Annotated in this window: 53 protein-coding genes; 4 read left to right on the forward strand and 49 right to left on the reverse strand. The window is 62.2% G+C overall.

The window, feature by feature from the left end:
- Positions 1–204: 204 nt before the first annotated feature.
- Positions 205–1,101 carry a LysR family transcriptional regulator gene (locus JV201_RS21010; protein WP_219406006.1) on the reverse strand — a complete coding sequence of 299 codons (897 nt, stop codon included), beginning with the start codon at positions 1,099–1,101 and terminating at the stop codon, positions 205–207.
- 135 nt (positions 1,102–1,236) lie between these two features.
- Here JV201_RS21010 and JV201_RS21015 point away from each other — a divergent pair, with 135 nt between their 5' ends.
- On the forward strand, positions 1,237–2,436 hold the full coding sequence (locus JV201_RS21015; RefSeq protein WP_219407208.1) for an MFS transporter: 1,200 nt from the start codon (positions 1,237–1,239) through the stop codon (positions 2,434–2,436).
- Between the two features lie 185 nt (positions 2,437–2,621).
- Here JV201_RS21015 and JV201_RS21020 read toward each other — a convergent pair whose 3' ends face one another.
- The 10 genes from JV201_RS21020 to ccmA form a co-directional block, all read right to left on the reverse strand.
- Positions 2,622–3,014 (reverse strand): hypothetical protein, encoded by a 393-nt coding sequence (locus JV201_RS21020; RefSeq protein ID WP_134327105.1) that lies wholly within the window; start codon positions 3,012–3,014, stop codon positions 2,622–2,624.
- A gap of 15 nt (positions 3,015–3,029) precedes the next feature.
- Positions 3,030–4,223, reverse strand: a complete 1,194-nt coding sequence (gene ccmI, locus JV201_RS21025) for a c-type cytochrome biogenesis protein CcmI (protein WP_219406007.1) — start codon at positions 4,221–4,223, stop codon at positions 3,030–3,032.
- Complete coding sequence (locus tag JV201_RS21030; RefSeq protein WP_003210629.1) at positions 4,216–4,689, reverse strand: cytochrome c-type biogenesis protein; 474 nt, start codon at positions 4,687–4,689, stop codon at positions 4,216–4,218. Before JV201_RS21030 ends, ccmI begins: the two co-directional genes overlap by 8 nt.
- On the reverse strand, positions 4,686–5,222 hold the full coding sequence (locus JV201_RS21035; protein ID WP_008434782.1) for a DsbE family thiol:disulfide interchange protein: 537 nt from the start codon (positions 5,220–5,222) through the stop codon (positions 4,686–4,688). The genes JV201_RS21030 and JV201_RS21035 overlap by 4 nt, the downstream gene beginning before the upstream one ends.
- On the reverse strand, positions 5,219–7,207 hold the full coding sequence (locus tag JV201_RS21040) for a heme lyase CcmF/NrfE family subunit (RefSeq protein ID WP_003210631.1): 1,989 nt from the start codon (positions 7,205–7,207) through the stop codon (positions 5,219–5,221). The genes JV201_RS21035 and JV201_RS21040 overlap by 4 nt, the downstream gene beginning before the upstream one ends.
- A gap of 3 nt (positions 7,208–7,210) precedes the next feature.
- Entirely contained in the window at positions 7,211–7,666 is a 456-nt protein-coding gene (gene ccmE, locus JV201_RS21045) for a cytochrome c maturation protein CcmE (RefSeq protein WP_008434786.1), read from the reverse strand.
- Positions 7,663–7,839 carry a heme exporter protein CcmD gene (gene ccmD / locus JV201_RS21050; protein WP_008434788.1) on the reverse strand — a complete coding sequence of 59 codons (177 nt, stop codon included), beginning with the start codon at positions 7,837–7,839 and terminating at the stop codon, positions 7,663–7,665. Before ccmD ends, ccmE begins: the two co-directional genes overlap by 4 nt.
- Positions 7,836–8,591, reverse strand: a complete 756-nt coding sequence (locus JV201_RS21055) for a heme ABC transporter permease (protein ID WP_008434790.1) — start codon at positions 8,589–8,591, stop codon at positions 7,836–7,838. Before JV201_RS21055 ends, ccmD begins: the two co-directional genes overlap by 4 nt.
- 85 nt (positions 8,592–8,676) lie before the next feature.
- On the reverse strand, positions 8,677–9,345 hold the full coding sequence (gene ccmB, locus JV201_RS21060) for a heme exporter protein CcmB (RefSeq protein ID WP_003210635.1): 669 nt from the start codon (positions 9,343–9,345) through the stop codon (positions 8,677–8,679).
- Complete coding sequence (gene ccmA / locus JV201_RS21065; protein ID WP_003210636.1) at positions 9,342–9,923, reverse strand: cytochrome c biogenesis heme-transporting ATPase CcmA; 582 nt, start codon at positions 9,921–9,923, stop codon at positions 9,342–9,344. Before ccmA ends, ccmB begins: the two co-directional genes overlap by 4 nt.
- Before the next feature lie 252 nt (positions 9,924–10,175).
- Here ccmA and JV201_RS21070 point away from each other — a divergent pair, with 252 nt between their 5' ends.
- The 3 genes from JV201_RS21070 to JV201_RS21080 all read left to right on the forward strand — a co-directional run bounded on the left by JV201_RS21070 (position 10,176) and on the right by JV201_RS21080 (position 13,476).
- Positions 10,176–11,759 carry a flagellar hook-length control protein FliK gene (locus JV201_RS21070; RefSeq protein WP_219406008.1) on the forward strand — a complete coding sequence of 528 codons (1,584 nt, stop codon included), beginning with the start codon at positions 10,176–10,178 and terminating at the stop codon, positions 11,757–11,759.
- Complete coding sequence (locus tag JV201_RS21075) at positions 11,756–12,085, forward strand: EscU/YscU/HrcU family type III secretion system export apparatus switch protein (protein WP_003210638.1); 330 nt, start codon at positions 11,756–11,758, stop codon at positions 12,083–12,085. Before JV201_RS21070 ends, JV201_RS21075 begins: the two co-directional genes overlap by 4 nt.
- A gap of 227 nt (positions 12,086–12,312) precedes the next feature.
- The gene (locus JV201_RS21080; RefSeq protein WP_219406009.1) at positions 12,313–13,476 is read left to right on the forward strand and encodes a hypothetical protein; all 1,164 of its coding nucleotides are present in this window, start codon (positions 12,313–12,315) and stop codon (positions 13,474–13,476) included.
- 33 nt (positions 13,477–13,509) lie between these two features.
- Here the strand turns inward: JV201_RS21080 and JV201_RS21085 are convergent, their stop codons facing one another.
- From JV201_RS21085 to fliD, 38 genes are all read right to left on the reverse strand, one after another.
- Entirely contained in the window at positions 13,510–13,905 is a 396-nt protein-coding gene (locus tag JV201_RS21085; protein WP_008434800.1) for a DUF2802 domain-containing protein, read from the reverse strand.
- Positions 13,906–14,391, reverse strand: a complete 486-nt coding sequence (locus JV201_RS21090; RefSeq protein WP_003210641.1) for a chemotaxis protein CheW — start codon at positions 14,389–14,391, stop codon at positions 13,906–13,908.
- 73 nt (positions 14,392–14,464) lie between these two features.
- Entirely contained in the window at positions 14,465–15,268 is an 804-nt protein-coding gene (locus JV201_RS21095; RefSeq protein WP_177019594.1) for a CheW domain-containing protein, read from the reverse strand.
- Positions 15,269–15,419: 151 nt separating this feature from the next.
- Entirely contained in the window at positions 15,420–16,208 is a 789-nt protein-coding gene (locus JV201_RS21100; RefSeq protein ID WP_003210643.1) for a ParA family protein, read from the reverse strand.
- A gap of 51 nt (positions 16,209–16,259) precedes the next feature.
- A complete protein-coding gene (gene motD, locus JV201_RS21105; RefSeq protein ID WP_003210644.1) occupies positions 16,260–17,147 on the reverse strand; it encodes a flagellar motor protein MotD in 888 nt (295 codons plus the stop codon).
- A gap of 15 nt (positions 17,148–17,162) precedes the next feature.
- Positions 17,163–17,903, reverse strand: a complete 741-nt coding sequence (locus JV201_RS21110) for a flagellar motor protein (RefSeq protein ID WP_003210645.1) — start codon at positions 17,901–17,903, stop codon at positions 17,163–17,165.
- Complete coding sequence (locus JV201_RS21115; RefSeq protein ID WP_219406010.1) at positions 17,903–19,024, reverse strand: chemotaxis response regulator protein-glutamate methylesterase; 1,122 nt, start codon at positions 19,022–19,024, stop codon at positions 17,903–17,905. The genes JV201_RS21110 and JV201_RS21115 overlap by 1 nt, the downstream gene beginning before the upstream one ends.
- Positions 19,025–19,073: 49 nt before the next feature.
- Positions 19,074–21,284, reverse strand: coding sequence for a chemotaxis protein CheA (locus tag JV201_RS21120; RefSeq protein ID WP_219406011.1), 2,211 nt, complete (start codon positions 21,282–21,284; stop codon positions 19,074–19,076).
- A gap of 11 nt (positions 21,285–21,295) precedes the next feature.
- Positions 21,296–22,084 carry a protein phosphatase CheZ gene (locus JV201_RS21125; RefSeq protein ID WP_003214538.1) on the reverse strand — a complete coding sequence of 263 codons (789 nt, stop codon included), beginning with the start codon at positions 22,082–22,084 and terminating at the stop codon, positions 21,296–21,298.
- 18 nt (positions 22,085–22,102) lie between these two features.
- Entirely contained in the window at positions 22,103–22,477 is a 375-nt protein-coding gene (locus JV201_RS21130) for a chemotaxis response regulator CheY (protein WP_005790040.1), read from the reverse strand.
- Between the two features lie 170 nt (positions 22,478–22,647).
- The gene (fliA, locus tag JV201_RS21135; protein ID WP_008434817.1) at positions 22,648–23,388 is read right to left on the reverse strand and encodes an RNA polymerase sigma factor FliA; all 741 of its coding nucleotides are present in this window, start codon (positions 23,386–23,388) and stop codon (positions 22,648–22,650) included.
- Positions 23,385–24,218 carry a flagellar synthesis regulator FleN gene (gene fleN / locus JV201_RS21140; RefSeq protein ID WP_003192912.1) on the reverse strand — a complete coding sequence of 278 codons (834 nt, stop codon included), beginning with the start codon at positions 24,216–24,218 and terminating at the stop codon, positions 23,385–23,387. The genes fliA and fleN overlap by 4 nt, the downstream gene beginning before the upstream one ends.
- A 120-nt stretch (positions 24,219–24,338) precedes the next feature.
- Entirely contained in the window at positions 24,339–25,655 is a 1,317-nt protein-coding gene (gene flhF, locus JV201_RS21145) for a flagellar biosynthesis protein FlhF (RefSeq protein WP_003214543.1), read from the reverse strand.
- 11 nt (positions 25,656–25,666) lie between these two features.
- Positions 25,667–27,781, reverse strand: a complete 2,115-nt coding sequence (gene flhA, locus JV201_RS21150; protein ID WP_023659255.1) for a flagellar biosynthesis protein FlhA — start codon at positions 27,779–27,781, stop codon at positions 25,667–25,669.
- A gap of 489 nt (positions 27,782–28,270) precedes the next feature.
- The gene (flhB, locus tag JV201_RS21155) at positions 28,271–29,407 is read right to left on the reverse strand and encodes a flagellar biosynthesis protein FlhB (RefSeq protein WP_087694331.1); all 1,137 of its coding nucleotides are present in this window, start codon (positions 29,405–29,407) and stop codon (positions 28,271–28,273) included.
- A 3-nt stretch (positions 29,408–29,410) separates the two neighbouring features.
- Positions 29,411–30,187: a flagellar biosynthetic protein FliR gene (fliR, locus tag JV201_RS21160; RefSeq protein ID WP_003214551.1), complete on the reverse strand. Its 777-nt coding sequence runs from the start codon at positions 30,185–30,187 to the stop codon at positions 29,411–29,413.
- Between the two features lie 13 nt (positions 30,188–30,200).
- Positions 30,201–30,470 carry a flagellar biosynthesis protein FliQ gene (gene fliQ, locus JV201_RS21165; RefSeq protein WP_003214552.1) on the reverse strand — a complete coding sequence of 90 codons (270 nt, stop codon included), beginning with the start codon at positions 30,468–30,470 and terminating at the stop codon, positions 30,201–30,203.
- Between the two features lie 3 nt (positions 30,471–30,473).
- Positions 30,474–31,217 carry a flagellar type III secretion system pore protein FliP gene (gene fliP, locus JV201_RS21170; protein ID WP_003214554.1) on the reverse strand — a complete coding sequence of 248 codons (744 nt, stop codon included), beginning with the start codon at positions 31,215–31,217 and terminating at the stop codon, positions 30,474–30,476.
- On the reverse strand, positions 31,217–31,651 hold the full coding sequence (gene fliO / locus JV201_RS21175; RefSeq protein WP_023659254.1) for a flagellar biosynthetic protein FliO: 435 nt from the start codon (positions 31,649–31,651) through the stop codon (positions 31,217–31,219). The genes fliP and fliO overlap by 1 nt, the downstream gene beginning before the upstream one ends.
- Before the next feature lies 1 nt (position 31,652).
- Positions 31,653–32,120 carry a flagellar motor switch protein FliN gene (fliN, locus tag JV201_RS21180; RefSeq protein WP_003214557.1) on the reverse strand — a complete coding sequence of 156 codons (468 nt, stop codon included), beginning with the start codon at positions 32,118–32,120 and terminating at the stop codon, positions 31,653–31,655.
- Positions 32,121–32,154: 34 nt separating this feature from the next.
- Positions 32,155–33,123 carry a flagellar motor switch protein FliM gene (gene fliM / locus JV201_RS21185; protein WP_003214559.1) on the reverse strand — a complete coding sequence of 323 codons (969 nt, stop codon included), beginning with the start codon at positions 33,121–33,123 and terminating at the stop codon, positions 32,155–32,157.
- Between the two features lie 9 nt (positions 33,124–33,132).
- Positions 33,133–33,633, reverse strand: coding sequence for a flagellar basal body-associated protein FliL (gene fliL / locus JV201_RS21190; RefSeq protein ID WP_003214560.1), 501 nt, complete (start codon positions 33,631–33,633; stop codon positions 33,133–33,135).
- Between the two features lie 223 nt (positions 33,634–33,856).
- Positions 33,857–35,227, reverse strand: a complete 1,371-nt coding sequence (locus JV201_RS21195) for a flagellar hook-length control protein FliK (protein WP_219406012.1) — start codon at positions 35,225–35,227, stop codon at positions 33,857–33,859.
- A gap of 415 nt (positions 35,228–35,642) precedes the next feature.
- Entirely contained in the window at positions 35,643–35,990 is a 348-nt protein-coding gene (locus tag JV201_RS21200; RefSeq protein WP_003214564.1) for an Hpt domain-containing protein, read from the reverse strand.
- A gap of 30 nt (positions 35,991–36,020) precedes the next feature.
- Positions 36,021–37,739: a fused response regulator/phosphatase gene (locus tag JV201_RS21205; RefSeq protein WP_219406013.1), complete on the reverse strand. Its 1,719-nt coding sequence runs from the start codon at positions 37,737–37,739 to the stop codon at positions 36,021–36,023.
- On the reverse strand, positions 37,736–38,041 hold the full coding sequence (locus tag JV201_RS21210; protein ID WP_177027718.1) for an STAS domain-containing protein: 306 nt from the start codon (positions 38,039–38,041) through the stop codon (positions 37,736–37,738). Before JV201_RS21210 ends, JV201_RS21205 begins: the two co-directional genes overlap by 4 nt.
- Positions 38,042–38,129: 88 nt before the next feature.
- The gene (fliJ, locus tag JV201_RS21215) at positions 38,130–38,579 is read right to left on the reverse strand and encodes a flagellar export protein FliJ (RefSeq protein ID WP_008434833.1); all 450 of its coding nucleotides are present in this window, start codon (positions 38,577–38,579) and stop codon (positions 38,130–38,132) included.
- A gap of 3 nt (positions 38,580–38,582) precedes the next feature.
- Positions 38,583–39,941 carry a flagellar protein export ATPase FliI gene (fliI, locus tag JV201_RS21220; RefSeq protein WP_087694334.1) on the reverse strand — a complete coding sequence of 453 codons (1,359 nt, stop codon included), beginning with the start codon at positions 39,939–39,941 and terminating at the stop codon, positions 38,583–38,585.
- On the reverse strand, positions 39,931–40,695 hold the full coding sequence (gene fliH, locus JV201_RS21225; RefSeq protein ID WP_008434837.1) for a flagellar assembly protein FliH: 765 nt from the start codon (positions 40,693–40,695) through the stop codon (positions 39,931–39,933). The genes fliI and fliH overlap by 11 nt, the downstream gene beginning before the upstream one ends.
- Positions 40,696–40,705: 10 nt before the next feature.
- Positions 40,706–41,725 carry a flagellar motor switch protein FliG gene (gene fliG, locus JV201_RS21230; RefSeq protein ID WP_003214577.1) on the reverse strand — a complete coding sequence of 340 codons (1,020 nt, stop codon included), beginning with the start codon at positions 41,723–41,725 and terminating at the stop codon, positions 40,706–40,708.
- Complete coding sequence (fliF, locus tag JV201_RS21235) at positions 41,718–43,493, reverse strand: flagellar basal-body MS-ring/collar protein FliF (RefSeq protein ID WP_008434839.1); 1,776 nt, start codon at positions 43,491–43,493, stop codon at positions 41,718–41,720. The genes fliG and fliF overlap by 8 nt, the downstream gene beginning before the upstream one ends.
- A 14-nt stretch (positions 43,494–43,507) precedes the next feature.
- Positions 43,508–43,840 carry a flagellar hook-basal body complex protein FliE gene (fliE, locus tag JV201_RS21240; protein ID WP_003214581.1) on the reverse strand — a complete coding sequence of 111 codons (333 nt, stop codon included), beginning with the start codon at positions 43,838–43,840 and terminating at the stop codon, positions 43,508–43,510.
- Between the two features lie 129 nt (positions 43,841–43,969).
- A complete protein-coding gene (locus JV201_RS21245) occupies positions 43,970–45,352 on the reverse strand; it encodes a sigma-54 dependent transcriptional regulator (RefSeq protein ID WP_087694335.1) in 1,383 nt (460 codons plus the stop codon).
- 6 nt (positions 45,353–45,358) lie between these two features.
- Entirely contained in the window at positions 45,359–46,570 is a 1,212-nt protein-coding gene (locus JV201_RS21250; protein ID WP_032899354.1) for a PAS domain-containing sensor histidine kinase, read from the reverse strand.
- 110 nt (positions 46,571–46,680) lie between these two features.
- The gene (locus JV201_RS21255) at positions 46,681–48,156 is read right to left on the reverse strand and encodes a sigma-54 dependent transcriptional regulator (protein WP_219406014.1); all 1,476 of its coding nucleotides are present in this window, start codon (positions 48,154–48,156) and stop codon (positions 46,681–46,683) included.
- Between the two features lie 171 nt (positions 48,157–48,327).
- On the reverse strand, positions 48,328–48,624 hold the full coding sequence (locus JV201_RS21260) for a hypothetical protein (protein WP_008434847.1): 297 nt from the start codon (positions 48,622–48,624) through the stop codon (positions 48,328–48,330).
- Positions 48,625–48,648: 24 nt separating this feature from the next.
- Complete coding sequence (gene fliS, locus JV201_RS21265; RefSeq protein ID WP_003214591.1) at positions 48,649–49,044, reverse strand: flagellar export chaperone FliS; 396 nt, start codon at positions 49,042–49,044, stop codon at positions 48,649–48,651.
- 129 nt (positions 49,045–49,173) lie between these two features.
- Positions 49,174–49,793: flagellar filament capping protein FliD (fliD, locus tag JV201_RS29890; protein ID WP_257903246.1), on the reverse strand; the 620-nt coding region annotated here is incomplete at its 5' end.

Raw genomic sequence — 49,793 nt, forward strand, 5'->3', positions numbered from 1 at the left:
GTTGTTGGTGGATGAGGCGCTGAACCGAGAGTGYCCGGTGGCCTGATCAMAWCCGAAATCCAACTGGCAACATAAATCCARTGTGGGAGCGGGCTTGCTCGCGAATGCAGAGGGTCAGTCAATACATCTGGTGACTGATCCACCGCTTTCGCGAGCAAGCCCGCTCCCACATTTTGATTTTCATCAGGTTCAAACTGCCCGGTGTTATTGAGCGATGCGGGCGCGCAATCGCGGCATCACAAAATCCAGAAACGCCCGCAGCTTCAGCGGCAACGGCGACTGACCTTTGTGCACCAGGCTAATGGGCAGCGGTGCCGACTCGAACGCCTCAAGCATCACCGCCAACGCCTCCTCCCGCAGCGCATCCGCCACTTGATACGAGAGTACCCGAATCACCCCAACCCCCAACGTCGCCGCCGCAATCGCCGCTTCTGCGGTGTTCACCGACAACCGCGAATGCACCGGTACCGAGAGCCCGGTTTTACCCGCGCCAAATCCCCACGCCCCTTGGGACGCCAGCACTTCGAAGGTGATGCAGTCATGTGCCGCCAAGTCCCGGGGTTCGGCCGGTACACCGCGAGCGGCCAGGTACGCCGGGCTGGCGCACACCACCCGCCGCACCGCGCCCACCTGCATGGCCTTGAGCGAGCTGTCGGGCAACTCGCCAATGCGCACCGCGACGTCGCAGTGTTCTTCCATCAGGTGCACGACGCGGTCGGTGAGGATCAGGTTGATGTCGATCTCCGGGTACTGCGCGAGGAATTCCGCCACCACCGGCACGATGTGCAGCCGCCCGAAGACCACTGGCGCGGTAACCACCAGTTCGCCCCGGGGCTGGGAATATTCGCCAGTGGCCGCGCGCTCGGCCTCGCTGATGTCTTCAAGAATGCGCCGGCACGCGTCGAGGTAAGAGGCGCCGGCATCGGTCAACGACAGCTGGCGCGTGGTGCGGTGCAGCAGGCGGGTTTTCAGGTGCGTCTCAAGTTCAGCCACCTTGCGGCTGACGCTGGCCAGCGGCATGTCGAGGCGCCGCGCCGCAGCGGTCAGGCTGCCTGCATCAACCACGGCAACGAAGATGGACATGGATTCAAGACGGTTCATGGCAACCTATCAAATTCTGGAAGGATGATTCCAAATCCTAGGGGATTATCCTGCCAAGCGCGAGTGCGTAACGTTGGCCACTCATCTCCTTCCCGGAGATCTGCATTGAAGGAGAGCGCCGTGAGTGGCCTGCCGATGACATCCCAACCTTCCACAGCGCCTGCGGTCGCGCCGCGCGGCAAGATCATCATGATGGCGGTGATCGCCGGCGCGGTGATTACCAATATTTACTGCACCCAGCCGATCCTGCCGCTGATCGCTTCGGACATGGGCGTGGACGTGACCACCGTGGATCTGGTGGCCGGTTCCGCCCTGCTGGGTTTTGCTACCGGGCTGGCGTTGCTGCTGCCGATGGGCGACCGTTTTGACCGCCGCAAGCTGGTGCTGGGGCAGATCGCCCTGGCGTTCTGTTTCGCCCTGGCGGCGGCGTTTTCACCGGGCATCTGGGCGCTGATCGGGGCGTCTTTCGGCTTGGGGATTGTGAGCTGTGTGCCGCAGCAACTGGTGCCGTTCGCGGCGGTGATGTCGCAGCCCCACGAACGCGGGCGCAATGTGGGCACGGTGGTCAGCGGGATCATGGTCGGCATCCTGCTCGGGCGCACGATCGCCGGCGTAGTCGGTGAGGCTTATGGCTGGCGGGCGGTGTACGCGATGGAGGCGGCCTTCATGATCCCGGTGTGGATCGGTGCCGCCAGGCTGCTGCCACAAGGCGTGCCGAGCACCAACCTGTCCTACCCTCGCCTGCTGGCTTCGCTGTGGCCGCTGATGCGCGACAACAGCCCAATTCGCCAATCAATGATGGTGCAGGCGTTGTTGTGGGCTTGCTTCAATGCGTTTTGGGTGAATCTGGCAGCACTGTTGGCTCATGGGCCATGGCAATTGGGCAGTGCCTGGGCAGGTGGCTTCGGGATTATCGGTGCGGCGGGTGCGTTGGCGGCGTCGCTCGGTGGGCGGGCTTCCGACAGGCTGGGTTCGCGCAAGGTGATTGGGGCGAGTATCGGGATTGTGACCTTGGCGTTCCTGCTGCTGGCGGGTGCCGAGACTTCGATTATCTTGCTGGTGCTGGGGGTGATCGTGCTGGATATCGGCGTGCAGTCGGGCTTGGTTTCCAACCAGACCCGGGCGTTTGCGGTGGACCCGAAAGCCCAGGGCCGCATCAATAGTTTGTACATGACGGCGACGTTTTTTGGCGGTGCGGTGGGGGCGACAATCAGCGGCTGGTTGATGGCGCGGTTGGGCTGGATGGGGATTGTGGAGTTTGGGGTGATGCTGGGGGTGATTGCCGGGGTGGTCCACTGGACAAGCGCGCCCAGGCAGACTGAGGAGCTGGCGTAATTTCAAATCAAACGAGATTCAAAATGTGGGAGCGGGCTTGCTCGCGAATACGGTATATCAGTGCCCGATTTGTTGGCTGACACGCCGTATTCGCGAGCAAGCCCGCTCCCACATTTGAGCTTTGTTGTTGGGTGGACTGTATTCCAAACCAGCCATGAAAAAGGCGACCCGAAGGTCGCCTTTTTTCATTGTGCGTACTGCTTGCTCAACCCCGGCGGTACGCCATGGACATCGGTCTCTTCCCAAGGCCCGTTCGGGCTGATGGACCGGCTCCAGCCGTTGCTCCAGCGGTAGTAGGTGCGCTGGCGGTAGAACGTATCCGGCTGTTCGTCCAGCACGTACACCTGCATCTTCCCGTCCCAGTGACTGGCCGCACCCGGTGGCGGTGCGAAGGTCGGCGAGGAGCTCGGCACCGGCTTCGACGGTTTGATCACTGGGCCTGAGGGCTGTGTGCTCGGCTGGGTCGACGGCCCTGTCGGTGGAATAGTCGGCCCGGTAGGCGACGGAGGCCGATGGACCGCACAAGCACTCAACCCCAGTACCAGGCTGAGCAGGGTGATACGTGCGATAGCGGTCATGGGCATTTCCTCGAATTATTGGTCCGGACTGTCGATGGTCAGCTGCTGCAGCGCAGTGGTGCTGCTGGCCAGGGGTTGGCTGCGGCCGATCCACTCGCCAGCTGTGGGAACACCTGCCCGGGATATGCGCGCAACCAGTTGGACTTCAGGAAAGTTGGACAGTTTCAACTGCGGCATCATCGCGTCGCTGTCGCCCAGCTCGACGGTGATCGGCAGGTCGGCCACGGTCACGCGCTTGGCCGCCAATGGCGCCGGCGGGCCTTTGACGGCGCGGGCGAAGATGAACACGCTGTCGGTCGGCAAGGCCTTGGCCTTCACATCGGCGGCCAGGTCCACCCGCACTTGCATCTGTTTTTCTGCCTTCACAGGCGCCACGCTGCCGCCGCTCTCCTTGAGCTTCTCGGCGGCCCGGTCGATCCCGCCTTGCAGCGCGGCACGGGAATTGTCGTCCGGTGGCAGTTGCGCCAGCAGGCGGTTCCAGTAGTCGATCGCTTCCTGGTAACGCTGGCCTTCAAAGGCGGCGATGCCCAGCAGGCCGAGGCTGGTGACTTCTTTCGGATCGAGTTTCAGTGCTTCGTCGGTCAGGGCCTGGACCTTGGGCGACCACTGTTTGTTGTCGGCAAAGTACTGGGCCTGGGCCCACTGGCCGAGCAACTCGGGCTGGCGACCGGCCAGGGCCACGGTGCGCTCGAAGATTTTCGCCGCATCGGCGGAACGGTCCTGGGCCATGTAGGCACGACCGAGGAAGTACAGGCCTTCCGGCGAGTCCGGCTGGGCCGCTGCGGCGCGCTCCAGGCGGCGGGTCATGTCTTCCATGGACACCGGCGGCTGGGAGAATTCGCGGGTCAGTTCGACCTTGTCGCTGGCACCGTAATGCAGGTACAGCGCCACGCCCAGCACCGGCACCAGAAACGCCGCGAGCACCGGCAACGGTTTGCCGAGGCGCGATTCCCGGGGCTTTTCCACACCCTCGGTATCCGCCAGCAACTCACGGGCCGCTTCAGCGCGACCGCTGTCCAGCTGGGCCGCATCCAGCACGCCTTCGGTCTGCTGGGTTTGCAGTTCCGCCACGCGTTCCTGGTACAGCGCCACGTTCAATGCAGTGCGATCCTCTTCACGCTGGGCACGGCGGCCGCGTAACACCGGGATCAGCAGGAAACTCAAGGCAATCAGAAGCAGCAGACCTGCTGCGAGCCAGAAATCAATCATCAGTTTTTTTGTCCAGCAGTTGGTCGAGGCGTTGACGCTCATCGACGGAAAGCGAGTCCGAGCCATCGGCCGGGGCGACACGACGGCGGCGCACAATCACCGCCATAACGACTAAGCCTGTGAGCAACAACCCGGCGGGGCCGAACCACAGCAGCGCAGTCTTGCCGGTGAGCGCCGGCTTGTAGCGCACGAAGTCACCGTAGCGGTCGACCATGAAGTCGATGATCTGCTGATTGTCCTTGCCCTCGCCGAGCATGCGGAAAATCTCTTTGCGCAGGTCGGCGGCGATCGGTGCGTTGGAGTCGGCGATGTCCTGGTTCTGGCACTTGGGGCAGCGCAGCTCCTTGGTCAGTTCGCGAAAACGCTCGCGGTCTCCGTCCTTGGCAAATTCGTAAGTGTCGATGGCGGCGTGGGCCACGCCGACCATGCTCAAGCCCAACACAGCGGCGGCTAACCAACGCTTCATGGCTTGGCCTCATCCACCAGCGCCTGGTACTTGGCGGCCAGTTGCTCGCGCCACACCACTTCGTCGATCACGCCCACGTACTTGTCGCGGATCACGCCCTTGGCGTCGATGAAGAAGGTTTCTGGAGCGCCGTACACACCAAGGTTCAGCCCGAGGTTGCCGTCTTCGTCGCGGATATCCAGCTGGTACGGGTTGTGGAATTCAGCCAGCCACTTCAGGGCGGCAGCATTGTCGTCCTTGTAGTTGATGCCGTAGATCACCACGCCCTTCTCCGCCAGCTTGTTCAGCACCGGATGCTCCACGCGGCAGGAAATGCACCAGGTGCCCCACACGTTGACCAGTGCCGGCTTGCCCAGCAAGTCAGCCTGAGTCAGGGTCTTGTCGCCCTGCACGGTCGGCAGCGAGAACGCCGGAAATGGCTTGCCGATCATGGCCGACGGCAGCTCGGCCGGGTCCAGGTACAGCCCGCGATACAGGAACACCGCCACCACCAGAAACGCCGCCAGCGGTAACACCATCAACCAACGCTTCATACCGCCGCTCCTTGCAGACCGAGGGCTTCACGCACCCGGCTCTTGACCTTGACCCGGTAGCGCCGGTCCATCGCTGCCAGCAAACCACCGAAGCCGGTGAGCAGGCCGCCGAACCAGATCCAGCGCACAAACGGTTTGACGTGGACCCGCACGGCCCAGGCGCCATCGCCCAACGGTTCACCCAGGGCGACGTAGAGGTCGCGGGTGAAACCGGCGTCGATCCCGGCTTCGGTCATCATCGAGCTTTGCACGGTGTACAGGCGTTTTTCCGGGTGCAGCACGGCGATTTCCTTACCGTTGCGCACAACGCGTACGGTGCCTTTGTCGGAGGTGAAGTTCGGGCCTTCGAAGTGCTTGGCGCCTTCGAAAATGAAGTGGTAGCCGGCCAGGTCCATGGACTCGCCGGGCGCCAGGCGCAGGTCGCGCTCGGCGCTGTTCTGGCTGGACAACACCACACCCAGGGCGCACACGGCGATGCCGATGTGGGCGACCTGCATGCCCCAGTAACTGCGGGTCATGGTCGGCAAGCCTTTGATCAAACCTTTGTGGCGGGTCTTGTCGATCAGGTCACGTACACCGGCCAGCAATACCCAGGCCGCGAGCATGAAGGTGGCAAGCACGGCCCAGTTGAAGTCGCCGTAGGCAATCCCGGCGATCACCGCCAATGCGGCGCTGCCCAGCAGTACCGGGGTGAGCATGCCCACCAGCCATTTCACCGGGGTGTCTTTCCAGCGCACCAGTACGCCGACCGCCATCACCACCATCAGCAGCGCCATCAACGGGATGAACAGCGCGTTGAAGTACGGCGGGCCGACGGACAGCTTGGCGCCGCTCAGGGCATCCAGCACCAGCGGGTACAGGGTACCGAGCAGAATCATCGAGGCCGCCACCACCAGCACCAGGTTATTACCCAGCAGCAGGGTTTCCCGGGACCAGAGGTTGAAGCCCACGTGGCTCTTGACCACTGGCGCACGCAGGGCGAACAGCGTCAGGGAGCCGCCGACCACGAACAGCAGGAAGATCAGAATGAACACGCCGCGCTCCGGGTCGGAGGCAAACGCGTGCACCGAGGTCAGCACGCCGGAACGCACCAGGAACGTACCCAGCAGGCTCAGGGAAAACGCGGCGATGGCCAGCAACACGGTCCAGCTTTTGAACACGCCGCGTTTTTCCGTGACTGCCAGCGAGTGAATCAGCGCGGTGCCCACCAGCCAGGGCATGAAGGAGGCGTTTTCCACCGGGTCCCAGAACCACCAGCCGCCCCAGCCGAGTTCGTAGTAGGCCCACCACGAGCCCAGGGTGATGCCGATGCCGAGGAATGCCCAGGCGACGATGGTCCACGGCCGCGACCAGCGCGCCCAGGCGGCATCGAGACGCCCGCCGAGCAAGGCGGCGATGGCGAAGGCGAAGGCGACCGAGAAACCGACGTAGCCCATGTAGAGCATCGGCGGGTGCACGATCAGGCCGATGTCTTGCAGCAGCGGGTTGAGGTCGTGCCCGTCGACCGGGATCTGCGGCAGGATGCGGGTGAACGGGTTGGAGGTCATGATCAGGAACAGCAGGAAGCCGATGCTGATCATGCCCATCACCGCCAGCACCCGGGCCAGCATCACTTGCGGCAGTTGGCGGGAGAAGATCGAGACGGCAAAGGTCCAGCCGCCGAGGATCAATGCCCACAGCAGCAACGAACCTTCGTGGGCGCCCCACACGGCGCTGAACTTGTAGTACCAGGGCAAGGCGCTGTTGGAGTTATTGGCGACGTAGGCGACAGAAAAGTCGTCGGTCATGAAGGCGTAGGTCAGGCAACCGAAGGCGAACACCAGAAAGGCGAACTGGCCCCAGGCAGCCGGCTGGGCCAGGCTCATCCACAGGCGGTCACCGCGCCAGGCGCCCAGCAACGGGACCACGGCCTGGACGATGGCAAAGCACAGGGCGAGGATCATCGCCAGCTGGCCCAGCTCCGGAATAAACAGTGCGGACGTCATGACTTAGCCCTCCTTGGCGGGGGTCGGGGCGGATTGACCGCTGTCTTTGAGGGCCTTGGTGACTTCCGGCGGCATGTATTTTTCATCGTGCTTGGCCAGCACTTCGTCGGCCACCACCACGCCGTCGGCGTTGAGCTTGCCGAGGGCAACGATGCCCTGCCCTTCGCGGAACAGGTCCGGGAGGATGCCGCGGTAGGTAATGGTCACGGATTTGTTGAAGTCGGTGACGATGAACTTGACGTCCAGGGAGTCGCCGGAGCGTTGCAACGAGCCTTTCTCGACCATGCCACCGGCACGGATTCGGGTGTCCAGCGGCGCTTCGCCGTTGGCGATCTGGGTCGGGGTGTAGAACAGGTTGATGTTCTCCCGCAGGGCGCTCAGGGCCAGGGTCACGGCAATGCCGACACCGGCCATGATGGCCAGGATGATCAACAGACGCTTTCTACGCAGCGGATTCACTTTTCGGTCTCCCGGCGCAAACGACGCGCCTCTTGTTGCAGGTAACGCTTGCGGGCCAGGATCGGCGCGGCGACGTTGAGGGCCAGCACCGCCAGGCAAATGCCATAGGCCGTCCAGACGTACAGGGCGTGATGGCCCATGGCGAGAAAATCACTGAAAGAGTTGAAGCTCATCCACGGGCTCCCAGGCTGTTTTGCACTTCGGCCTTGACCCAACTGGTGCGGGCTTCACGCTTGAGCACTTCGAGGCGCATGCGCATCAGCAGCACGGCGCCGAAGAAGCAGTAGAACCCCAGCACCATCAGCAGCAGCGGCGCCCACATTTCCACGGGCATTGCCGGCTTTTCGGTGAGGGTGAAGGTGGCGCCCTGGTGCAGGGTGTTCCACCACTCCACCGAGTATTTGATGATCGGGATGTTGATCACGCCGACGATCGCCAGCACCGCGCAGGCCTTGGCGGCGCTGTCACGGTTGCTGATGGCGTTGCCCAGGGCAATCAGGCCGAAGTACAGGAACAGCAGGATCAGCATCGAGGTGAGTCGCGCATCCCATACCCACCACGAACCCCAGGTCGGCTTACCCCAGATCGCGCCAGTGACCAGCGCCACGGCGGTCATCCAGGCACCGATGGGCGCGGCGCATTGCAGGGCCACATCCGCCAGTTTCATCTTCCACACCAGGCCGACGATGCCGCACACCGCCAGCATCACGTAGCAGGACTGGGCCAGCATCGCGGCAGGCACGTGGATGTAGATGATGCGAAAGCTGTTGCCTTGCTGGTAGTCCGGCGGCGCAAAGGCCAGGCCCCAGACCAGGCCGATGCCGATCAGCAATACCGCGGCGATGCTCAACCACGGCAGCAGTTTGCCACTGATGCCGTAAAACCATTTGGGCGAGCCGAGCTTGTGAAACCAGGTCCAGTTCATGCTGTTTCCATCACGGTTGCTTCTCGTCGTTGCGAGAAGCTTAGGGTCTTTACTGGTTAAGGTTCTATCGCTTAACCAGACCTCATTATTCGCCGACGCTGATCTTCAGGCCAGCCGCTATAGCAAAGGGTGTCAGGGTTACCGCCAGGGCGGCCAGGCTGCCAAGCCACAGGAGGTAACCGGTCGCCGGCATGCCCTGGAGCGCGGCTTGCAACGCGCCGCTGCCCAGGATCAACACCGGGATATACAAAGGCAAGATCAGCAGGGCCAACAACAGGCCACCGCGTTTCAAACCGACGGTCAGTGCCGCACCTACGGCGCCCAGTAGACTGAGAACCGGCGTGCCAAGCAACAAGGAAAGGAGCAACACCGGCAGGCATTCGGTGGGCAACCCCAGCATCATCGCCAGCAGCGGCGCGAGCAATACCAGCGCCAGGCCGGAAAACGCCCAGTGTGCCAGTACCTTGGCCAATACCAGAAGTGGCAGGGGGTGCGACGAAAGGACCCACTGTTCGAGGGAACCGTCTTCAAAATCACTGCGAAACAGCCCGTCCAGCGAGAGCAGGACTGACAAAAGCGCCGCCACCCAGACCAGTCCCGGAGACAAGGTTTGCAACAGTTTAGTCTCGGGGCCCACCGCCAACGGGAACAGCGCGATCACAATCGCGAAGAACACCAGCGGGTTGGCCAATTCGGCCGGACGGCGACAGAGTAACCGCGCTTCGCGGGCGACCAACAGGGCAAATACGCTCATACCGCCCACCGGCCCAGGTCGAGGTCGCGGTAACCGGCGGGCATGCGCGTCAAGGTGTGGTGAGTGGTCAGGACAACCATGCCGCCCTGCTCGCAGTGCGCGGCAAGGTGTTCTTCCAACTGGGCGACGCCTTGTTTGTCGAGGGCGGTGAAGGGTTCGTCGAGAATCCATAGCGGCGGACCGTCGAGATACAAACGGGCCAGCGCCACGCGGCGCTGCTGGCCGGCGGACAGGGTGTGGCAGGGAACGTCTTCGAAACCCTTGAGGCCAACCGCGGCCAGCGCCTGCCAGATCGCCTCGCGGCTGGCGGGATGATGCAGGGCGCTGAGCCAACTGAGGTTTTCTTCAGCGGTAAGCACATCCTTGATTCCGGCGGCGTGGCCGATCCAGATCAGGTTGCGCGCCAGCTCGGTGCGCTGCTCGTGCAACGGTTTGCCGTTGAGCCGCACTTCCCCCGCCGTCGGCTGCATCAGACCGGCCAGCAGGCGTAACAGGCTGGTCTTGCCGCTGCCGTTGGGGCCGCTGACCTGCACCATGTCGCCGCCCGCCAGACGCAGTTCGAGGTGTTCGAACAGCATCCGCAGGTCACGTTCACAGGCGAGCGCTACGGCTTCTAGAAGAGGGCTGGTCAAGAGATCGCGGGCCTTTACGGTTCAAGTCGGCGGTGGAACGGCCGTTAAAGAGATGCACATTAACTGCTTTGGCGACCGTTTTTAGAGAGCTGGATCAATCAGTTGTGTTGTTTTTAACGCTCTCTTTGAAGACGGGCGGCATTATACATGTGATGCCCTACTCTAAAGAGGGCAATTTCCCCTGAGACGGCGCGCACGATGACCGGTGAGATCAATCTTCCCACGCTCCCCCCGACGCTTCCGGCCGGGCCTGCGCCCGCGCCTGCAGCGGGCGAGCTGCTGAAACTGCTGGAGCCGCAGACCGGCCTGATCGACCCCGGAAAAACCGTAAATGCCGAGGTGCTGGCACTGAAACAAGGCGGTGATGCGTTTCAGTTGCTGCTCAAGCTGACCCTGGAAGGCGGCCGGCAAACCCTGGTGCAGGCCAGCAGCAGCCAGCCGCTGCCGCTGGGTACCCAGGTGGAAGTCAGCCAGACGCCGTCGGGCAATTTGTCCATCAGCCTGCAGCAGGCCCTGAGTTCCAGCGTCGCTGCGCTGACGCGTATCGACACCAGCCAGTTACCGGTGGGCACCCTGCTGCAAGGCAAGGTGCTGACCACCCAGGCGCTGCCACAGGGCGCCAACCAGCCGGTGGTGTATCGCTCACTGGTGTCGGTGCTCAATAACGTCCTCAGCGGCGCGACCCTGACCGTCGAAAGCCCGCAGCCCTTGCGCGTCGGCAGCCTGCTCAGCGCCGTGGTGCAAAGTGCGCAGACCTTGAGCTTTGTACCGCTGAGCGGGCGCCAGGACCAATTGGCCGTGGCCCAGCAACTCTCCACCCAGCAAAGCCGCCAGGGCTCGCTGGACGTGGTATTCACCGCGCTGCAAAGCCTGCCGGCGACCAGCAGCGACAGCACCGGGGCCGACCTGCGCGCCGCCGCCGAGCGTTTGCTCGCCGGCCTGCCCGACCTGGCCCAGGCCAGCAACCCCAAGGTGCTGGCGCAACTGATCCAGAACAGCGGGACCTTCCTCGAAGCCAAGTTGCTGGCCGGGCAAAACCCGCAGATACCGCCGCTGGACATGAAAGGCGCGCTGCTGCGCTTCGTCGCCGACCTGCTGCCATCCCTGCCCGCCAGCACCAATCTGAATGCGATCCTCGCTGCCAACACCCTGGCGCAGTTGCTGCCCAGCTTCGTACGCAGCCCGCTGGGTACCCTCGGCCAGGTCGGCGCCAGGCAGGCGCCCGCGGGCTTTCCGCTGCCCGATCGGCTGATGCAACGCCTGGAAGGTGAAAGTGACCTGGAAAACCTGCTGCGCCTGGCCGCCGGGGCCATCTCCCGCCTGCAAAGCCATCAGCTGTCGAGCCTGGAGCAGACCGGTACCACCGCCGAAGGCAAGCTCTTGACCACTTGGCAGCTGGAAATCCCCATGCGCACCTTGCAGGACATCGTGCCGTTGCAGGTCAAGTTCCAGCGGGAAGAACCGGCGCCCGACAAGGAACAGCCGGAACGCAAGGACAGCAAGGATCCCAAGCAAATGCTCTGGCGCGTGGAAATGGCGCTCGACATGGAGCCGCTCGGCCCGTTGCAGGTCCAGGCGCAACTGAGCCAGGGCAAACTGTCGAGCCAGTTGTGGGCGACCCGGCCCTTCACCGCCAGCCTGATCGAAAGCCACCTGGGCAGCCTGCGCGAGCGCCTGGTGTCGTCGGGACTCAACGTCGGCGACCTCGACTGCCACCTCGGTACCCCGCCACGGGGCCCGAAAACCGGGCTTGAACAACGCTGGGTGGATGAAACCGCATGAAAAACCCCAACCCGCCCCGCCAGGCCATCGCCCTCAAATACGACGGGCAACAAGCGCCGACCCTGACCGCCAAGGGCGACGATGCCCTGGCCGAAGCCATCCTCAAGCTGGCCCGGGAGAACGAAGTCCCGATTTACGAAAATGCCGAGCTGGTCAAATTACTGGCACGCATGGAGTTGGGCGACAGCATCCCGGAAGAGCTGTACCGCACCGTCGCCGAGATCATCGCGTTCGCCTGGACGCTGAAGGGCAAGTTCCCGGTGGGATATGACCCGGACGCGGGGCCGGTGGAGCGGGATGTGACGGAAAGAGGCGACGATTATTAAGGTGGGAGCCGGCTGATCGTTCCCACGCTCCGTGTGGGAACGCCGCCTCGGACGCTCCGCGTCCAACCGGCGCTGCAACGTTCAAGTCTTGCGCAGGGGTGACGCGGAGCGTCACGGGATGCATTCCCCCGCAGAGCGTGGGAATGATCAGTTGCGGTGGGTGGTGTATAGCAATTATATCTTTCGAGGTATAGATTATCCCGAACCCGATAGTTCAGGATAAACCCATGAGCCCTACCCGCCCGATTCTCAGTCGAAAGCTACTCGCCGAAGCGCTCGCCCGTGATCTGGCAGGCGAGTCATTTGCCGACTACAGCTCCGGCATGTTCCTCGCGGCTCCGCGCCGTACCGGCAAGAGTACGTTCCTGCGCAACGACCTTATCCCCGAGTGCAAGGCCCGAGGCTGGCTGCCGGTGTACGTGGACCTGTGGATGAACCGCGAAATCGACCCCGCCGAGCTGATCTCCGGTGCCATCGGCAAAGCCCTGGGCGAGTTCGAAAGCGCGGTGAGCAAGGCGGCCAAGAAAGCCGGTATCGACAAGATCAGCCTGCTGCGCACCTTGAGTTGGGACTTCACCAAACCGCAATTGCCCGCCGGCACCACGCTCAGCCACGCCCTGGACGTGCTGCACCAGGTCTCGGGGCAAATGATCGTGCTGATCGTGGACGAGGCCCAGCACGCCCTCAACAGCGAAGGCGGGGTGAACGCCATGTTCGCCCTCAAGGCGGCACGGGATCATCTCAACGGCAGCAGCACGGCCGATGGCCTGCGCCTGGTCTTCACCGGCTCCAGCCGGGACAAACTGGCCAACCTGGTACTCAAGAGCAAACAACCGTTCTTCGGCGCCCATATCACGCCGTTCCCGCTGTTGAGCCGGGATTTCGTCGAGTTCGTGACGGACCTCTGGAACCAGCGCCTGGCCGCGACCAACCAGTTCAACCTGGAGGACATGGACTATGCCTTCCAGCTCGTTGGCCGGCGCCCGGAAATGCTCAACAAACTACTGACCGAAGTGAGCGTGGGTCTTGGCGAGGCCAGCAACCTTGGCGAGTTGCTGAGGACCGGGGCACTCAATCACCAGGCCGGCATCTGGAGCGATTACGAGAGCGCCTACAACGACCTCTCGCCGCTGCAACAGGCGGTACTTGAAGTGATGGGCGAACGAACCCTGGGCAAGCAGGCGTTCTCGCCTTTTGCGGAGAAAACCTTCCAGGATGTGAACCGCAAGCTGGAACAGGCCCAGGTCGAGCCGAACGCCAGCACACCAAACGTGCAGAAAGCACTGGAAGTGCTGCGGGAGAAGGAGTTGGTCTGGAAAGCCAACCGTGGTGAATATGCTTTGGAGGACTCGACCATGGCCGAATGGCTGAGCAACCGGCACCGGCTATAAGCTGCAAGCAATACCGCTTGCAGCTCGTAACCTTCAGTTGTCCTTGTGCAACCGGCTCATCAACTGCGCTTCAGCCTGGGTCAACCCGCAGGACTGGGTCAGCTCATCCACCGTGGCGCCCATGCCCACCAGCTTCGCCGCCTGGGCGAATGAGAGGCTCGACGGGTCACGCTGTTCGAGTGCCGACAGCTTGTCCGGCAACGGCGCCAGCACCGAACGCAGCTCGTGCACTTCATCACCCACACGCACCGCACTTTGCTGGAAGTGGTCGACCCGCTTGGCCAGCTCCAGGATCCGCCGGTCGCGCACAGCGTCGCGCTCGACTTGTCGAGTGGCCAATTCCCGTTGCTGGCGAACATAACGCAGCAGGAAGCCCAGGGTCCCGGCCCAAAGGATGGCCAGGACGATCACCGCTACCTCAAGAAACAATCAGATATTCTCCAGGTCCTGCCACTCTTCTTCGCTCATCATCTTGTCCAGCTCAACCAGAATCAGCAGTTCGCCGTTCTTGTTGCAGACACCCTGGATGAACTTGGCCGATTCTTCGTTGCCGACGTTCGGCGCAGTCTCGACTTCGGATTGGCGCAGGTAAACCACTTCCGCCACGCTGTCGACCATGATCCCGACCACTTGCTTGTCGGCTTCGATGATCACGATGCGGGTGTTGTCGTTGACTTCGGTCGGCACCAGGCCAAAACGCTGGCGGGTGTCGATCACGGTCACCACGTTGCCGCGCAGGTTGATGATGCCCAGCACATAGCTTGGGGCACCCGGAACCGGAGCGATTTCGGTGTAGCGCAGCACTTCCTGCACACGCATCACGTTGATGCCGTAGGACTCGTTGTCCAGCTTGAAGGTGACCCATTGCAGGATTGGATCATCCACCAGACCTTGTGCGGACACTGACTTGTTCATACTCCAGACCCCTTCAAATACCGTTGGTTACGGTGTGTGTTCTTGGGCAGCGCCTTAGCGCTGCTGCTTGTTATCAAGTGCGTTTGTTCAGCGGCATGGCTTTTACCGCGCCGCTGGCAATCAACTCCGCCAGTTCGGCAACGTCCAGCAACGCGCACATGTGTTCGATCACAGTGCCCGCCAGCCATGGACGCTGGCCCCGGTGGCTGCGCCATTTGATTTCGTTCGGGTCCAGGCGCAATGAGCGGCTGACCTGATGCACCGCCAGCCCCCACTCGTAGCCCTGGACCGAAATAACGTATTGCAGGCCCTGGCGGAAGTCATCGCGGTAGCGGTCGGGCATCACCCAACGCGCGGTGTCCAATACCTTCAAGTTGCCCTGCTGGCTCGGCAGGATCCCGAGGAACCAATCCGGCTGGCCGAACAACGGCGTCAACTCCTGGCCTTCCAGGGAGTAGATCGACCCCAGGCACACCAGCGGCACCGCCAGGGTCAGCCCGGCGACATCGAACAGCAAACATTCGAACGGCTCCGCAGCCCACACCGGGCGACCGTCGCCCTGTACCGGCGGCGGCGTGATGCTCGGCGGGAGGTGAACCTCAACCACCGGCTCCACCACTACAGGCGCAATCACCACAGGCTCGACGGGCACAGCAACCGGTACAGGAACGGCTAAGGGAACCACCAACGCATCACGGGCCTGCTCTTCCAGGACCGCCAGCTGAAACTCGTCCAGGGCAGCAGGTTCAGGCTCGATGACTTCATCGAGGATCAGAATCGGTTCCGGCATGTCCTCGGTGGCGTCCTGGAGCAAGGCGTCCAGGTAGGACTCCAGCGCCAGCTGCGGCCGGGTCTTGAAATCAACGGGACGGTTCATCTGTATGCCCACGCGCAAGCCCCATCAACCCTGTATTCAGAGGTTATCGGCCTGTGAGTGTCCGGACTTGAATCGAGAGCCGGTTTGGTCAGGAAAACCGCGGCGTCTGCATCGCTGGCAAGCCAGGCTCCTACAGGGCTGTTTATGACCATCACGCCACCTGCGCCACAAGTTGCTGGGACAACAGGTGCTTGAGCAACGCCCGATACGCCAGCACCCCACGGCTCTTGCCGTCGAACTGCGACGGCGTCAGCCCTGCCCGGCTCGCATCCCGCAGGCGCGTGTCCACCGGGATGTAGCCTTGCCAGATGGTGTCCGGATAAGCATCGCGCAATACCCGCAAGGTGCCGAGGGACGCCTGGGTACGGCGGTCAAACAGGGTCGGCACGATGCTGAACGGCAGCGCTTGCTTGCGCGAGCGGTTGATCATCGCCAGGGTGCTGACCATGCGTTCCAGACCCTTGACGGCCAGGTGCTCGGTCTGCACCGGGATCACCAGCTGTTGGCTGGCGGCCAGGGCGTTGACCATCAGCACGCCGAGCAACGGCGGGCTGTCGATGATCGCGTAGTCGAAGTCCTGCCACAGCTGCGCCAGGGTCTTGGCGATCACCAGGCCCAGGCCGCTCTGCCCCGGCGACTGGCGCTCAAGGGTGGCCAGGGCGGTGCTGGACGGCAACAGCGAGATCTTTTCATTGCTGGTAGGCAGCAACAGTTGCCCCGGCAAGTCGGCCGGCACGCTGCCCTTGTGCAGGAACAGGTCGTAGCAACTGTGTTCCAGGGCATCCGGGTCATAGCCGAAATAGCTGGTCATGGAGCCGTGGGGGTCCAGGTCGACCACGACCACACGCTTGCCGGCCTCGGCCAGCAAGCCGGCCAAGGCGATGGACGTGGTGGTTTTACCGACACCACCCTTTTGATTGGCAACTGCCCAGACTCTCATTCGGATTGTTCCTCCCGGCAGGCACAGGCTCGACCGAGAAATTGCATGGGGTTATAGAGCCGGTGACGGAGAATTGACGGCACTCCCGCGAACCGGCGCCTTTACGGGCGCTGGTGCAGTTTGTGTGCCAGCCCGCTTCAAGGCGGCATCCGGTGTTGCATTGGCAGTGCCGGTACCGGTCAGGCTGCGGCGTACGTCCAGGTTGCGCGACACCACCAGCACCACCCGACGGTTGCGCGCACGGCCTTCCGCCGTGGCGTTATTGGCCACCGGCTGGAACTCGCCGTAACCCACCGACGCCAGGCGCCCGGGGTTCACACCCTGCATCGCGAGCATTCGTACAATACTCGCCGCCCGGGCCGAAGACAGCTCCCAGTTGGTCGGGTACTGCGCGGTACTGATCGGCAGGTTATCGGTAAAGCCTTCAACGTGGACCGGGTTTTCAAACGGCTTCAGGATCGCCGCCACCTTGTCGATGATGGTAAACGCCTGGTCGCTGGGCATTGCATCGGCACTGGCGAACAGCAGGCTGGAATTGAGCTCGATCTCGACCCACAACTCATTGCCGCGCACGGTCATCTGGTTGGAGCTGATCAGGTCGCCAAAGGCCGCGCTGATGTTATCGGCGATGCTTTTCAGCGGGTCGCTGGTGCCACCGATGCCGGCGGCGGTTTCATCGCTGTCGTTGACCAGCGGCTTGGCCGGGGTCACGGTCTTGGGGCGTTCTTCGCCAATGGGTATCGGCTTGAGGGCGCGGTCAGCGTCGTTGAACACGCCAATCAGCGCCTGGGAAATGACTTTGTACTTGCCTTCGTTGATCGAGGAAATAGAGTACATCACCACAAAAAACGCGAACAGCAACGTAATGAAGTCGGCGTAGGACACCAGCCAGCGTTCATGGTTGACGTGTTCTTCAGGCTCGCGGCGGCGACGGCTCACAACAAATACCTCCCATCAATCCATGAAGCCCTGGAGCTTCAATTCGATGGAGCGCGGGTTTTCACCCTCGGCAATCGAGAGGATGCCTTCGAGCAACATCTCGCGATAACGCGACTGGCGCAGGGCGATCGACTTGAGCTTGCTGGCCACCGGCAACAACACCAGGTTGGCACTGGCCACGCCGTAGATGGTGGCGACGAACGCCACGGCAATCCCGCTGCCCAGTTGCGACGGATCGGCCAGGTTGCCCATCACGTGGATCAAGCCCATCACCGCACCGATGATGCCGATGGTCGGCGCGTAGCCGCCCATGCTTTCAAAGACTTTGGCAGCGTTGATGTCGCGGCTTTCCTGGGTGTAGAAGTCCACTTCGAGGATGCTGCGAATCGCTTCCGGCTCGGCGCCGTCCACCAGCAGTTGCAGGCCTTTGCGGGCGTAGCTGTCGGGCTCGGCATCGGCCACGCCTTCCAGCCCGAGCAGGCCTTCCTTGCGCGCCGTGAGGCTCCAGTTGACCACGCGGTCGATGCCGCCCGGCAAGTCGACACGCGGCGGGAAGATAATCCAGATGAGGATCTGCATCGCGCGCTTGAACGAACTCATGGGCGACTGCAACAACGCCGCGCCCACGGTGCCGCCGATCACGATCAACGCCGCCGGGCCGTTGGCCAGGGCGCCCAGGTGGCCGCCTTCAAGGTAGTTGCCGCCGATAATCGCGACAAACGCCATGATGATGCCAATCAGGCTCAATACATCCATCAGAGGCAAGCCTCCACCAGGTGCTTGCCGATGTCGTCCAGGCTGTAGACGGCGTCGGCCAGGTCGGCCTTGACGATGGCCATGGGCATGCCATAGATCACGCAGCTGGCTTCATCCTGGGCCCAGATTGCGCTGCCGCCCTGCTTGAGCAGGCGCGCGCCTTCACGGCCGTCGGCGCCCATGCCGGTCAACACCACCGCCAAAACTTTGTCGCCGTAGGATTTGGCCGCAGACCCGAAGGTGATATCCACACACGGCTTGTAGTTCAGGCGTTCGTCACCCGGCAGAATTTTGATCGCACCACGGCCATCGACCATCATTTGCTTGCCACCGGGGGCCAGCAGCGCCAGACCCGGACGCAGGATGTCGCCATCCTCGGCTTCCTTGACGCTGATGCGGCACAGCTTGTCCAGGCGCTCGGCGAACGCCTTGGTGAACGCGGCCGGCATGTGCTGGATCAACACGATCGGCGCCGGGAAGTTGGCCGGCAATTGGGTCAACACCCGTTGCAAGGCCACCGGGCCTCCCGTGGACGTACCGATAGCCACCAGCTTGTAGGCCTTGCGCTTGGGCGCAGGTGAATGCGCGGCGGGCGCAGCCGTACGCACCGGGGCGGCGGCCGGGCGCGCAATCGGTGCCGGCGCCGGGCGACCAAAGGTGCTCGGGGCGGCCGGTGGTGGCGTAACGGGTGCTGGTGCCGGCGCACTGAACAGGCTGCGACGGTTACTGCGGGAGATGCTGTGCACCTTCTCGCAGAGCATCTGCTTGACCTTCTCGGGGTTGCGCGAGATGTCTTCGAAATTCTTCGGCAGGAAGTCCACCGCGCCGGCATCCAGCGCATCCAGGGTGACCCGGGCGCCTTCGTGGGTCAGCGAGGAGAACATCAACACCGGTGTCGGGCAGCGCTGCATGATGTGCCGCACCGCCGTGATGCCGTCCATCATCGGCATCTCGTAGTCCATGGTGATCACGTCCGGCTTGAGGGCCAGGGCCTGATCGATCGCCTCTTTGCCGTTGGTGGCCGTGCCGACCACCTGGATATTGGAATCCGATGAAAGAATTTCCGAGACGCGGCGGCGGAAGAAACCCGAATCGTCCACCACCAGGACCTTGACTACCATAAACACTCCGTTAGGCCGGGCGAGGGACAACCGCCCTGCCCGGGCCGAATCAAATACGCCGTGCGGCGTAACGCTTGAGCATGCTCGGAACATCCAGAATCAGCGCGATCCGACCGTCACCGGTAATGGTCGCACCCGACATGCCCGGGGTTCCCTGCAGCATTTTGCCCAAAGGCTTGATGACCACTTCCTCCTGGCCCACCAGTTGATCGACCACGAAGCCGATACGCTGGGTGCCCACGGAAAGAATCACCACATGGCCTTCGCGCTGCTCTTCATGCTTGGCCGAAGCCACCAGCCAGCGCTTGAGGTAGAACAGCGGCAACGCCTTGTCGCGCACGATCACCACTTCCTGGCCGTCCACCACGTTGGTGCGCGACAGGTCGAGGTGGAAGATTTCGTTGACGTTGACCAGCGGGAAGGCGAACGCCTGGTTGCCCAGCATCACCATCAGGGTCGGCATGATCGCCAGGGTCAACGGCACCTTGATGACGATCTTCGAGCCCTGGCCCTTGGTCGAGTAGATGTTGATCGAGCCGTTGAGCTGGCTGATCTTGGTCTTCACCACGTCCATGCCCACGCCACGGCCCGACACGTCGGAAATCTCGGTCTTGGTGGAGAAGCCCGGGGCGAAGATCAGGTTGTAGCACTCGGTGTCGGTGAGGCGGTCGGCGGCGTCCTTGTCCATCACCCCACGCTTGACTGCAATGTTGCGCAGTACCGTGGGGTCCATGCCTTTGCCGTCATCAGTGATCGACAGCAGGATATGGTCGCCTTCCTGTTCGGCCGCCAGGATCACTTTGCCCTGGCGGTTCTTGCCCGAGGCTTCGCGCTCTTCCGGCGTCTCGACACCGTGGTCGACCGCGTTGCGCACCAAGTGGACCAGCGGGTCGGCCAGGGCCTCGACAAGGTTTTTGTCGAGGTCGGTTTCTTCACCCACCAGTTCCAGGTTGATCTCTTTCTTGAGCTGGCGTGCCAGGTCGCGAACCAGGCGCGGGAAACGGCCGAAGACTTTCTTGATCGGCTGCATCCGGGTCTTCATGACGGCGGTCTGCAGGTCTGCGGTGACCACGTCGAGGTTCGACACGGCCTTTTGCATGGCCTCGTCGCCACTGTTCAGGCCCAGGCGCACCAGGCGGTTACGCACCAGCACCAGTTCGCCGACCATGTTCATGATGTCGTCCAGGCGCGCGGTATCAACCCGCACGGTGGTTTCGGCTTCACTGGCCGGTTGCTTGTCCGGGGCCGGGGCAGCCGTGGCAGCCCGGGCCGCTGCTGGAGCCGGAGCCGGAGCCGCTTTCGCTGCGACAGGCGCGGCAGCCTTGGCGGCAGGAGCCGGTGTTGCGACAGCTGCGGCAGCAGCCGGTGCAGCAGCGCCGACCACTTCGGTGAACTTGCCCTTGCCGTGCAGTTCATCCAGCAGGGCTTCGAATTCGTGATCGGAGATCAGTCCATCGGCGGCCGGCGCAGCAGCGGGTGCCGCAGGCGCGGCGGCCGTTGCGGCGACTTCCGGCAGAGCCTCGGCGGCAAACGAGCCTTTGCCGTGCAACTGGTCCAGCAGCGCTTCAAATTCGTCGTCGGTGATTTCATTGCTGACGGGCGCCGCGGCTTCCGTTGGCGCTGGCGCTGCGGCCACCGCGTCCGGGGCAAACTGGCCCTTGCCGTGCAACTGGTCGAGCAACGACTCGAACTCGGCGTCGGTAATGTCTTCGGTGGTCGGCACCATGGCCGGCGCACTGGCTGCCGGCGCTTCGGCTTCGGCCTTGACGGCGTTCAGCGAGTCCAGCAGTTGTTCAAATTCGCTGTCGGTCACGTCGCCCGCAGGCTCGGCAACCGGCTCAGCCACCGCTTCCACCACGGGAGCGTTGGCCGCAGGTTCCGCCAGGCGCGCCAGGGCGGCCAGCAGTTCCGGCGTGGCGGCAGTGATCGGTGCGCGCTCGCGCACTTCACTGAACATGCCGTTGACCGCGTCCAGTGCTTCCAGGATCACGTCCATCAGTTCCGAGTCGACGTGCCGCTCACCCTTGCGCAGGATGTCGAACACGTTCTCGGCGATGTGACAGCACTCCACCAGCTCGTGGAGCTGGAGGAAGCCGGCGCCCCCTTTTACAGTATGAAAACCGCGAAAAATTGCATTGAGCAGGTTCGCATCATCCGGTCGGCTTTCCAGCTCGACCAGTTGTTCGGACAGTTGCTCTAAAATTTCGCCGGCCTCTACAAGGAAATCCTGAAGGATTTCTTCATCGGCGCCGAAGCTCATGGGTGTGCTCCTTAGAAGCCTAAACTGGACAGCAAATCGTCTACGTCGTCTTGCCCGGATACAACGTCTTCACGTTTATCGGCATGAATCTGCGGACCTTCACCCTTGGCGAGGTGTTTTTGTGGATCTTTTTCAGAAAGGATCGCTGCGCGGTCATGTTCGATGCCGGCAAACCGGTCGACCTGGCCCGCCATCAACACCAGTTTGAGCAGGTTGCTTTCCACTTCGGTGACCAGTTGGGTCACACGCTTGATCACCTGACCGGTGAGGTCCTGGTAATCCTGGGCCAGCAGAATGTCATTGAGGTTGCTGGAAACCGTGCGGTTTTCCTGCTCGCTGCGGGACAAAAAGCCCTCGACCCGACGCGCCAGCTCACGAAACTCCTCAGCGCCCACTTCCCGACGCATGAACCGGCCCCAGTCAGTGCTCAGGGCCTTGGCTTCACTGGCCATACCGTTGACCAGAGGCGTGGCGTTTTCCACCAGGTCCATGGTGCGGTTGGCCGCCGCCTCAGTCAGCCTGACCACGTAGGACAGGCGTTCGGTGGCATCCGTGATCTGCGAGATTTCCTCAGCCTGGGGCATGTGCGGGTCAATCTGAAAATTGACTATCGCACTGTGCAACTCACGGGTGAGCTTGCCCACTTCCTGGTACAGGCCGCGGTCACGGGTCTGGTTGAGCTCATGGATCAACTGCACCGCGTCGCCGAACTGGCCTCTTTCAAGGCTTTCGACGAGTTGATGAGCATGTTTTTTCAGGGTCGACTCAAAGTCGGCCTGCGATGATTCTTTATGCTCCATAGCTCCCCCGTGGCAGCATCAATGACCGATGCGTTCGAAGATCTTTTCGATCTTCTCTTTCAAGGCCAGTGCAGTGAATGGCTTGACCACGTAGCCGTTGACCCCGGCCTGGGCGGCTTCGATGATCTGTTCACGCTTGGCTTCAGCGGTCACCATCAGCACAGGCAGGCTGCGCAGTTTTTCATCAGCGCGCACGTGGCGCAGCAGATCGATACCGGTCATGCCCGGCATGTTCCAGTCCGTTACCAGAAAGTCGATGCTCCCGCTGTTGAGGATCGGAATCGCCGTAATACCGTCATCCGCCTCGACCGTGTTAGTGAACCCAAGGTCACGCAACAGGTTTTTTATGATCCGCCGCATCGTTGAGAAGTCATCAACGATGAGGATTTTCATGTTCTTGTCCAATTCGACCTCCAAGCAGTCTTAAACGCGCCCAGCACCTGGGCGCGCCATATCAATCAACAGGCGTTACACAAAAAGGACTACCGGGGGCGCACCACGGGCCAAGCCCGTCCGGGCGCAGGGCCTGGACGGTATCGTTCGCAGTGTCCCCACACTGCCTGTCAGCGCGCTCGCCACTCTCCCAAACGCCCCCGCAAGCGGGCCGCGCACTGGCTGTGTAACTGGCTGACCCGCGATTCGCTGACTCCCAGGACCTCACCGATTTCCTTGAGGTTCAGCTCTTCGTCGTAGTACAGCGCCAACACCAGTCGCTCACGCTCCGGCAAATTGGCTATCGCGTCCGCCAGCGCGCTCTGGAAGCGTTCATCTTCCAGGTCCCGTGACGGTTCGAGATGGGCACTCGCGCCGTCCTCGTGCAGCCCTTCATGTTCGCCGTCCTGTAAAAGGTCGTCGAAACTGAACAGCCGGCTGCCCAAGGTATCGTTCAAAATCCCGTAGTAATCGTCGAGACTCAATTGGAGTTCGGCCGCAACTTCATGATCTTTAGCGTCGCGACCGGTTTTTGCTTCAATTGAGCGAATTGCGTCACTCACCATCCGCGTATTGCGGTGCACTGATCGCGGCGCCCAATCACCTTTACGCACTTCATCGAGCATGGCCCCACGGATACGGATACCCGCGTATGTCTCGAAACTCGCGCCCTTGCTCGCGTCGTACTTGGTCGACACTTCAAGCAGGCCGATCATCCCGGCCTGGATCAAGTCCTCGACCTGCACGCTGGCAGGCAAGCGCGCCAGCAGGTGATAGGCAATGCGCTTGACCAGGGGCGCATAGCGCTCGATCAATTCGACTTGACTGTCACGTGCCGACTTCTTGTAAAGGTTGTAGCCGCTGGCTGTCATAGCACCGGTCCTGCGCTCGTCTGATGCACCAATCGCTCGACGAAAAACTCCAGATGCCCCCGGGGATTGGCGGGCAACGGCCAGGTATCGACCTTCTGGGCAATAGCCTTGAACGCCAATGCGCACTTCGAACGAGGGAACGCTTCATAGACCGCACGCTGCTTTTGCACGGCCTTGCGCACACACTCGTCGTAAGGAACTGCGCCAACGTATTGTAAGGCGACATCGAGGAAGCGATCCGTGACCTTGGTCAACTTGGCGAACAGATTCCGCCCTTCCTGCGGGCTTTGGGCCATGTTGGCCAGCACGCGGAAGCGGTTCATGCCGTAGTCGCGGTTGAGCAGTTTGATCAGGGCGTAGGCGTCGGTGATCGAGGTGGGTTCGTCGCACACCACCAGCAACACTTCCTGGGCTGCGCGCACGAAACTGACCACCGACTCGCCGATCCCGGCGGCGGTGTCGATCACCAGTACGTCGAGGTTGTCGCCAATGTCGCTGAACGCCTGAATCAGGCCGGCATGTTGCGCCGGACTCAGGTGCACCATGCTCTGGGTGCCGGAAGCCGCCGGCACGATGCGAATCCCGCCGGGGCCTTGCAACAGTACGTCGCGCAGCTCACAGCGGCCTTCGATGACATCGGCCAGGGTATGTTTGGGCGTCAGTCCCAGCAGAACGTCGACGTTCGCCAGCCCCAGGTCAGCATCCAGCAGCATGACGCGACGGCCAAGCTCTGCCAGGGCCAGGGACAAATTCACTGACACGTTAGTTTTCCCGACGCCACCTTTGCCGCCGGTCACCGCGATCACCTGTACGGGATGCATGCTGCCCATTTTATTTCTTTACCTTGTCTTGCTTAGACGCAGGCTACATAAGTTGGCCGCGCGAACTGCTGGCAGGCCATCGATGTAGATACTTTTCACTGTCATTTTTAAATAGAAAGCCATGATGCCTCAGCCAACTCGCTTGTTCGGGCTGTGGTAGAGGTCAGCAAACATGTCAGCCATCGCTTCCTCACTGGGTTCTTCCTGCATTTGCACGCTGACAGCCCGGCTGACCAACTGATGACGGCGCGGCAGATGCAGATCATCCGGGATCCGCGGCCCGTCGGTCAGGTAGGCGACCGGTAATTCATGACTGATTGCCAGGCTCAATACTTCGCCCAGGCTTGCCGTCTCATCCAGTTTAGTCAGGATGCAACCCGCCAGCCCGCAGCGCTTGTAGCTGTGGTAGGCGGCGGTCAATACCTGCTTCTGGCTGGTAGTGGCAAGCACCAAATAGTTTCTGGATTTGATCCCGCGCCCGGCCAGGCTTTCCAGCTGCATGCGCAGGGCCGGGTCGCTGGCTTGCAGGCCGGCGGTGTCGATCAGCACCACGCGCTTGCGCAGCAATGGGTCGAGGGCGTTGGCCAGGGACTGGCCCGGGTCGACGTGGGTCACCGGCACATTGAGGATGCGGCCCAGGGTCTTGAGTTGTTCCTGGGCGCCGATGCGGTAGCTGTCCATGCTCACCAGCGCGATGTTCTGGGCGCCGTACTTGAGCACGTAACGTGCGGCCAGCTTGGCCAGGGTGGTGGTCTTGCCCATGCCGGCCGGGCCGACCATGGCAATCACACCGCCTTCTTCCAGGGGTTCGATTTCCGGGGTGACGATCATCCGCGCCAGGTGGGCCAGGAGCATGCGCCAGGCCTGGCGAGGCTCTTCAATTTGCGTGGTCAGTTGCAGCAGGTCGCGGGACAACGGGCCGGACAGGCCAATGCGTTGCAGGCGACGCCACAGGTTGGCCTGTTGTGGCTGGCTGCCCTGCAACTGGTTCCAGGCCAGCGAACCCAGCTGCACTTCCAGCAGTTCACGCAGGCCGTTGAGTTCGAAGCGCATCGAGTCGAACACCCGCTGGTCTACCGCCGGCGCCGGGGCTGGCGCAGCAGGACGCGGTGGTTCAACAAAAGTCGGCTCTACCAGCGGCTCGGACGCGGTCAACGGCAGCCCGGCAAACAGCTGGCGATTGGTCGAGGCGTCGCTGTCGCCACGCATGCTCAGTTCAGCCTGGGCCGAGACAATGCGCGAAGCGGTCTTGCGCAGCTCGTCTTCCAGTTCCATGTTCGGCACGCGCGGCGCCAGGGCCGAGGGTTTGTAATCCAGGGCAGCCGTCAGCTCCACACCGCCGGCAATACGACGGTTACCGATAATCGCAGCGTCGGCGCCCAACTCATCACGTACCAGTTTCATGGCCTGACGCATATCGGCGGCGAAAAAACGCTTCACTTGCATATCCCACTACCTCAGCCGTTGGGCCCTACTGTCGCGACGATAGTCACTTGCTTATTGTCAGGAATTTCCTGGTAAGCCAATACGTGCAAATTCGGTATAGCCAGGCGTCCAAACCGCGACAACATCGCCCGGACGGGGCCAGCCACCAGCAGGATCACCGGATGGCCTTCCATTTCCTGGCGCTGCGCGGCCTCGATCAACGAACGTTGCAGCTTCTCTGCCATGCTTGGCTCCAGCAACACGCCCTCATCAGCGCCCTGCCCAGCCTTCTGAATACTATTGAGCAATATTTGTTCCAACCTTGGTTCCAAGGTGATAACAGGCAGCTCGGAGTCAAGCCCTACAATGCTTTGGACGATTGCACGCGACAATCCGACGCGCACTGCGGCCACCAGGGCGGCAGTATCTTGACTCTTGGCGGCATTGTTGGCGATAGCTTCGGCAATGCTGCGAATGTCCCGCACCGGCACCTGCTCGGCCAACAGCGCTTGCAGCACCTTGAGCAGTTGCGAGGTGGACAGCACACCCGGTACCAGCTCTTCGGCGAGTTTTGGCGAGGCCTTGGCCAGCAATTGCAAGAGTTGCTGGACTTCTTCGTGGCCAATCAGCTCGTGGGAGTGCTTGTACAGAATCTGGTTGAGGTGGGTGGCGACCACAGTGCTGGCGTCGACCACGGTGTAGCCCAGCGACTGCGCCTGGCTGCGCTGGCTGATTTCGATCCATACCGCTTCCAGGCCAAAAGCCGGATCTTTGGCGGTAATCCCGTTGAGGCTGCCAAACACCTGGCCCGGGTTGATCGCCAGTTCGCGGTCCGGGTAGATCTCGGCCTCGGCCAGAATCACCCCCATCAGGGTCAGGCGGTAGGCGCTCGGGGCCAGGTCGAGGTTGTCGCGAATGTGCACGGTGGGCATCAGGAAGCCCAGGTCCTGGGACAACTTCTTGCGCACACCCTTGATCCGCGCCAGCAATTGCCCACCCTGGTTGCGATCCACCAGGGGAATCAGGCGGTAGCCGACTTCCAGGCCGATCATGTCGATCGGGGTCACGTCGTCCCAGCCCAGTTCCTTGGTTTCCAGGGCGCGGGCCGGCGATGGCAGCAGCTCCTGCTGGCGCGCCACTTCCTGCTGGGCAATCACCTTGATGTTGTTTTGTTTTTTCCAGAACAGGTAGGCACCGCCGGCGGCCATGGCGGCCATGCTCAGGAACGAGACATGGGGCATGCCCGGCACGATGCCCATGATCGCCATGATGCCTGCCGCCACCGCCAGCGCCTTGGGCGAGGCAAACATCTGCCGGCTGATCTGCTTGCCCATGTCTTCGGAGCCCGAAGCACGGGTCACCATGATCGCCGCAGCTGTAGATAACAACAGTGATGGCAATTGCGCCACTAAACCGTCACCGATGGTCAGCAGGGCGTAAACCTTGCCGGCGTCGCCGAAGGTCATGCCGTGCTGGAAGATGCCGACCGCCATGCCGCCGATCAGGTTGATAAACAGAATCAACAGGCCGGCGATGGCGTCGCCGCGCACGAATTTGCTGGCACCGTCCATGGAACCGTAGAACTCGGCTTCCTGGGCGACTTCAAGGCGACGGGCCTTGGCCTGGTTCTGGTCGATCAGGCCGGCGTTGAGGTCGGCGTCGATCGCCATCTGCTTGCCGGGCATCGCGTCGAGGGTAAAACGCGCGCTCACCTCGGAAATCCGCCCGGCGCCCTTGGTCACGACCACAAAGTTGATGATCATCAAGATCGCAAAAACCACGATACCGACCACGTAGTTACCGCCGATCACCACCTCGCCGAAGGCCTGGATCACCTTGCCCGCGGCGGCGTGGCCGTCCTGGCCGTGGAGCATCACCACCCGGGTGGAAGCCACGTTAAGCGCCAGCCGCAGCAGGGTGGCGATCAGCAGGATGGTCGGGAATACCGCGAAATCCAGCGGCCGCAGGGCGTATACGCACACCAGCAACACGACGACCGACAGCGCAATGTTGAAGGTGAAGAACACATCCAGCAGGAACGGCGGCATCGGCAACATCATCATTGCCAGCATCACCAGCAACAACAACGGCACACCCAGATTGCCTCGCGAGAGGTCAGTCAGGGTGCCACGGGCCGTGCTGAGCATTTGAGAGCGATCCACCGGTATTCCTCGTTTCCTTGAAGCAAACTTTTGACGCCGGGAAGCGTCCTGGAGGCGGTATTGCAAGAAGCCTTCCAACTTTTGCTTGAGGAAGCAGATCGTTCCGGCGGCCAGCAACGACATACCGCCGCGTGCACATCACCTGTGGCGAGGGAGCTTGCTCCCGCTGGGCTGCGCAGCAGCCCCGGAACGGCTTGCGCGCTTTGCCTGAATCACCGCGGTAGCTTTATTGGGGGCGCTTCGCACCCCAGCGGGAGCAAGCTCCCTCGCCACGCTGATTGAGGTAGCGCCCTCGCCCGCGACTTACACGGTGCGAGATGCAATTGCGGGAACGCTCAGGGGGATTTTTGTTGTTTGGGCGGACGCCTTCGCGAGCAAGCCCGCTCCCACATTTGACCGCGTTTCTACAGGATATACACGGTCAAATGTGGGAGCGGGCTTGCTCGCGAAGAGGCCAGGAGGGACGCTACAAAATCAGGAATCCCGACGCAGATCCGGTGGAATCGGCAGGTCTTTGAGCGGATCCGGCCGCTTGCCCTTGCCCGCCCGGTACTGGCGGATCTGATACACGTACGCCAACACCTGAGCCACCGCCAGATACAACCCGGCCGGAATTTCCTGGTCCAGGTCGGTGGAGTAGAAGATCGACCGCGCCAACTCCGGCGATTCCAGCAGCAGGATGTCATTGGCGACCGCAATCTCGCGGATTTTCAACGCCGTGAAATCACTGCCCTTGGCCAGCAACATCGGCGCCCCACCCTTCTCCGGGTCGTACTTGAGCGCCACGGCGTAGTGGGTCGGGTTGGTGATGACCACATCGGCATCGGGCACCGAGGCCATCATCTTGCGCTGGGACATCTCGCGCTGCAGCTGGCGAATCCGCTGCTTGACCTCGGGCCGGCCTTCCTGGTCCTTGTGCTCGTCGCGCACTTCCTGCTTGGTCATCAGCAGTTTCTTGTGGCTTTCCCACAGCTGGATCGGCGCATCCACCGCAGCAATGAGGATCAGCCCGCAAGCCATCCACAGCGAGCTCCAGCCCACCACTTGCACACTGTGGATGATCGCCAGCTCGATCGGCTCATGGGCGATGCGCAGCAGATCGTCGATGTCGGACGACAACACCGTCAACGCCACAAACAGGATCAGGATGAACTTGGCCAACGCCTTGAGCAGTTCCACCAGGGCCTTGGTGGAAAACATCCGCTTGAGCCCGGCCGCCGGGTTCATCCGGCTGAATTTGGGCGCCAGGCTGCCGGCGGCAAACAGCCAGCCGCCGAGGGAAATCGGGCCGATCAGGGCCGCCAGCAACAAGGTGATGAGGATCGGCTGCACCGCGAGGATCGCGATCTTGCCCGAGTGCAGCAGGTACAAGCCCATGGCGCCCGGGCTCAGCAGCACGTCGCGGGGCAGGGAGAAATTCAGGCGCATCAACTCCATCAGGTCCAGGGCCAGGCCACCGCCATAGATCAGCAGGCCGCCGGAACCGGCGAGCATGATCGCCAGGGTGTTGAGCTCTTTGGAGCGGGCAATCTCGCCCTTTTCCCGGGAGTCCTTTTTACGTTTCTCCGTGGGGTCTTCTGTCTTGTCCTGGCCACTCTCGCTCTCGGCCATGGCTTACCGCGCCCGCGCCAAGTCACGTAAAAACTGCAAGGCGTCGGTCGCCAGCGGTTGATACTGATTGAGAATGTCAGCCATGCCGACCCAGAAAATCCCCATGCCCAGCACCAGGGTCAACGGGAAACCGATGGAGAAAATGTTCAACTGCGGCGCCGCCCGAGTCATCACGCCAAAGGCGATGTTGACCACCAGCAGCGCAGTGATCGCCGGCAATACCAGCAGCAGGGATGCACCGAGCACCCAGCTCAAGCGCCCCACCAGCTCCCAGAAATGATTGACCACCAACCCGCTGCCCACCGGCAAGGTGGTGAAGCTTTCGGTCATCACCTCGAACACCACCAGGTGGCCGTTCATGGCCAGGAACAGCAAGGTCACCAGCATCGTCAGGAATTGCCCGATCACCGCCACCGACACGCCGTTGGTAGGGTCGACCATGGACGCGAAGCCCATGCCCATCTGGATCGAGATGATCTGCCCGGCGATGACGAAGGCCTGGAAGAACAGCGTCAGGGAGAAGCCCAGCAAGGCGCCGATGATGATTTGCTCGGCGATCAGCATCATTGCACTGAGGTCCAGGGCATTCACCGGTGGCATCGGCGGCAAGCCCGGCACGATCACCACGGTGATCGCCACCGCGAAATACAGGCGGATGCGCCTTGGTACCAGAGTGGTGCCGAACACCGGCATGGTCATCAGCACGGCCGTGACCCGGAACAACGGCAGGATGAACGAGGCCACCCAGGTGCTGATCTGGGTGTCGGTCAAGGCCAGCATCGAATTCACGGGGTCAGCCGATCAACTGCGGAATACTGCCGTACAGCTGCAGGATGTATTCCATGAAGGTTTGCACCAGCCACGGGCCGGCGACGATCAGGGTGATCAGCATCACCAGCAGGCGCGGCAAAAAGCTCAGGGTCTGTTCGTTGATCTGGGTCGCGGCCTGGAACATCGCCACCAACAGGCCCACCAACAGGCTCGGCACCACCAGTACGGCGACCATCATGGTGGTCAGCCACAGGGCTTCGCGAAACAGGTCGACTGCTACTTCTGGCGTCATGGCCTACACCCCACCGAAACTGCCGGCCAGGGTGCCGATAATCAGCGCCCACCCGTCCACCAACACAAACAGCATGATCTTGAACGGCAGCGAAATGATCAGCGGCGACAGCATCATCATACCCATGGCCATCAGCACACTCGCCACGACGAGGTCGATGATCAGGAACGGAATGAAGATCATGAAGCCGATCTGGAACGCGGTCTTCAACTCCGAGGTCACGAACGCCGGCACCAGGATGGTCAGCGGTGCCATGTCGGGGCTGGCGATGTCGGTACGCTTGGACAACCGCACAAACAACTCGAGGTCGCTGGAGCGCGTCTGCGACAGCATGAAATCCTTGATCGGGCCCTGGGCCTTGTCGATCGCATCCTGGGCGGTCATTTTCTCCGCCAGGTACGGTTGCAGGGCTTGCTGGTTCACCTTGTCGAACACCGGCGCCATGATGAACAGCGTCAGGAACAGCGCCATGCCGGTGAGGATCTGGTTCGACGGCGTCTGTTGCAGGCCGAGGGCCTGACGCAGGATCGAGAACACGATGATGATGCGGGTGAAGCTGGTCATCAGCATCACGAACGCGGGGATGAAGCTCAGCGCGGTCATGATCAGCAGGATCTGCAGGCTGACCGAATACTCCTGCGCGCCCGCCGCGTTAGTGCCCAGGGTGATCGCCGGGATCGACAACGGGTCTGCCGCGTACGCCAGCGGCGCTGCCAGCAACAGCATGAGCGTCAATAAAACGCGCATTACTTCTTATCCTTCTGATCCTTGCCCAGCAACTCCATGAGGCGCTGGGCGAATTCCGGCGTGGCCGCTTGGGTCTGGGCCACTTCCACAGGCGACTTGAGCACGTGCAACGGGGTGATGCGGCCGGGGGTGATGCCCAGCAGGATCTGCTCGTCGCCGACCTGCACCAGCACCAGCCTGTCCCGCGGGCCAAGGGCGCGTGAACCCACCAGCTCGATGACCTGGGCATTGCCCGGGCCGATGCGCTGCACGCGGCGCAGCACCCAGGCGAGCACGAAGATCAGCCCCACCACCAGCAACAACCCCAGCACCAACTGGGTGAGTTGCCCGCCCACACCGCTGCCGAGTGCCGGCGCAGCCGCCTGGGCAACCGGTTCTGCTGCCATTACGCTCAAGGGCAGCGTCGATAACAGTCCTACCAATGAGCGCTTCATATCAACGCAACTTCTTGATGCGTTCGCTCGGGCTGATCACGTCGGTCAGGCGGATGCCGAACTTCTCGTTGACCACCACCACTTCGCCATGGGCGATCAGCGTGCCGTTGACCAGCACGTCCAGCGGCTCGCCGGCCAGGCGGTCCAGCTCGATCACCGACCCCTGGTTGAGCTGCAGCAGGTTGCGGATGTTGATTTCGGTGCTGCCGACTTCCATGGAGATCGACACCGGGATGTCGAGGATCACGTCCAGGTTCGGACCGTCGAGGGTCACCGGGTCATTGTTCTTCGGCACGCTGCCGAACTCTTCCATGGGAAGGCGGTTGCCGACCGGTGCAGTGGCCGCATCGGCCGCCAGCAGTGCATCGATATCGTCCTGGCCGACATCGCCGGTTTCTTCCAGGGCAGCCGCCCACTCGTCAGCCAGGGCCTGGTCTTCGGCGGAAGTGTTTTCGTGTTCGGTAGCCATTACATGTCCTCGGCGGAGCAGAAATTAAGGTGGATCAGCGACGGTTGATCGGTTCGATCACTTGCAACGCCAGGTTGCCTTTGTGAGAACCGAGCTTGACCTTGAACGACGGCACGCCGTTGGCGCGCATGATCAGTTCTTCCGGCAGGTCGACGGGAATCACATCCCCCGGCTGCATGTGCAAAATATCCCGCAAACGCAGCTGGCGACGGGCCACGGTGGCGCTCAGGGGTACGTCGACGTCCAGCAGGTCTTCGCGCAGGGCTTTCACCCAGCGTTCGTCCTGGTCGTCGAGGTCGGACTGGAAACCGGCATCGAGCATCTCGCGCACCGGCTCGATCATCGAGTACGGCATGGTCACGTGCAGGTCGCCGCCGCCGCCATCGAGTTCGATGTGGAAGGTGGAGACCACAATGGCTTCGCTGGGGCCGACGATGTTGGCCATGGCCGGGTTCACTTCCGAGTTGATGTACTCGAAATTGACTTCCATGATCGCCTGCCAGGCTTCCTTCAAGTCGATGAAGGCCTGCTCCAGCACCATGCGCACCACCCGCAACTCGGTCGGGGTGAATTCACGGCCTTCGATCTTGGCGTGACGGCCATCGCCGCCGAAGAAGTTGTCCACCAGCTTGAACACCAGCTTGGCGTCGAGGATGAACAGCGCGGTGCCGCGCAGCGGCTTGATCTTCACCAGGTTGAGGCTGGTGGGCACGTACAGCGAGTGCACGTACTCACCGAACTTCATCACCTGCACGCCGCCCACCGCCACGTCCGCCGAGCGGCGCAGCATGTTGAACATGCTGATACGGGTGTAACGGGCAAAACGCTCGTTGATCATTTCCAGGGTCGGCATGCGTCCACGGACGATGCGATCCTGGCTGGTCAGGTCGTAGCTTTTGACGCTGCCGGGCTCGGCAGCCATTTCGGTCTGTACCAGACCATCGTCGACGCCATGGAGCAGCGCATCGATTTCATCCTGGGACAGCAGGTCCTGCACGGCCATGTCGTGATCCTACTGCAATACGAAATTAGTGAAGAGCACCTGCTCGATCACCGGTTTGCCGACTTCCTTCTGGGCCACTTCCTGCACGCTGGCAGTGACCTTCTGGCGCAGCATTTCCTGGCCCACCGGGGTGGCGAGGGTGTCGAAGGGTTGGGCGGAAAACAGCATCACCAGGTTGTTGCGGATCACTGGCATGTGCACCTTGAGGGCATCCAGGTCTGCCTGGTTACGCGCCAGCAGGGTAATGCTCACCTGCAGGTAGCGTTGACGGCCGTTCTGATTGAAGTTGGCGACAAACGCCGGCAGCATCGGCTCGAAGATTGCCGGTTGCTTGACGTTGGGGTTGACCTCGGCCGTGGCGGCCGGTTTGCTCTGGGCACTGTGCATAAAGTACCAGGTAGCCCCCACGGACAAGCCGATCGCCAGCAACAAGGCCAGGACAATCAGCAGGATAAGCTTGAGCTTGCCCTTGCCTGCGGGTGCTTTTGCTGCGTCGTCGCTCTTCGCCATGCCAATAATCCGTCACTATTCTGGGATTCATAGTTCTGGGGAAAGGCAAGAGCAAGTGTTATGCCAGAGTTGTCAGTTCGGTCACGGTTTCGCCGACACTGCAAAACCAATGTGGGAGCGGGCTTGCTCGCGAAAGCGGTGGATCAGCACCTGTAACGGTGACTGACACTCCGTATTCGCGAGCAAGCCCGCTCCCACATTTTGATCATCGCCAGACCTCAGATCAGGCGTAGTAGTCCACGGCACTGGAGCCAATCACCGACTGCACCACCGGCGCGGCCACTTCAGCCACCTCACCGATACCGCCGCCATCAACCCCATCACCCCGCCCGCCACTGCCGCTGACGCCGCGAGCCTGGTTCTGCTGTTGCTGGTCCTGGCCCTGCTGCCCCTGCCAGCCACGGGACTGGTCGGACACGTTAACGTCGACCTGGCCCATGCCCTGCTGGGCAAACATCTCCCGCAGGCGGCCCGATTGGCTTTCCAGGGCTTCACGCACCACCGCATGGCCGCTCATGAAGGTGACTTGCGCCTGCTGGTCGGCGGACATCTTCACGCTGATGTCCAGGCGACCCAGCTCAGCGGGCTGCAACTGGATCTCTGCCGACTTGAGGTTGGCGCTGGACAGGTACATGACCCGGTTCACCACCTCATCGGTCCAGCCACTCTGGTGCATGGCCAATGGCGCGTTGGCCACCGGCGGCAGGGCATTCGCAGTTTTCGGCGTGGCAGCCTGGGTCAGCGCGGCGAGTCGGTTGGCGAAGTCATCGACACGGGTGTCGCTGCTGGCGTCCTTCAAATCCTTGAGGCCGCCGTCGATCAGACCGGCAAAGGCTTTGTCGCCGCCCTGGTCGGTGCTGTCCTTGGACGCTTGCTGGTCGACCATATTGGCCAGGCCTGTGACGAAGTTTTGCGCGGCGGTCGGCTGATCCTGGGTCGGGGCCGGGGCGGTTTTTGCCGGGGCCTGGCTGCTGGCGGACACGTGTCCGCCCTGCTCCATGGCCAGGCGCACGGCGGGCATTGCATCCAGCGGATCGGCCTCGGGATCGAAGGCGGGCTTGGCGTCGTCGGTCGCGGCAATCGGTGGCGCCACGACTGGCTGGTTTTTGTCATCCTTCGCGGTGGCCGGCGTCGGGGTCTCGACGGGCGCCGGCGTAGCGGGGACGGGGACAGGGACTACCGTGGCTATCAGCGCCGGGTCTACGGCAGGGTCGACCGGAGGTTGCTGGGCCAGGGACGGATCGTCTGCCGGGGCATCGTCGTCTGACTTGGCGGTGGTGTCCGGGGTGTCCGCCTTGGCCGGTGGGCTGGCAGGCAAAGTCTTGCCGTTATCGGCAACCGATGGGGTGCCGGCGGCAGGCTTGTCGTTGTTGGCGGCGGGCTTGGGGCTGTTGTCCGCAGGCTTGTCGCGGGTGGATTTGATGGGGGTGTCGGCAGGTTTTGCCGCAGGCGCAGGGGCCTGGTTGGCGAACACCTGAGCGAAGCCCGGGGCCTTGTCCCGCGGGTTCGCAGCCACTGCCGGTGGATTGGCAGCGGGCGCTTGAGGCTTGGCCGCAAGGGCTGCCTGAAGGAGCGAATTCGGGGTGATTGCCATAGTCAAGAGTCTCCGCCGCACAGGGGTCGAGGGTGCGGTAACAGGAGGTAGAGCAAGAGTTGGGCCAGGTTTTGGTTTAAGGGTGCATATCCGTTATTTGGGTGATGGCTTGTATGGGGTCTTGAGTGTTGAAGAGCAAAAGCAACAGCCAAATCAGAAGCGGGCACGGTCCAAATGTGGGAGCGGGCTTGCTCGCGAAGGTCGTTAACGATGACGCTGGCATTCTGGATGAACGCGGCGCTCTCAGGTTTTTCGCGAGCAAGCCCGCTCCCACAGAAAAGCAGCTCTGCTTTCGCTCTGGTTTTTGATGGGGCAGAGCGCTTTGGTTACTGTGCCGCTTTTGCAAAGTGACTCGCTGCAAGAGCGAAACCATAAGCCGCCGTTACCGAAGAAACGGATATAAACACCAAAAGCGTCAGAGCTGAAACCGCCCCCGCTCATGCTCATACAACGGCCGCACCAGCGCGAATTCATGGTCAATCTCATCCACCAACTGCGCCAAATCCGCAACCACAGGCTTGGCGGACTTATCCTCGAGCAACTGACAAAGCTCAGCCAACCGCACCGCCCCAAGATTACCGCTACTCCCCTTGAAGCTATGCGCAATCCGCCCAAGCGCCTTGGCATCATCCCGAGCCCGGCGCAACGCCTCTACCCGCTTTTGCGAGTCATCGAGAAAAGTGTCGAGCAGCTTCGGATACTCGCCCTCCATGACCTCCTGCAAGCCAGTCAGCACATCGGGGTCCAGATGAATCTCTGCCACTTGTTCGCTCCTTGATCAAGAATCGGCGGATTATGCCAGAGCCTTCCATGAAAACTCCACGCACACACACCGCCCGCCGTCAGACCAGCCTACATCGCTGCTCAACTGGCGCACCAGGCTCAATCCCCTACCAGACAGACGGTCAACAGCCAGCGGCCTGGCCAGCACCTTATCCACATCAAACCCGGCCCCACTGTCCTCGATCCGCAGCGTCAGACACCCCCCCTCCCCGGTCGGCACCACATCCAGGTGCACCCGCACATACCCGCTATCCAACCGCGCCAGCCGCTCATTACGCTCGCGGTAATACGCAGCAAACCCCTGTGCATCCCGCTTGAGCCGCGAATCCAGCCCCAGCACACCATGTTCAAGCGCATTGGAATACAACTCCGCCATCACGCTGTACAACGCCCCGCTCTGCTCCCGCAGCCCATGAATCTCCAACAGCAACTGCAACAAATACGGCAAAGGGTTGTAGGACTTGAGCGTCTCGGCACGAAACTCAAAACTTACCGACCAATCCAGCGGCGACGACTGCCCACTGTCGGAATACACCACCGACGACGAACGCAACGGCTCATCCGCCTGCAGGCTGATCTCCACCATGCTGATGTCATCGCGCACCTCACCGCGAAAACCCGCCAAGGCCTGTTCGATCTCCTCGAACAACCGGTCCGGCTCGCGATTGGCCGCAAACACCTGCTGCAACCGCTCGGCGCCAAACAACTGTTCATGGGCATCGGCAGTATCCAGCACACCATCCGACAGCAAAAACACTCGGTCACCCAGCGCCATCGGCCAGACTTCAGTGCGGTCATCAAACGCCTCGGCCGCCAGCACGCCCAATGGCAAATGCCGCGACACCAGCGGCGTGCGCTTGCCGGTGGTGACGTCATGCACGTAGCCGTCGGGCATGCCGCCATTCCACACTTCCACCACCCGTCGCTGGGCGCTGAGGCACAGCAAGGTGGCACAACAGAACATGTCCACCGGCAGGATGCGCTTGAGCTTGGCGTTCATCTCCCGCAGGGTTTGCGCCAATCCGTAGCCCTTGGCAGTCATGCCGTAGAACACTTCCGCCAGGGGCATGGCGCCGACCGCCGCCGGCAAACCGTGGCCGGTAAAGTCCCCCAGCAGCACATGCATATCGCCCGACGGCGTGTACGCGGCCAGCAGCAAATCGCCGTTGAACAGCGCGTAGGGCGACTGCACATAACGAATATTCGGCGCGGCGTTGATGCAGCCCGAGTGGGCCACCTTGTCGAACACCGCCTTGGCCACTCGCTGCTCCTGCAGCAGGTAGTCGTGGTGCCGGGCGATCAGGTCGCGTTGCTGCAAGACCGTGGCCTGCAAGCGGCGCAGGCGGTCCATGGCGTTGATCTTCGCCGCGAGGATCACTTGGTTATAGGGTTTGGCCAGGAAGTCGTCGCCGCCGGCATCCAGGCACTGGGCCAGGGCTTCGCTCTCGCGCAGGGAGGTGAGGAAGATGATCGGCACCAGCGCCTCCCCCGCCAGTTGCTTGATCTGCCGGGCCGCCTCGAAGCCGTCCATCACCGGCATCAGGGCGTCCATCAACACCAACTGCGGCCGTTCACGGGTAAACACATCGACCGCTTCCTGGCCGTTGCTGGCGGTCAGCACCTGGTGGCCCTGGCGGCGCACGATGGTCGACAGCAACAACAGGTCGGCGGCGCTGTCTTCGGCGATCAACACCGTCAGCGCCTCGAGGACCGGGGCCAGGACGCTCAAGTGAGGTCGAACAGTTTGTCGAAGTTGGAAATGGCCAGGATCTTGCGCACATCGGAGTTGGCGTTGATCACCTGCACTTCGGCATTGTCGCCTCCGGCATGGTCACGCAACAGCAGGAGCATGCCCAGGGCCGAGCTGTCCATGTAGGTGGTTTCCTTCAAGTCCACCACGTAGATCTCGGGCACCTTGTAGAACCGCTCGTAGGCATCACGAAAGGCCTGGTGGCTACCGAAATCGAATCGCCCCCTGACGGTGATCGTCAACTTCGTCCCGTCCAGGGACACTTCTGATTCGACTGACATACGACTGCTTCCTTGTCATTGGCAATGTGCAACAAGGTGTAGCAGGTGATAGGGAAGTGGGCAAATCCGTGTAGGAGCGAGGCCGTGGTTAATAGGGGTTTTGGCGGGGAAGACGCTGGGACAATTCATCCAGCAGTTTCTGCTCGCGCTTGTCTTCCAGTGCGCGGGCTTCGTCGATGTAGCGTTGCACCAGCTTGCGCAGGCCTTCGACCCGGGCATAGGCCTGTTGCCAGCTGTCGCGGGCCTTGTCGACGTTGGCCTGGTGCCAGGCCAGGCTCTGGCGCTGCTGGCCGACGGCGGTTTCCAACTGGTTGAGAAAGCCCTGGTAGCCCATCAGCCACTGCCCGGAGACGCCCTTGCTGCCACGCTCGATCCACTGCTGCTGATACTCGCCGCGAAAGCGCTCCAGGTCCCCCAGCTTGCTTTCCGCCAGGCGAACCTGGCCCTGGAAGTACCCCAGGCGCTGGACGGCGGTCTTTTCAGCTTTTTCGGCCATGTCCACTACCGGGGCAAGGCGCGCGGCGCGAGTGTTGGCCATGGTTTATCCGCCCGGCGCCGGCGCGAAGATGGTGCCCAGGTGAGCCTCGCTTTCACCCATGCTGATCTTGTCGTTGAGGCCCTGGCGCAGGTACGTCACCAGTTGCGGTTGCAGGGCAATCGCCAGGTCGGTCTCGCGATCGCCGCCGGCCACATAGGCGCCGACGCTGATCAGGTCGCGGCTCTGTTGATAACGCGACCACAGTTGCTTGAACTGCTGCGCGCGCATCATGTGCTCCGGGGTGACCACCGACGGCATCACCCGGCTGATGGAGGCTTCGATGTCGATGGCCGGGTAGTGCCCTTCTTCGGCCAGGCGCCGGGACAGCACGATGTGCCCGTCGAGCACGCCCCGCGCCGAGTCGGCAATCGGGTCCTGCTGGTCATCGCCCTCGGAGAGTACGGTGTAGAACGCAGTGATCGAACCACCACCGGCTTCGGCGTTACCGGCACGCTCCACCAGCTTGGGCAGCTTGGCGAACACTGACGGCGGATAGCCCTTGGTGGCCGGCGGCTCGCCGATGGCCAGGGCGATTTCCCGCTGGGCCTGGGCGAAACGGGTCAGGGAGTCCATCAGCAGCAGGACGTTCTTGCCCTTGTCGCGAAAATATTCGGCGATGCGTGTGCAGTACATCGCGGCGCGCAGGCGCATCAGCGGCGCGTCATCCGCCGGTGAGGCCACCACGACCGAACGCTTGAGGCCTTCTTCGCCGAGGCTGTGCTCGATGAATTCCTTCACCTCCCGGCCCCGCTCGCCGATCAGTCCGACCACGATGATGTCGGCCTCGGTAAAGCGCGTCATCATGCCCAGCAACACCGACTTACCCACGCCGGTACCGGCAAACAGGCCCAGGCGCTGGCCGCGGCCCACCGTCAATAAACCGTTGATGCTGCGAATGCCCACGTCCAGCGGCACGCTGATGGGGTTGCGCTTGAGCGGGTTGATGGTAGGGCCGTCCATCGGCACCCAGTCTTCGGCCTTCATACCGCCCTTGCCGTCGAGGGCGCGCCCGGCGCCATCCAGCACGCGGCCGAGCATGCTCATGCCCATCGGCAGGCGGCCGGTGTCGGCCAGCGGCACCACGCGAGCGCCGGGGGCAATGCCGGCAACGCTGCCGACGGGCATCAGGAATACTTTGCTGCCGGAGAACCCCATCACTTCGGCTTCGACCTGCACCGGGTGGTAGCTGTCGTCGTTGATCACCATGCAGCGGCTGCCCATGGCGGCGCGCAGGCCTTCGGCTTCCAGGGTCAGGCCGACCATGCGCAGCAGGCGGCCCTCCAGGATCGGCTGGCCGGGCAACTCGGTGACTTCGGCATAGCCACCCAGGCGCTTGGCGAAGCTGGTGCGATCAAGGCGCATCGGGGGTGTCCAGCTCGACGCTCAAGTCCGGCTCTGCCGGGTGCAGCGCCTGCTCGTGCAACTGATCGAACAGCTTGGCCATGATCTGCGTGATGCGCGTCTCCACCGTGGCATCGATGCGGCTGTGCTCGGTCTCGACCCGGCAACCACCGGGCAGCAGCGCAGCGTCTTCGACGATGCGCCAGGTTTCTTCATGGCGCTCGCGCAGGGCTTTGACCTGTTCGAAATCCTGCGGGTTGATGTACAGCCGCACGTTGCCGACGCCCAGGGGCAGCAGCTTGAGGGCTTCGCGCATCACGCTTTCGATTTGCGTGGAGTCCAGGGCCAATTCGCGCTGAATGACCTGGCGGGTGATGTGCTCCACCAGCCCGACCATGGCTTTTTCAATCTGCGAGTCCTGCTCGGCGATGGGCTCGAACAGGCTGCCCATCAGGGTTTCCAGGCTGGCCAGCTTGACGCTCAGCGCGGCCTCGGCTTCCTGGCGGACCTTGAGGGTAGTGCTGCGAAAACCGTCCTTCTCGCCAGTGGAGAAACCTTCGTTGTAGGCTTCCTGGCGAATGCTTTCGAGCTCTTCCAGGGTCAGTGGCTGGACTTCCTCCAGCGGCACTTCTTCCATCTCGGCCGGGGGTTCTTCTACCGGCTCCGGCTCAGGCTCCGGGCGATGCGGGTCGAAACTGGGCAGCGACCAGACGTCGAACCCTCCGACGTCCCGTGCGCGAATCAGATCGCTGGGCGTCTCATCTTTGTTCGACATGCGCGGCGCCTTAAATCATTTCTTCGCCGCCCTTCCCACCGAGAACGATTTCTCCGGCTTCGGCCATACGGCGGGCAATGGTGAGGATTTCCTTCTGTGCAGTTTCCACGTCGCTGACGCGCACCGGGCCCTTGGCCTCGAGGTCGTCGCGCAACAGTTCGGAAGCCCGCTTGGACATGTTCTTGAAGATCTTTTCCTTGACGCCCTCGTCGGAGCCCTTGAGCGCCAGCACCAGTACGTCGGAGGAGACTTCCCGCAGCAACGCCTGGATGCCACGGTCGTCGACATCGGAGAGGTTGTTGAACACGAACATGAGGTCTTCGATCTGCACCGACAGGCTGTCGTCGATCTCGCGGATCGAGTCCATCAACTGGCCTTCCACCGAGCTGTCGAGGAAGTTCATGATGTCGGCCGCACGCTTGATGCCGCCCAGGGTGGTGCGCGAAGCGTTGGAATTGCCCGAGAACTGCTTCTCGAGAATCGTGTTCAATTCTTTCAGGGCCGCCGGCTGTACGGTGTTCAACGACGAGACGCGCAGGATGATATCCAGGCGCACCTTATGGTCGAAGTGGCCGAGCACTTCACCGGCCTGGTCGGGGTCGAGATACGCCACCACGATCGCCTGGATTTGCGGGTGTTCGTAGCGGATCACATCGGCCACGGCCCGCGGTTCCATCCACTTCAGGCTGTCGAGGCCGCTGGTGTTGCCACCCAGCAGGATGCGGTCGATCAGGCCGTTGGCCTTGTCTTCGCCCAGGGCCGAGGTGAGCATCTTGCGAATGTAGCTGTCGGAGCCGACGCCCAGGCTGGTCTGGTCGCCGACGATCTCGACGAACTCGCTCATCACCTGCTCGACTTGCTCGCGGTGCACATTGCGCATTTGCGCCATGGCCACGCCGACACGCTGAACCTCTTTGGGCCCCATGTGGCGCAGCACTTGGGCGGCGTCGGTTTCTCCGAGGGACAGCAACAGCACGGCGGCTTTGTCGACCCGGGAGAGTTTGGCTACTGCAGCTCGGCTATCACTCATCTGCGTTAATCCACTCTTTCACGACCTGGGCCACACGACCCGGGTCTTCGGCCACCAGGCTCTTGATTGCGTTCAACTGAGCGTCATAACCCTCGCTCGGGCTCGGCAACAGAATGCTTTGCGGGCCACCGAGGCTCACGCGGTCGTTGGCCAGTTCGCCATCGAGGCCGCCCATGCCACCCAGCTCGACGTCGCCGCCGGCCAGGGCCAGTTGCTTCTTGCCGTGGCCGGTGATGTTGTTGAGCACCGGGCGCAGCACGCCGAACACCAGCAACAGGATGAACAACACCCCCAGCACTTGCTTGACGATGTCCCAGAACCACGGCTGAGTATAGAACGCTGCCTCGGCGATGACTTCGCCACGCTCGGCGGAGAACGGCATGTTGATCACGCTGACGCTGTCGCCACGGCTGGCATCGAAGCCCACCGCGTCCTGCACCAGGCGAGTGAAGCGCGCCAATTCATCGGCGCTCCATGGGGCGCGGGTGATGGCGCCGTCTGCGGCATTGACCTTGACCTGGTCATCCACCACCACCGACACCGACAGGCGATTGATCCGACCCTGTTGCTGCTTGGTGTGGCTGATGGAACGATCAAGCTCGAAGTTCTTGGTGGACTGGTTGCGCTTGTCGGCCGGGTACGGCGCGAGCATGGGCTGGCCAGTGGCCGGGTCCATGATCTGCTGGCCGTTGGCGTCCAGCAGCGGCTGGCCAGGCTGCACCGCGCCTGCGGTAGCGGCAGCGCCACCGGTGGTTTGCGGGGCAGTGGCCGGGGTGGGCGGCTGGTTGCTCAGGGCACCCGGCACGCCTTGCGGGCCATTGCTGGCGGTACGTTGTTCGGTGGTCGATTGCTCGCTGCGCAGGGCCGGCTGGTCCGGGTTGAACTGCTCGGAGGTCGATTCGACGGCGCTGAAGTCGACGTCGGCCGACACTTCAGCCTTGTAGCGATCATTGCCCAACACCGGTTGCAGGATGTTGTGCACCCGCTGGGTCAGCATGCTTTCCATGCGACGGCTGTAGTCGAACTGCTTGCCGGCCATGGTCAGCGAAGAGTTTTCCGCGAGGTCCGACAGCAGGTTGCCCTTCTGGTCGACTACGGTGATCTGCGACTTGCTCAATTCAGGAACGCTGGTGGCCACCAGGTTGATGATCGCCAATACCTGGCCAGGCTCAAGGGAGCGGCCGGCAAAGAGTTCGACCAGGACCGAGGCGCTGGGCTTGCGTTCATCGCGCACAAACACCGAGCTTTTCGGAATCGCCAGGTGCACGCGGGCGCCCTTGACGTTGTTCAGGGCAGAGATGGTGCGCGCCAGTTCGCCTTCCAGGCCGCGACGGTAGCGGGTGGCTTCCATGAACTGGCTGGTCCCCAGGCCCTGGTCCTTGTCGAGGATTTCAAAGCCGATATTCGCGTCGGACGGGGTAACGCCGGCAGCCGCCAGTTTCATCCGCGCACGGGCCACATCGTCGGCCTTGACCAACAGGGCGCCGGAATTCGGTTCGACGGTGTAGCTGATGTCTGCCGCCGCCAGGGTTTCCATGATCTGCTTGGAATCCATGCCGGCCAGGCTGCCGTACAACGGACGGTAATCCGGTTGCTGGGACCACAGCACCACGGCAAAACCAATCGCCACGCTGGCAGCCAGGCCGACCATCAGGCCTACCTGACGCAACATGGTCATCTCGGAGAGGTTTTCCAGGAACGACAGGCCAAACAGCGGCGGCTTGCCGTCTGCCTTGGCGGGTGCGTTATCCACGAGTGCTTCTGCCATGACTCAAATCGTCCTTAAACCGGCATCTGCATGATGTCTTGATAGGCTTGAACCAGTTTGTTGCGCACCTGGGTCAAGGCCTGGAATGAAACGCTGGCTTTTTGCGAGGCGACCATCACGTCAGTGAGGTCCACGCCGCTCTTGCCGATCTCGAAGGCGGTCGCCAACTGATTGGATGCCTGCTGGGTGTCGCTGACTTTGTTGATGGCCTGGCCGAGCATGTCGGCAAAGCTGCTCTGGCCCAATTCCGGTACGGCTTGCGCGGCGGATTTCGGTTGAGCCATGGCATCCATTTGCATGGACCGCATATCCAACATCAACCGATTGAACTCAACACCTTGGCTCATGAACTTTCTCTCCGACGACCCGCAATTTTTTGACACTACACAGCGATTACAGGGGTGGTAGCAACAAGGGTGCCAGCTCCGTGGCATTCTGTAAGAAAAGGCGACTGGCCCTGTCGGCTTTGAGAATTTTCAGGTTGCGTAGAGGTAGGCTTCCACGTCCATCCCGGCGTCACGCATCTGCGCCAGCTTGTAGCGCAGGGTGCGCGGGCTGATGCCCAGGCGCTCGGCGGCTTCTTTGCGGCGCCCGCGCTCGGAGCGCAGGGTGTCGATGATCATCTGGAATTCCCGGCGACGCAGGTCGTCGCCCAGGGCGCCGGCGGATTCGGCAGGCACGGCTTCGACCTGTGGCGCCGCAGCCAGGCTCGGCTGCGGCGCTGCGCCCGCGCCCATGGCCAGGCAGAAATCCTGGGGCTGGATCAGGCCGCCCTGCTGCAAAATCAACGCACGCTGGATCGCATTGTCCAGTTCCCGCACGTTGCCGGGCCACGGGTAGCTGATCAGACAGGCCTGGGCCTCGGCCGACAGGCGCGCCTGGGCATGCTTCATTTTATTGACGTGCTTGCCCAGCAGGCGCTCGGCCAGCGGGATGATGTCGGCCGGGCGCTCGCGCAACGGGCGCCAGGCCAACGGGAACACCGAGAGCCGGTAGAACAGGTCCTCACGGAAGCGCCCCGCCGCCACTTCGCCCGCCAGGTCGCGGTTGGTGGTGGCGACCACACGGATGTCCAGCTGGATCGGCTTGCGTGCCCCCACCCGCTCCACTTCGCGCTCCTGCAATACCCGCAGCAACTTGGCTTGCAGGCCCAGGGGCATTTCGGAGATTTCGTCGAGCAGGATGGTGCCGCCGTCAGCCTGCTCGAACTTGCCGGCCTGCGCCGCGATGGCGCCGGTGAACGAGCCCTTCTCATGGCCGAACAAGGTGGCTTCGAGCATGTTGTCGGGAATGGCCGCGCAGTTGATCGCAATGAACGGCTGGCTGGCACGATGGGATTGCTGGTGGATGTAGCGCGCCAGTACTTCCTTGCCGGTACCGGACTCGCCGGAGATCAGCACGGTGGAATCGCTGCGGGCAACACGGGCCGCCAGTTCCAGCAATTGCGCGCTGGCCGGTTCGAAGGCAATCGGACCTTCACCCTCGGCAGCGCCCAGGGTGCCAAGGGCATGCCGGGCGACCAGTTCGATCAAGGCTTTGGGTTCGAAGGGCTTGACCAGGTAATCCGCAGCGCCCTGACGCATGGCGTCGACGGCACGCTCCACGGCGCCGTGGGCGGTCATCAGCAGCACCGGCAGTTGCGGCTGGCGCGCACGCAACAGGCCGAGCAACTGGTGTCCGTCCATGCCCGGCATGTTGACGTCGCTGACCACCAGGCTGAAGGACTCCTGCTCCACCGCGTCCAGGGCTTCTTCGGCAGAACCGACCGCCCGATAGTCATGGCCCGCCAGCAACAGCGTGTCAGCCAATGCTTCACGCAGGGCGCGATCGTCTTCAACCAATAAAACCTTGATAGCCATGACCTTTTACTCCGCGCTGACGGCGCATGAAAACAGCGGCAGCGTGATCAACGCGCACGTGCCACGACCCAACCGGGAATGCAGCTGCAATTCTCCCTGATGTGCACGGGCGACTGCCTTGACCACGGTCAGGCCCAGACCGGTCCCGTTGGTCTTGGTGGTAAAAAAAGGCTCGCCGAGGCGCTGCAGCACCACCGGGTCAATCCCGCTGCCGCTGTCGCTGATGCTCAGGCGCAGGGTCTCGCCACGGTTGTACAGGTGCACCTTGAGCCGCGCCCCGGGGCCGCTGGCCTGGGTCGCGTTTTCGATCAGGTTGAGCAGCGCGCCCACCAGGGTGTCGCGGTTGCACAGCAACTCGCCGTAATGGCTGTCGCACTGCCAACGGACTGACGCTTCCTGGATATGAGTGGCGGCCGCCGCTTGCAGGGACTGCATCAAGGCGGCCGGGGTGACGCGATCGGTCAGCGGCAATTCGCCGCGGGCAAACACCAGCATGTCGCGCACCTGATGCTCCAGTTCGTGCAGGCGCTCCTTGAGGCGACCGGCAAAACGCTGGTGGGTGGCGGCGGGCAATTGCTCATCAGTCAAATGACTGGCGTAAATCAGCGCGGCCGACAATGGCGTACGAATCTGGTGGGCCAGGGAAGCGACCATTCGCCCCAAAGACGACAGGCGCTCATGGCGGGCCAACTGGTCTTGCAGGTGCCGGGTTTCAGTCAGGTCGTTGAGCAACACCAACTGGCCAGGCTCGGCATCCAGGGAACGCGTGGCGATGGACAGGCGGCGCCCATCCTTGAGGGAGATTTCGTGGCCGTCGTCTTCCCGCGGGGCAAAGCAGCGGGTGATGACCTCACGCCACAGCTCGCCCTCCAGCGGCAGGCCAAGCATGTTGCAGGCCGCCGGGTTGGCTTCGCGCACACGGCCCTGCTCGTCGATGACGATCACGCCACCGGGCAACAGGTCGAGGAGGTTTTGCAGACGGTTGGCCAGTCGCTCTTTCTCGGCCAGCTCTTCCATGCGCTGGGCACTGACCACGGCCAACTCGCCCTTAAGCTCGGAAACCCGGGCTTCCAGCAGGCTGTAGGAGTCAGTCAACTGGCTCGACATCTGGTTGAACAGGGAAAAAGCCTGTTCAAGCCCGAGGCGGCTGATCTGCTCTACGGAGGGGGCCGGCCCCTGAGTGTCAGGGACCGAAGATAGTTGGGCGGCGTGGGGCATCATGCTCTCTCGCTTGGCTGACCGTCAGTTAAACGGAACGTTGCGAGTGCTGTAGCAATACCCGTGCCTAAAAAAATAGGCTTAGTTTTCAGTCAGTTGAAAAACAGGCGTCAATCATCCGCCTGTTCATCACCTTCCTTGCGGCTCATGCCGTACTTGCGCATCTTTTCCACCAGGGTGGTACGACGGATGCGCAGGCGCTCGGCGGCACGGGCGACGATACCGTTGGCGTCGTCGAGTGCCTGCTGGATCAGGCCTTGTTCGAGGCTGCCGAGGTAGTCCTTCAAGTCCAGGCCTTCCGGCGGCAGCATGGCGGTGGAGCCGAAGTCCGGCGTGTGGCCGTTGATGGCCACGCGCTCTTCCAGGTCGCTGCGCAGGCTGTCCACCAATTGCTCGTCTTCGTCGTCGACGTAGCGGAATTTCTTCGGCAGCTCGACCACGCCGATCACCCCGTACGGGTGCATGATCGCCATGCGCTCCACCAGGTTGGCCAACTCGCGGACGTTGCCCGGCCAGCCGTGGCGACACAGTGACATGATCGCCGCCGAGTTGAAGCGAATCGAACCACGCTTTTCGTGTTCCATGCGCGAGATCAGCTCGTTCATCAGCAACGGAATGTCTTCGACGCGCTCGCGCAGGGGCGCCATTTCGATCGGGAATACGTTGAGGCGGTAGTACAGGTCTTCGCGGAAGCTGCCGACCTCGATCATGCTTTCGAGGTTCTTGTGGGTGGCCGCGATGATGCGTACGTCGACGCTCTGGGTCTTGTTGCTGCCCACGCGCTCGAAAGTGCGCTCCTGCAAGACCCGCAGCAGCTTGACCTGCATCGGCAGCGGCATGTCGCCGATTTCGTCGAGGAACAGGGTGCCGCCGTTGGCCAGCTCGAAACGCCCGGCACGGCTGGTGATCGCCCCGGTAAAGGCGCCCTTCTCGTGGCCGAACAGTTCGCTTTCCAGCAGTTCTGCCGGGATCGCCCCGCAGTTGACCGGCACAAAAGGCCCGTCGCGGCGCTTGGAATGGTAATGCAGGTTGCGTGCGACCACTTCCTTGCCGGTACCGGACTCGCCGAGGATCAGCACGCTGGCGTCGGTGTCGGCCACTTGCTGCATCATCTGGCGCACGTGCTGGATCGCACGGCTGGTGCCGACGAGGCTGCGGAACAGGTTGGGTTCGCGGTGACGACCGCGCTCGCGGGCCTGGTCGTACATCTCGCGGTAGACCTGGGCACGGTGCAGGGAGTCGAGCAATTTGCTGTAGCTGGGAGGCATTTCGAGGGTGGAAAGCACGCGGCGGCGCTGGTCTTCCGGAAGGTCCACGGAAGAAATATCGCCCATCAGCAACACCGGAAGGAACTCATCCCAGGTTGACAGTGTCTTTAACAAGCCCAGAACGGCGCCAGGAGCGTTTACCGTCCCGATCAGCACACAAATGACTTCACGGCTGGACGTCAAAGAGCTGACCGCCTGCTGCCAGTCGTGGCTGCCGCAGGGTAGATTTTCTTCGCCAAGAAAATTCAGGATCACCGCCAGATCGCGGCGCCGAACGCTATCGTCATCGATCAGCAGAATTTTGGTTTCACGCCACATGCAATAGCAACTTCCCTAGTAAAACTCTAATGCCCTCGAGTTGGGGCAATCTAGATTGCTGTAGGCATTTTCTGCGCTACGGCTTTCTGACGTCTGAAAATAGCACTAGTTAAGTCAAAAAATCGTGCACAGTCAAATTTATGACGCGCGGTGTTCGGATTAACTGAGCCTTCAGCCGAACATATGGTAAACCTTTGACGCATGTTTAGCTCGGTTGAACTGCGACATCTCTTCGAAAATAGCCTGGCGCTCCCCTGTCGTCGCCTCAAGCAACTGCTGGTAGACCGAAAGCAAGTCTTCCAGTTTTGCCCGAATGGCTGCCTCATCCGCCGAATCCTCGTTGAGCGCAGCATCGATCAACGCGCGGCAGCCCAAATCCAGTTCGCCGATCGCCCCCCAGTTACGTTCAGCCAACGCTTCGGACAGCGCCTCACGGGTCTCGTCGATTTTTTGCAATGCTTGGCTCATGACATCGTCCTCAGGCCTTACGGCCTACTGTACCTCTGTGGCAATACCATCCCAGCCTTCCTTGAGCGTAATCATCAGACCTGCGACCTCATCGATCATCGCAGCGTCATTCTGACGGTTGGCTTCCAGCAGACGCATGGTCATGAAGGCATACAGGTTATCCAACTGCTGCAGTGCAATCGGGTCCGGGGTCTTCTCGGGGTTCAGGCCGTCACGCAACCCGACGAGGATGTCCACCGCCTTGCCCAGCATCAACCCCTTCTGCGCGATATCACCGCGAGCCATCGCACCCTTGGCCTGCGCCATACGATCCAGTGCGCCTTCCATCAGCAACTGCACCAGGCGGTGCGGGCTGGCTTCGGAGATCTGGGCGTGGGTGTTGACCTTCTGGTATTGGCGAAGGGCTCTCATGGGATTCATGTTTCTACCTCGTGACAGGCGACAACTAAAAGGGTGGACGCTGATTATTATGTCGACGGCGTTACACAAAACTTTAGCCCGCCTGGCGCTTTGACACAGCGCCTTCGGCGGGCTTTATCCATCCGCCAATCAGGTGGACTTCGGATTGTTCAGCGAGTTGAGCGTGGTCATGACGCTGTCGCCTTGAGCCTTGAGCTGGGCAACCAGGGAGTCCATCGCGTTGTACTTAACCGTCAGGGAGGCCGTCAGGGCATCAGAGCGCGTGTTCAGGGCGGTCTGTTGGTTGGTCAAGTCCCTGAGATTGTCCTGCAGGGTCGTGGACTTTTGGGCGAACACCCCGGTCTTGCTCAGCGCAAAGTTGGCGGTGGCATTCGTCAGGCTTGCCAACAGCCCTGTGGGGCCAGTGAAGATGCTGTTGATGTCAGAGCCGTTAGTGAGGGCGGCCTTGTCAAACGCCACATCACTGACGCTCAGCGTGCCCGCTGTCTGGTCCGTGGTCACGCCAAACTGCGCCAGGGATGAAAACGTGCCGCTACCGGTCACCGAGTTCATCACATTGCGTATCGACGCCATCATGGTACGCACAGAGCTGTCCCCGGTGAGCGCGCCTGGCGTGACGGAACCGTCGGCATTGGTAGTGACCTGGGTCTCGGCATTCACAGCCTTGACCAACGCCGTGTAAGTGTCCGTGAAACCCTTGACTGCCGACTTAAGAGTGGCGGCGTTAGCAGACACTTTGATCGTCGAAG

Origin of the sequence: Pseudomonas sp. Colony2 (assembly GCF_019382755.1) — a bacterium.
Taxonomy (GTDB): domain Bacteria; phylum Pseudomonadota; class Gammaproteobacteria; order Pseudomonadales; family Pseudomonadaceae; genus Aquipseudomonas.

Coding starts and splice junctions, on each gene's coding strand:
- JV201_RS21120 (WP_219406011.1), bottom strand. CDS start 21,284: ATGAGCTTCGGCGCCGATGAAGAAATCCTTCAGGATTTCCTTGTAGAG.
- JV201_RS21110 (WP_003210645.1), bottom strand. CDS start 17,903: ATGGATGTATTGAGCCTGATTGGCATCATCATGGCGTTTGTCGCGATT.
- JV201_RS21035 (WP_008434782.1), bottom strand. CDS start 5,222: ATGAAGCGTTGGTTGATGGTGTTACCGCTGGCGGCGTTTCTGGTGGTG.
- JV201_RS21195 (WP_219406012.1), bottom strand. CDS start 35,227: ATGGCAATCACCCCGAATTCGCTCCTTCAGGCAGCCCTTGCGGCCAAG.
- JV201_RS21125 (WP_003214538.1), bottom strand. CDS start 22,084: ATGGAGCATAAAGAATCATCGCAGGCCGACTTTGAGTCGACCCTGAAA.
- JV201_RS21255 (WP_219406014.1), bottom strand. CDS start 48,156: ATGTGGCGTGAAACCAAAATTCTGCTGATCGATGACGATAGCGTTCGG.
- fliF (WP_008434839.1), bottom strand. CDS start 43,493: ATGGCAGAAGCACTCGTGGATAACGCACCCGCCAAGGCAGACGGCAAG.
- JV201_RS21070 (WP_219406008.1), top strand. CDS start 10,176: ATGACCGGTGAGATCAATCTTCCCACGCTCCCCCCGACGCTTCCGGCC.
- JV201_RS21055 (WP_008434790.1), bottom strand. CDS start 8,591: ATGAACTGGACCTGGTTTCACAAGCTCGGCTCGCCCAAATGGTTTTAC.
- fliN (WP_003214557.1), bottom strand. CDS start 32,120: ATGGCTACCGAACACGAAAACACTTCCGCCGAAGACCAGGCCCTGGCT.
- fliR (WP_003214551.1), bottom strand. CDS start 30,187: ATGCTGGCCTTGACCGACACCCAGATCAGCACCTGGGTGGCCTCGTTC.
- fliS (WP_003214591.1), bottom strand. CDS start 49,044: ATGAATCCCATGAGAGCCCTTCGCCAATACCAGAAGGTCAACACCCAC.
- fliA (WP_008434817.1), bottom strand. CDS start 23,388: ATGACAGCCAGCGGCTACAACCTTTACAAGAAGTCGGCACGTGACAGT.
- fliG (WP_003214577.1), bottom strand. CDS start 41,725: ATGAGTGATAGCCGAGCTGCAGTAGCCAAACTCTCCCGGGTCGACAAA.
- ccmD (WP_008434788.1), bottom strand. CDS start 7,839: ATGAGCTTCAACTCTTTCAGTGATTTTCTCGCCATGGGCCATCACGCC.
- JV201_RS21020 (WP_134327105.1), bottom strand. CDS start 3,014: ATGACCGCTATCGCACGTATCACCCTGCTCAGCCTGGTACTGGGGTTG.
- fliO (WP_023659254.1), bottom strand. CDS start 31,651: ATGAAGCGCTCATTGGTAGGACTGTTATCGACGCTGCCCTTGAGCGTA.
- JV201_RS21130 (WP_005790040.1), bottom strand. CDS start 22,477: ATGAAAATCCTCATCGTTGATGACTTCTCAACGATGCGGCGGATCATA.
- JV201_RS21260 (WP_008434847.1), bottom strand. CDS start 48,624: ATGAGCCAAGCATTGCAAAAAATCGACGAGACCCGTGAGGCGCTGTCC.
- fliE (WP_003214581.1), bottom strand. CDS start 43,840: ATGAGCCAAGGTGTTGAGTTCAATCGGTTGATGTTGGATATGCGGTCC.
- flhF (WP_003214543.1), bottom strand. CDS start 25,655: ATGCAAGTGAAGCGTTTTTTCGCCGCCGATATGCGTCAGGCCATGAAA.
- fliM (WP_003214559.1), bottom strand. CDS start 33,123: ATGGCCGTGCAGGACCTGCTGTCCCAGGATGAAATCGATGCGCTGCTC.
- fliL (WP_003214560.1), bottom strand. CDS start 33,633: ATGGCGAAGAGCGACGACGCAGCAAAAGCACCCGCAGGCAAGGGCAAG.
- fliP (WP_003214554.1), bottom strand. CDS start 31,217: ATGCGCGTTTTATTGACGCTCATGCTGTTGCTGGCAGCGCCGCTGGCG.
- JV201_RS21080 (WP_219406009.1), top strand. CDS start 12,313: ATGAGCCCTACCCGCCCGATTCTCAGTCGAAAGCTACTCGCCGAAGCG.
- fliQ (WP_003214552.1), bottom strand. CDS start 30,470: ATGACGCCAGAAGTAGCAGTCGACCTGTTTCGCGAAGCCCTGTGGCTG.
- JV201_RS21210 (WP_177027718.1), bottom strand. CDS start 38,041: ATGTCAGTCGAATCAGAAGTGTCCCTGGACGGGACGAAGTTGACGATC.
- ccmI (WP_219406007.1), bottom strand. CDS start 4,223: ATGATTGATTTCTGGCTCGCAGCAGGTCTGCTGCTTCTGATTGCCTTG.
- JV201_RS21100 (WP_003210643.1), bottom strand. CDS start 16,208: ATGAGAGTCTGGGCAGTTGCCAATCAAAAGGGTGGTGTCGGTAAAACC.
- JV201_RS21040 (WP_003210631.1), bottom strand. CDS start 7,207: ATGACGTCCGCACTGTTTATTCCGGAGCTGGGCCAGCTGGCGATGATC.
- fliJ (WP_008434833.1), bottom strand. CDS start 38,579: ATGGCCAACACTCGCGCCGCGCGCCTTGCCCCGGTAGTGGACATGGCC.
- JV201_RS21115 (WP_219406010.1), bottom strand. CDS start 19,024: ATGGTAGTCAAGGTCCTGGTGGTGGACGATTCGGGTTTCTTCCGCCGC.
- JV201_RS21090 (WP_003210641.1), bottom strand. CDS start 14,391: ATGAACAAGTCAGTGTCCGCACAAGGTCTGGTGGATGATCCAATCCTG.
- fliI (WP_087694334.1), bottom strand. CDS start 39,941: ATGCGCCTTGATCGCACCAGCTTCGCCAAGCGCCTGGGTGGCTATGCC.
- ccmB (WP_003210635.1), bottom strand. CDS start 9,345: ATGAGCGTATTTGCCCTGTTGGTCGCCCGCGAAGCGCGGTTACTCTGT.
- JV201_RS21245 (WP_087694335.1), bottom strand. CDS start 45,352: ATGGCTATCAAGGTTTTATTGGTTGAAGACGATCGCGCCCTGCGTGAA.
- flhA (WP_023659255.1), bottom strand. CDS start 27,781: ATGCTCAGCACGGCCCGTGGCACCCTGACTGACCTCTCGCGAGGCAAT.
- JV201_RS21075 (WP_003210638.1), top strand. CDS start 11,756: ATGAAAAACCCCAACCCGCCCCGCCAGGCCATCGCCCTCAAATACGAC.
- JV201_RS21030 (WP_003210629.1), bottom strand. CDS start 4,689: ATGAAGCGTTGGTTAGCCGCCGCTGTGTTGGGCTTGAGCATGGTCGGC.
- fliH (WP_008434837.1), bottom strand. CDS start 40,695: ATGTCGAACAAAGATGAGACGCCCAGCGATCTGATTCGCGCACGGGAC.
- JV201_RS21010 (WP_219406006.1), bottom strand. CDS start 1,101: ATGAACCGTCTTGAATCCATGTCCATCTTCGTTGCCGTGGTTGATGCA.
- fleN (WP_003192912.1), bottom strand. CDS start 24,218: ATGGGCAGCATGCATCCCGTACAGGTGATCGCGGTGACCGGCGGCAAA.
- flhB (WP_087694331.1), bottom strand. CDS start 29,407: ATGGCCGAGAGCGAGAGTGGCCAGGACAAGACAGAAGACCCCACGGAG.
- ccmA (WP_003210636.1), bottom strand. CDS start 9,923: ATGCTGTTCGAACACCTCGAACTGCGTCTGGCGGGCGGCGACATGGTG.
- JV201_RS21015 (WP_219407208.1), top strand. CDS start 1,237: ATGACATCCCAACCTTCCACAGCGCCTGCGGTCGCGCCGCGCGGCAAG.
- JV201_RS21250 (WP_032899354.1), bottom strand. CDS start 46,570: ATGCCCCACGCCGCCCAACTATCTTCGGTCCCTGACACTCAGGGGCCG.
- JV201_RS21095 (WP_177019594.1), bottom strand. CDS start 15,268: ATGAACCGTCCCGTTGATTTCAAGACCCGGCCGCAGCTGGCGCTGGAG.